General features: G+C 58.5%; 53 protein-coding genes and 1 pseudogene (1 of these 54 cut by a window edge). 26 read left to right on the plus strand and 28 right to left on the minus strand.

Features of this window, described 5'->3' with window-relative positions; all coding sequences use genetic code 11:
• Positions 1-139: 139 nt before the first annotated feature.
• The 3 genes from F8N80_RS23640 to gnd are packed head-to-tail and all read right to left on the minus strand — an operon-like array spanning position 140 to position 3,458.
• The gene (locus tag F8N80_RS23640) at positions 140-961 is read right to left on the minus strand and encodes an HAD family hydrolase (protein WP_150749129.1); all 822 of its coding nucleotides are present in this window, start codon (positions 959-961) and stop codon (positions 140-142) included.
• Positions 958-2,481: a glucose-6-phosphate dehydrogenase gene (gene zwf / locus F8N80_RS23645; protein ID WP_150784785.1), complete on the minus strand. Its 1,524-nt coding sequence runs from the start codon at positions 2,479-2,481 to the stop codon at positions 958-960. Before zwf ends, F8N80_RS23640 begins: the two co-directional genes overlap by 4 nt.
• Complete coding sequence (gnd, locus tag F8N80_RS23650) at positions 2,478-3,458, minus strand: phosphogluconate dehydrogenase (NAD(+)-dependent, decarboxylating) (protein WP_150784786.1); 981 nt, start codon at positions 3,456-3,458, stop codon at positions 2,478-2,480. The genes zwf and gnd overlap by 4 nt, the downstream gene beginning before the upstream one ends.
• A 271-nt stretch (positions 3,459-3,729) precedes the next feature.
• On the opposite strand from gnd, the gene F8N80_RS23655 reads away from it, so the two are divergent.
• From F8N80_RS23655 to F8N80_RS23670, 4 genes are all read left to right on the plus strand, one after another.
• A complete protein-coding gene (locus F8N80_RS23655) occupies positions 3,730-3,912 on the plus strand; it encodes a DUF6026 family protein (protein WP_150749126.1) in 183 nt (60 codons plus the stop codon).
• A gap of 200 nt (positions 3,913-4,112) precedes the next feature.
• Positions 4,113-5,858 carry a phosphoethanolamine transferase CptA gene (locus F8N80_RS23660; RefSeq protein WP_150749125.1) on the plus strand — a complete coding sequence of 582 codons (1,746 nt, stop codon included), beginning with the start codon at positions 4,113-4,115 and terminating at the stop codon, positions 5,856-5,858.
• 292 nt (positions 5,859-6,150) lie between these two features.
• Complete coding sequence (locus tag F8N80_RS23665) at positions 6,151-8,388, plus strand: TonB-dependent siderophore receptor (RefSeq protein ID WP_150784787.1); 2,238 nt, start codon at positions 6,151-6,153, stop codon at positions 8,386-8,388.
• A 101-nt stretch (positions 8,389-8,489) separates the two neighbouring features.
• On the plus strand, positions 8,490-8,693 hold the full coding sequence (locus F8N80_RS23670) for a hypothetical protein (protein WP_150748488.1): 204 nt from the start codon (positions 8,490-8,492) through the stop codon (positions 8,691-8,693).
• A 128-nt stretch (positions 8,694-8,821) separates the two neighbouring features.
• Here the strand turns inward: F8N80_RS23670 and F8N80_RS23675 are convergent, their stop codons facing one another.
• The 4 genes from F8N80_RS23675 to F8N80_RS23690 form a co-directional block, all read right to left on the minus strand.
• Complete coding sequence (locus tag F8N80_RS23675) at positions 8,822-9,403, minus strand: DinB family protein (RefSeq protein ID WP_150784788.1); 582 nt, start codon at positions 9,401-9,403, stop codon at positions 8,822-8,824.
• Positions 9,404-9,421: 18 nt separating this feature from the next.
• Positions 9,422-10,540 (minus strand): cell division protein ZapE, encoded by a 1,119-nt coding sequence (gene zapE / locus F8N80_RS23680; RefSeq protein WP_150784789.1) that lies wholly within the window; start codon positions 10,538-10,540, stop codon positions 9,422-9,424.
• 187 nt (positions 10,541-10,727) lie between these two features.
• Positions 10,728-11,687 carry an agmatinase gene (speB, locus tag F8N80_RS23685; protein ID WP_150784790.1) on the minus strand — a complete coding sequence of 320 codons (960 nt, stop codon included), beginning with the start codon at positions 11,685-11,687 and terminating at the stop codon, positions 10,728-10,730.
• A 13-nt stretch (positions 11,688-11,700) separates the two neighbouring features.
• Positions 11,701-12,792 (minus strand): polyamine ABC transporter substrate-binding protein, encoded by a 1,092-nt coding sequence (locus tag F8N80_RS23690; RefSeq protein ID WP_150784791.1) that lies wholly within the window; start codon positions 12,790-12,792, stop codon positions 11,701-11,703.
• A gap of 101 nt (positions 12,793-12,893) precedes the next feature.
• Between F8N80_RS23690 and F8N80_RS23695 the strand changes: the two genes are divergently transcribed.
• Positions 12,894-13,787 (plus strand): LysR family transcriptional regulator, encoded by an 894-nt coding sequence (locus F8N80_RS23695; RefSeq protein ID WP_150784792.1) that lies wholly within the window; start codon positions 12,894-12,896, stop codon positions 13,785-13,787.
• A gap of 353 nt (positions 13,788-14,140) precedes the next feature.
• A complete protein-coding gene (locus F8N80_RS23705; protein WP_150784793.1) occupies positions 14,141-14,626 on the plus strand; it encodes an LEA type 2 family protein in 486 nt (161 codons plus the stop codon).
• A 194-nt stretch (positions 14,627-14,820) separates the two neighbouring features.
• On the opposite strand, the gene F8N80_RS23710 is transcribed toward F8N80_RS23705, so the two are convergent.
• Positions 14,821-15,072 (minus strand): hypothetical protein, encoded by a 252-nt coding sequence (locus F8N80_RS23710; protein WP_150748514.1) that lies wholly within the window; start codon positions 15,070-15,072, stop codon positions 14,821-14,823.
• Positions 15,073-15,236: 164 nt separating this feature from the next.
• Between F8N80_RS23710 and F8N80_RS23715 the strand changes: the two genes are divergently transcribed.
• Positions 15,237-15,554, plus strand: a complete 318-nt coding sequence (locus F8N80_RS23715) for a DUF883 family protein (protein ID WP_064677549.1) — start codon at positions 15,237-15,239, stop codon at positions 15,552-15,554.
• 193 nt (positions 15,555-15,747) lie between these two features.
• Here F8N80_RS23715 and F8N80_RS23720 read toward each other — a convergent pair whose 3' ends face one another.
• Positions 15,748-16,788: an Ldh family oxidoreductase gene (locus F8N80_RS23720; RefSeq protein ID WP_150784794.1), complete on the minus strand. Its 1,041-nt coding sequence runs from the start codon at positions 16,786-16,788 to the stop codon at positions 15,748-15,750.
• Between the two features lie 240 nt (positions 16,789-17,028).
• Here F8N80_RS23720 and F8N80_RS32015 point away from each other — a divergent pair, with 240 nt between their 5' ends.
• The 3 genes from F8N80_RS32015 to F8N80_RS23730 all read left to right on the plus strand — a co-directional run bounded on the left by F8N80_RS32015 (position 17,029) and on the right by F8N80_RS23730 (position 23,040).
• Positions 17,029-18,219 carry a hypothetical protein gene (locus tag F8N80_RS32015; protein ID WP_318186062.1) on the plus strand — a complete coding sequence of 397 codons (1,191 nt, stop codon included), beginning with the start codon at positions 17,029-17,031 and terminating at the stop codon, positions 18,217-18,219.
• A gap of 3 nt (positions 18,220-18,222) precedes the next feature.
• Positions 18,223-21,867: a dermonecrotic toxin domain-containing protein gene (locus F8N80_RS23725; protein ID WP_318186063.1), complete on the plus strand. Its 3,645-nt coding sequence runs from the start codon at positions 18,223-18,225 to the stop codon at positions 21,865-21,867.
• 171 nt (positions 21,868-22,038) lie between these two features.
• Positions 22,039-23,040: a FecR family protein gene (locus tag F8N80_RS23730; RefSeq protein ID WP_150748497.1), complete on the plus strand. Its 1,002-nt coding sequence runs from the start codon at positions 22,039-22,041 to the stop codon at positions 23,038-23,040.
• A 55-nt stretch (positions 23,041-23,095) separates the two neighbouring features.
• On the opposite strand, the gene pvdQ is transcribed toward F8N80_RS23730, so the two are convergent.
• Positions 23,096-25,441, minus strand: coding sequence for a bifunctional acylase PvdQ (pvdQ, locus tag F8N80_RS23735; RefSeq protein WP_150784795.1), 2,346 nt, complete (start codon positions 25,439-25,441; stop codon positions 23,096-23,098).
• Positions 25,442-25,691: 250 nt separating this feature from the next.
• On the opposite strand from pvdQ, the gene F8N80_RS23740 reads away from it, so the two are divergent.
• Positions 25,692-26,063, plus strand: coding sequence for a fe2+ zn2+ uptake regulation protein (locus F8N80_RS23740; RefSeq protein WP_150784796.1), 372 nt, complete (start codon positions 25,692-25,694; stop codon positions 26,061-26,063).
• Positions 26,064-26,081: 18 nt separating this feature from the next.
• On the opposite strand, the gene F8N80_RS23745 is transcribed toward F8N80_RS23740, so the two are convergent.
• The 12 genes from F8N80_RS23745 to F8N80_RS31245 all read right to left on the minus strand — a co-directional run bounded on the left by F8N80_RS23745 (position 26,082) and on the right by F8N80_RS31245 (position 37,207).
• Complete coding sequence (locus F8N80_RS23745; protein WP_150784797.1) at positions 26,082-26,270, minus strand: hypothetical protein; 189 nt, start codon at positions 26,268-26,270, stop codon at positions 26,082-26,084.
• Between the two features lie 160 nt (positions 26,271-26,430).
• Positions 26,431-27,729, minus strand: a complete 1,299-nt coding sequence (locus tag F8N80_RS23750; protein ID WP_224790756.1) for an FAD-dependent oxidoreductase — start codon at positions 27,727-27,729, stop codon at positions 26,431-26,433.
• Complete coding sequence (locus F8N80_RS23755; protein WP_150784799.1) at positions 27,722-28,060, minus strand: c-type cytochrome; 339 nt, start codon at positions 28,058-28,060, stop codon at positions 27,722-27,724. Before F8N80_RS23755 ends, F8N80_RS23750 begins: the two co-directional genes overlap by 8 nt.
• 11 nt (positions 28,061-28,071) lie before the next feature.
• Positions 28,072-28,527, minus strand: a complete 456-nt coding sequence (locus F8N80_RS23760; RefSeq protein WP_150784800.1) for a hypothetical protein — start codon at positions 28,525-28,527, stop codon at positions 28,072-28,074.
• A 50-nt stretch (positions 28,528-28,577) separates the two neighbouring features.
• Entirely contained in the window at positions 28,578-29,189 is a 612-nt protein-coding gene (locus F8N80_RS23765) for a class I SAM-dependent methyltransferase (RefSeq protein WP_150784801.1), read from the minus strand.
• Between the two features lie 42 nt (positions 29,190-29,231).
• A complete protein-coding gene (locus tag F8N80_RS23770) occupies positions 29,232-29,792 on the minus strand; it encodes a hypothetical protein (RefSeq protein WP_150784802.1) in 561 nt (186 codons plus the stop codon).
• Entirely contained in the window at positions 29,789-30,613 is an 825-nt protein-coding gene (locus F8N80_RS23775; RefSeq protein WP_150784803.1) for a hypothetical protein, read from the minus strand. The genes F8N80_RS23770 and F8N80_RS23775 overlap by 4 nt, the downstream gene beginning before the upstream one ends.
• A gap of 157 nt (positions 30,614-30,770) precedes the next feature.
• Entirely contained in the window at positions 30,771-33,311 is a 2,541-nt protein-coding gene (locus F8N80_RS23780; protein WP_150784804.1) for a hypothetical protein, read from the minus strand.
• Entirely contained in the window at positions 33,295-34,107 is an 813-nt protein-coding gene (locus F8N80_RS23785; RefSeq protein ID WP_150784805.1) for a hypothetical protein, read from the minus strand. Before F8N80_RS23785 ends, F8N80_RS23780 begins: the two co-directional genes overlap by 17 nt.
• Positions 34,104-35,498 (minus strand): MBL fold metallo-hydrolase, encoded by a 1,395-nt coding sequence (locus F8N80_RS23790; protein WP_150784806.1) that lies wholly within the window; start codon positions 35,496-35,498, stop codon positions 34,104-34,106. The genes F8N80_RS23785 and F8N80_RS23790 overlap by 4 nt, the downstream gene beginning before the upstream one ends.
• A complete protein-coding gene (locus tag F8N80_RS23795) occupies positions 35,489-36,967 on the minus strand; it encodes an MBL fold metallo-hydrolase (protein ID WP_150784807.1) in 1,479 nt (492 codons plus the stop codon). The genes F8N80_RS23790 and F8N80_RS23795 overlap by 10 nt, the downstream gene beginning before the upstream one ends.
• An 84-nt stretch (positions 36,968-37,051) precedes the next feature.
• On the minus strand, positions 37,052-37,207 hold the full coding sequence (locus F8N80_RS31245) for a hypothetical protein (RefSeq protein WP_191632970.1): 156 nt from the start codon (positions 37,205-37,207) through the stop codon (positions 37,052-37,054).
• 318 nt (positions 37,208-37,525) lie between these two features.
• Between F8N80_RS31245 and F8N80_RS23800 the strand changes: the two genes are divergently transcribed.
• From F8N80_RS23800 to F8N80_RS23830, 7 genes and pseudogenes are all read left to right on the plus strand, one after another.
• Positions 37,526-37,972, plus strand: coding sequence for a DUF411 domain-containing protein (locus F8N80_RS23800; protein ID WP_150784808.1), 447 nt, complete (start codon positions 37,526-37,528; stop codon positions 37,970-37,972).
• On the plus strand, positions 37,972-38,406 hold the full coding sequence (locus F8N80_RS23805; protein ID WP_150784809.1) for a YqaA family protein: 435 nt from the start codon (positions 37,972-37,974) through the stop codon (positions 38,404-38,406). Before F8N80_RS23800 ends, F8N80_RS23805 begins: the two co-directional genes overlap by 1 nt.
• 85 nt (positions 38,407-38,491) lie before the next feature.
• The gene (locus F8N80_RS23810) at positions 38,492-39,517 is read left to right on the plus strand and encodes an alpha/beta fold hydrolase (protein ID WP_150784810.1); all 1,026 of its coding nucleotides are present in this window, start codon (positions 38,492-38,494) and stop codon (positions 39,515-39,517) included.
• 13 nt (positions 39,518-39,530) lie between these two features.
• The gene (locus F8N80_RS23815; RefSeq protein ID WP_150784811.1) at positions 39,531-40,484 is read left to right on the plus strand and encodes a D-2-hydroxyacid dehydrogenase family protein; all 954 of its coding nucleotides are present in this window, start codon (positions 39,531-39,533) and stop codon (positions 40,482-40,484) included.
• Positions 40,485-40,587: 103 nt separating this feature from the next.
• Positions 40,588-40,791, plus strand: a pseudogene (locus F8N80_RS23820) (tetratricopeptide repeat protein); the annotation flags it as partial.
• 84 nt (positions 40,792-40,875) lie between these two features.
• Positions 40,876-41,373, plus strand: coding sequence for an RNA polymerase sigma factor (locus F8N80_RS23825; RefSeq protein WP_224790757.1), 498 nt, complete (start codon positions 40,876-40,878; stop codon positions 41,371-41,373).
• Positions 41,370-42,134 (plus strand): anti-sigma factor family protein, encoded by a 765-nt coding sequence (locus tag F8N80_RS23830; RefSeq protein ID WP_150784812.1) that lies wholly within the window; start codon positions 41,370-41,372, stop codon positions 42,132-42,134. Before F8N80_RS23825 ends, F8N80_RS23830 begins: the two co-directional genes overlap by 4 nt.
• A gap of 12 nt (positions 42,135-42,146) precedes the next feature.
• On the opposite strand, the gene F8N80_RS23835 is transcribed toward F8N80_RS23830, so the two are convergent.
• A complete protein-coding gene (locus F8N80_RS23835; RefSeq protein ID WP_150748507.1) occupies positions 42,147-42,461 on the minus strand; it encodes a hypothetical protein in 315 nt (104 codons plus the stop codon).
• 472 nt (positions 42,462-42,933) lie between these two features.
• On the opposite strand from F8N80_RS23835, the gene F8N80_RS23840 reads away from it, so the two are divergent.
• A complete protein-coding gene (locus F8N80_RS23840; RefSeq protein WP_150748508.1) occupies positions 42,934-43,218 on the plus strand; it encodes a DUF3077 domain-containing protein in 285 nt (94 codons plus the stop codon).
• A gap of 302 nt (positions 43,219-43,520) precedes the next feature.
• On the opposite strand, the gene F8N80_RS23850 is transcribed toward F8N80_RS23840, so the two are convergent.
• Positions 43,521-43,997, minus strand: a complete 477-nt coding sequence (locus F8N80_RS23850) for an MEKHLA domain-containing protein (protein WP_150784814.1) — start codon at positions 43,995-43,997, stop codon at positions 43,521-43,523.
• A 184-nt stretch (positions 43,998-44,181) separates the two neighbouring features.
• Positions 44,182-44,520, minus strand: coding sequence for an FKBP-type peptidyl-prolyl cis-trans isomerase (locus F8N80_RS23855; RefSeq protein ID WP_150748511.1), 339 nt, complete (start codon positions 44,518-44,520; stop codon positions 44,182-44,184).
• 145 nt (positions 44,521-44,665) lie between these two features.
• Between F8N80_RS23855 and F8N80_RS23860 the strand changes: the two genes are divergently transcribed.
• From F8N80_RS23860 to F8N80_RS23875, 4 genes are all read left to right on the plus strand, one after another.
• Positions 44,666-45,724, plus strand: a complete 1,059-nt coding sequence (locus F8N80_RS23860) for a M4 family metallopeptidase (RefSeq protein ID WP_150748512.1) — start codon at positions 44,666-44,668, stop codon at positions 45,722-45,724.
• Between the two features lie 2 nt (positions 45,725-45,726).
• The gene (locus F8N80_RS23865; RefSeq protein ID WP_150748883.1) at positions 45,727-46,050 is read left to right on the plus strand and encodes a protealysin inhibitor emfourin; all 324 of its coding nucleotides are present in this window, start codon (positions 45,727-45,729) and stop codon (positions 46,048-46,050) included.
• Between the two features lie 365 nt (positions 46,051-46,415).
• A complete protein-coding gene (locus tag F8N80_RS23870; RefSeq protein ID WP_150748881.1) occupies positions 46,416-48,224 on the plus strand; it encodes a monovalent cation:proton antiporter-2 (CPA2) family protein in 1,809 nt (602 codons plus the stop codon).
• Positions 48,225-48,359: 135 nt separating this feature from the next.
• Complete coding sequence (locus F8N80_RS23875; RefSeq protein ID WP_150784815.1) at positions 48,360-49,460, plus strand: DNA alkylation repair protein; 1,101 nt, start codon at positions 48,360-48,362, stop codon at positions 49,458-49,460.
• A gap of 98 nt (positions 49,461-49,558) precedes the next feature.
• Here F8N80_RS23875 and F8N80_RS23880 read toward each other — a convergent pair whose 3' ends face one another.
• On the minus strand, positions 49,559-50,455 hold the full coding sequence (locus F8N80_RS23880; RefSeq protein WP_150748879.1) for a LysR family transcriptional regulator: 897 nt from the start codon (positions 50,453-50,455) through the stop codon (positions 49,559-49,561).
• A 133-nt stretch (positions 50,456-50,588) separates the two neighbouring features.
• Between F8N80_RS23880 and F8N80_RS23885 the strand changes: the two genes are divergently transcribed.
• Together F8N80_RS23885 and F8N80_RS23890 are read left to right on the plus strand one after the other, a co-directional pair.
• The gene (locus F8N80_RS23885) at positions 50,589-52,235 is read left to right on the plus strand and encodes a GMC family oxidoreductase (RefSeq protein WP_150784816.1); all 1,647 of its coding nucleotides are present in this window, start codon (positions 50,589-50,591) and stop codon (positions 52,233-52,235) included.
• 161 nt (positions 52,236-52,396) lie between these two features.
• Positions 52,397-54,019 carry an MFS transporter gene (locus F8N80_RS23890; protein ID WP_150784817.1) on the plus strand — a complete coding sequence of 541 codons (1,623 nt, stop codon included), beginning with the start codon at positions 52,397-52,399 and terminating at the stop codon, positions 54,017-54,019.
• Positions 54,020-54,088: 69 nt separating this feature from the next.
• On the opposite strand, the gene F8N80_RS23895 is transcribed toward F8N80_RS23890, so the two are convergent.
• Positions 54,089-54,952 (minus strand): hypothetical protein, encoded by an 864-nt coding sequence (locus F8N80_RS23895; RefSeq protein WP_150784818.1) that lies wholly within the window; start codon positions 54,950-54,952, stop codon positions 54,089-54,091.
• A gap of 219 nt (positions 54,953-55,171) precedes the next feature.
• On the opposite strand from F8N80_RS23895, the gene lldD reads away from it, so the two are divergent.
• Complete coding sequence (gene lldD, locus F8N80_RS23900; protein WP_150784819.1) at positions 55,172-56,314, plus strand: FMN-dependent L-lactate dehydrogenase LldD; 1,143 nt, start codon at positions 55,172-55,174, stop codon at positions 56,312-56,314.
• 279 nt (positions 56,315-56,593) lie between these two features.
• Here the strand turns inward: lldD and F8N80_RS23905 are convergent, their stop codons facing one another.
• Positions 56,594-56,614, minus strand: the final stretch of a protein-coding gene (locus tag F8N80_RS23905) for a hypothetical protein (RefSeq protein ID WP_150784820.1). Its footprint extends 165 nt past the window's final position; 21 of the gene's 186 nt are visible here — the last part of the coding sequence; its start codon lies beyond the right edge, outside the window — the gene reads right to left on this strand; it ends in the stop codon at positions 56,594-56,596.

Raw genomic sequence — 56,614 nt, forward strand, 5'->3', positions numbered from 1 at the left:
CCACGCAAGCACTGGTGATACTGGCTCGCAAACTCGCTCGAATCGTATTCGCCCTACTGAAAGGGCAGAGCGAATACCAACCGAAAGCAGGTTGAGGCTTCCCCTCAACCATAGAATCTCCCACAGTGGTTTTGTGTCGTTAGCGAGGGAGGATGTAGCGCTCGATCGCCTGCGCCGCACCGTCTTCGGTATTGGTCCCCGTGACCACATGCGCCTGACGCCTCACCGCCTCTTCCGCCTGCCCCATGGCGATCGACAACCCGGCGCGATGAAACATCGCCGGGTCATTGCCGCCGTCGCCCAGGGCTGCCGTCTGTTCAAGTGGCACACCAAGATGCACGGCCAGTGTCGCCAACGCTTCTCCCTTGTTCGCCAGCATCGCGGTCACGTCCAGGTACACCGGTTGCGACCGCGAGACCTGGGCCTGCCCCTCGACCTTGGGCAGTAATTGCGCTTCCAGTTCGATCAGCAGTTCAGTGTTGTTACTGGCCGCGACAATCTTGTCGATCTGCTCCAGGTACGGCTCGAAACTCTCCACCGCCACCGGCGGATATCCCAAGCCATGTTGCTCCCGCGGCACCATCGGGCCATTCGGGTCTTTCACCAGCCAATCGCCGCCGCTGAACACCCAGACTTCGATATCCGGCAGATCGGCAAACAGGGTCAAGGTGGTCAACGCGGCCGTGGCCGGCAAGTAATGCGCGACCAGAAAACTGCCGTCGGGGTTGACGATCGTACCGCCATTGAACGCCGCCGTCGGCAGATCGACGCCCAGGGCTTCGATCTGTTGCAGCATGGCTTTCGGCGGCCGGCCGGTGGCCAGGCTGAACAGCACGCCCGCCTCGCGCAACGCACGAACCGCTTCGATCGTGCGCTGGCTGAGGCTGTGATCGGGCAGCAGCAAGGTGCCGTCCATGTCACTGAGCAGAAAACGGATGGGCTGTTGCGTCGGCTCACTCATCCGAGGCCGTGCCAGACGCGACCGTCGCGGGTCAGCAGATCTTCTGCGGCCTGCGGCCCGTCTTCACCGGCCGCGTAGCCCTGCACGCTCGCGTCCTGCTGCCAGGCATCGAGGAACGGCTGCACGGCTCGCCAGCCATTCTCGATGTTGTCGGCGCGCTGGAACAGCGTCTGATCACCCGTCAGGCAATCGTAGATCAGGGTCTCATAGCCGGTGGACGGCTGCATTTCGAAGAAATCCTTGTAGGCAAAACCCAGTTCGATATTGGCCATCTTCAGCGCAGGGCCAGGCCGTTTGGCCAGCAGGTCGAACCACATGCCTTCGTTGGGCTGGATCTGAATCCGCAGGTAGGTCGGCTGCAGCTCATCGACCTCGGTATCGCGGAACTGCGCGTAAGGCGCCGGTTTGAAACAGATGACGATCTCGGTGTCGCGCACGCTCATGCGCTTGCCGGTGCGCAGGTAGAACGGCACGCCGACCCAGCGCCAGTTGTCGATCATGACCTTGAGAGCCACGTAGGTTTCGGTGTTGCTGTCTTGCGCCACGTTGTTTTCCTGGCGATAACCGGGCAACCGCTTGCCGTCGACTTCACCGGGCGCGTATTGGCCGCGGACCGAGTTGGCCCGTGCCTCCTCGACCGACCAGGGGCGAATGGCTCCGACCACCTTGGCTTTCTCGCCGCGAACCGCATCGGCGCCAAAGGCTGCCGGGGGCTCCATGGCCACCATCGCCAACAACTGGAACAGGTGATTGGGCACCATGTCCCGCAGGGCGCCGGTGTGCTCATAAAAACTGCCACGGGTTTCCACGCCGACGGTTTCGGCGGCGGTGATCTGCACATGGTCGATGTAGTGATTGTTCCAGAACGCTTCGAACAGGCTGTTGGAGAACCGGCTGATCAGAATGTTCTGTACGGTTTCCTTGCCCAGGTAGTGATCGATCCGGTAGATCTGGTTTTCCGTCATCACCTTGAGCAGGCACGCGTTCAAGGCTTCGGCAGTGTGCAGGTCGGAGCCGAAGGGTTTTTCGATCACCACCCTTCTGAACGCCCCGGGGGTTTCCTGCAGCAGACCGGCAGCGCCGAGACGGCGCGCCACTTCACTGAAAAAGCGCGGAGCGGTGGCCAGGTAGAACACCGCGTTGCCAGTGCCGCTGTCGGCAATTTTCGCCGCCAACGCTTGATACGTGCTGTCGTCCAGAAAGTCGCCCTGGACGTAGCTGATGCCTTTGGCCAGTTTGGCCCACAAGTCCGGATCAAGGGCTTGATCGCCCTTACCGACCTTGGAGGCCACTTCGGCGCGAATGAAGTCTTCGAGTTTTTTCGCGAAGTCCTCATCGCTGATGGCGTTGTGGTCAACGCCGATGATCCGCAATCCATCACCGAGCAGACCGTCGCGACTCAGGTTGTACAGCGCCGGCATCAGCAGGCGCTTGACCAGGTCACCATGGGCACCGAACAGGAACAGCGTGGTCGGTGGTGCGGGTTCAGCCTTGGATTTATCGCGGATCAAGCGGGTCATTTTTTCGCAGTCTCCACATGGCCGCCGAAGCCGAAGCGCTGGGCCGAGAGAATCTTGTCGCCAAAGGTGCCTTGCCCGCGCGAGCGGTAGCGGGAGAACAGCGAGTTCGACAACACCGGTACGGGCACCGATTGCTCCATGGCCGCTTCGATGGTCCAGCGGCCTTCACCGCTGTCAGCGACCGAACCGGAATAACCGTCGAGTTTCGGATCGCTGGCCAGCGCGTCGGCGGTCAGGTCGAGCAACCAGGACGACACCACGCTGCCACGACGCCAGACTTCGGCGATATCGCCGACGTTCAGGTCGAAACGCTGATTTTCCGGCAGATTGGTGCTGGACTTGGTCTTGAGGATGTCGAAGCCTTCGGCGAAGGCTTGCATCATTCCGTATTCGATGCCGTTGTGGATCATCTTGACGAAATGCCCTGAACCGGCAGGACCTGCGTGGATATAACCACGTTCAGCGCGATCGTCATCAGACTTGCGGTCCTTGGTCCGCGGAATGTCGCCCAGGCCCGGGGCCAGGCTTTCGAACAGCGGATCCAGACGCTTGACGGTCTCGGTATCGCCGCCGATCATCATGCAGTAACCACGCTCCAGGCCCCAGACGCCGCCCGAGGTGCCGACGTCGATGTAGTGCAGGCCTTTTTCCGACAAGGTTTGCGCCCGGCGGATGTCGTCCTTATAGAAGGTGTTGCCGCCGTCGATGATGGTGTCGCCGGCTTCGAGCAAAGTGCTCAGGGTGTCGATGGTGTCTTCGGTCGGTGCGCCGGCCGGCAACATGACCCAGACTGCCCGTGGCTTGGCCAGGCCGGCAACCAGGGCTGGCAGGTCGGCAACGCCAGTGGCGCCCTCCTGGCTCAAGGTTTCGACGAAGGCGGTATTGCGGTCGTAAACAACGGTGGTGTGCCCGTTGAGCATCAGGCGCCGCGCAATATTGCCGCCCATGCGGCCCAGTCCGATAATCCCGAGTTGCATGTACTGATGCTCCCTACTACAAATAAAGTGTGTCAAAGGTTATAGCCCAACGCGACTAATGTGGGTTAGTCCAGAGCGGCGAGGCGAAGTTTCCGGGCATTGTGCCCGATCCAGACTGATAACGTCAGAAATCGTGCCGAAGACACAACGACCATGAAAAATAAAAAAGTTCCATTCCTGGACAAAAGAAATCAGAATCGGCGCCGATAGTGAGTCAGCATCCGATGTCGGAGCGGATTTACAGTTGAATCAGCCATTTGCGAGGTGAGCAATGGGCACATTACTAGCAGCACGGCCAGCACAAACCCTTTACGTCACGATTCGTCGCGATGAATTGCGCCAGTTGAAAGACGAGCGCGATCAGTTGAGGCAGGAAATCGCGCAACTGCGCCTGCTCACACAAGATGCCCAGGCCCAGTCCTGGCCCGTCACACAGCGTGCTCCCCACGCCTGATCCCTTCGCTTGACCGGAAGCAGCCTTCTGCTGCTTCCAAATACGCCTCCCCCCCGCCCGGCCTGTCTACCCATCACAATTTTTTCACACGTATTTGTTGATACTCCGGCTCATTTCGGCCGCTCGGTATATGCGCGGCCCCCGTTCGTCGGTGATACTCACGTCCCGGTGAAGGCAGTGATTTCAGGTTGGAGCGTTGAATGGCTTTGTTTAAACGCAGCACTACGTCTGCGAAAGGTTTCGATTGGGCAGGATTGTTCTGGCTGTTTCTGTTCTTCTGGTATTTTTCCGGCATTACCCAGTTACTGATCCAGCTGACGGGCACCTCCGGTTTCACCGGGTTCCGCCAGGCCTTTATCATGAGCGCCATCTGGCTGGCGCCGATGCTGCTGTTCCCCAGACAGACCCGGGTATTGGCCGCGCTGATCGGCGTGGTGCTGTGGGCCTGCTCCATGGCGAGCCTGGGCTACTTCTTCATCTACCAGCAGGAATTTTCCCAAAGCGTCATCTTCATCATGTTCGAGTCGAACATCTCTGAAGCGGGCGAGTACATGACCCAGTACTTCGCCTGGTGGATGGTGGCGGCCTTCCTCGCCCACACACTGTTCGCCTGGTTCCTGTGGACTCGCTTGCGTCCGGTGCACATGCCTCGCGGGCAGGCACTGGTCGCTGCAACGGCGATTCTGGTGGCCGTGATCGGTTATCCACTGATCAAGCACACCCTGCGCACCGGCAGCCTGGCGAGTGGTTTCGAGAAATTCGAGACCCGCATCGAGCCCGCCGTGCCCTGGCAGATGGCCGTGGCTTATCACCGCTACCTCGATACCCTGGCCGGCATGCAGGACATGCTCACCAGCGCGAGCAAGATCCCGCCATTGCACAACCTCAAGGACTCGGCAGCCGACCAGCCGTCGACGCTGGTGCTGGTGATCGGTGAATCCACCAACCGTCAGCGCATGAGCCTGTACGGTTACCCTCGGGACACCACGCCGGAGCTGGACAAGCTCAAGGATCAACTGGCGGTCTTCGATAACGTCATCACCCCGCGTCCCTACACCATCGAGGCGCTGCAGCAGGTGCTGACCTTCGCCGACGAAGACAACCCGGACCTGTACCTGTCGACCCCGTCGCTGGTGAGCATGATGAAGCAGGCGGGCTACAAAACCTTCTGGATCACCAACCAGCAGACCATGACCAAGCGCAACACCATGTTGACGACCTTCTCCCAGCAGGCCGATGAGCAGGTGTACCTGAACAACAACCGCAACCAGAACGCCGCCCAGTACGATGGCGATGTGATCGCGCCGTTCAACAAGGCCCTGACCGATGCTGCGCCGCGCAAGCTGATCGTCGTGCACTTGCTTGGCACGCACATGAGCTACCAATACCGTTATCCATCGACCTTCGACAAGTTCAAGGACCGCCAGGGCGTTCCGCAAGGCGTGCGCGATGATCAGTTGCCGACCTACAACAGCTACGACAATGCGGTGCGGTACAACGATTTTGTGGTCTCGAGCCTGATCAAGGACTACGCCAAGTCCGATCCGAACGGGTTCCTGCTGTACCTTTCCGACCATGGCGAAGATGTGTTCGATTCCCCTGGCCATGGCACCCTGGGGCGCAACGAAAGCAAACCGACGGCGCCGATGTACACCATTCCGTTCATAGCCTGGGCCTCGCCGAAATGGCGCGAAAACCACGACTGGAACTTTGCCGGCGATCTGGGGCGACCGTACAGCAGCTCGCACCTGATCCATACCTGGGCGGATCTGGCAGGGCTCAGCTTCGATGAACTCGACCACAGCAAGAGCCTGGTCAGCGACAGCTTCAAGCCCCGGCCCTTGATGATCGGCAACCCCTACGAGCGTCAGCAGCGGCCATTGATCGACTTCAGCCTGATCAAGCCCAAGGCGTTGCCAGCCGCTCCGGAAGTGGTGCAGAAGTAATCCTGCGCAATCCTGTAGAAGCGAGCTCCTACAGGATCACCCGCATACCGCTGAATTGTGGGAAACGCCAAACCTGTAGGAGCCAGGCTTGCCGGCGAAGGCGTCTTCATGGGCGGTGCAAGGCTCAAGCCCGCCTTCGCTGCGGTGCGGCGATCCGACAAGCCAGCTACGAAATTGTTCTTACAGCACACTCCTAAAATAATAATTATTCTCGTTTAAAGCTAAATCCCCGCTCTCCCCTTCGTCTTTGAGCAAACGGAATTTTTCCCTCGAAGACAAGGAGTCGGCTGCGATGTTCGCGCCTATCACCCGTTCCATGACCTTTACCCTGGGCCTGTGCAGTGCCGCCCTGTGCCCTGATCTGCTGGCTGAAACCGACGCCGACCTAGAGCCCGGTCACACCCTCGAACTGGGCGCCACCAATGTCATCGCCCAGACTCTGGGCAGCACCACCGAAAACACCGAGTCGTACACCACCGGCGCCATGAGCACGGCCACCCGCCTGAACCTGTCGATCAAGGAAACGCCGCAATCGGTGTCCGTGATCACCCGTCAGCAGATGGATGACTTCAAACTCGGCTCGCTGTCCGAAGCCATGAGCCAGACCACCGGCGTGGTGGTCCAGCACAATGACTCGGACCGGGTCAGCTACTACTCTCGCGGCTACTCGATCACCAATTTCCAGATCGATGGCATGCTCAACACCTTCAGCTACATGAAGTCCGATTCCGACACCATCATCTACGACCGCATCGAAGTGGTTCGCGGTGCGACCGGCCTGACCACGGGCGCGGGTGACCCGTCGGCCACCATCAACATGGTGCGCAAACGACCGACAGCGCAGTGGCAAGTGCAGACCGGTGTCAGTGGCGGCAGTTATGACGACTATTACAGCTACCTGGATGTCGGCGGCCCGCTGGCGTTTGACGGCCGCCTGCGCGGGCGCAGCGTGCTGGCCTATCGCGACAGCGGTTCGTTCCGCGACAAGTACCAGCAACAACGGGAAGTCGGGTACGGCATTCTCGAAGCCGATTTGACCGACGATACCGTGCTGGCGGTGGGTTATGACTATCAGAACAAACATGTGCAGGGCTCCTCCTATGGCACCTTGCCCTACTGGAGCTCTGACGGCGGCAAAGCGGACCTGGGACGCTCCACCAATATGGCCACGTCCTGGAGTTCCTGGCCGATCAAGGACAAGACAGCATTCGCCACGCTGGACCAACAACTGGGCGCCGGCTGGCACTTCAAAGCGGCCTACACCCACCGCGAAAGCGATACGGACGGCAAGTTGTATTACGGCGGTGACGGCTTCCCGAACGAGGACCGCAGTGGCACGAGCGCCTACACGGGCCACATGATCGGGACGCAGAAAATGAAGGCTTATGACTTTAACGTGGCGGGCCCCTACTCGCTGTTCGAACGGGAGCACGAGCTGATGCTCGGCTATGGCGAAGCCGAACGCAGTGAAGAAAACCCCTACCTGATCAAGGGCCCGCAGGCGCCGGACTATTTGAGCATTCCCGACTGGAAATACATGGGCAACATCGCCAAGTATCCCGACACCGTCACCAGCCTTTCAGGTTCAACAGACAGTACCCGCCAGAAGGCCGGCTACCTGGCCACTCGCTTGAGTCTGACGGATGACCTGCACGCTGTGCTTGGCAGTCGTTATGGCAGCTGGAAAGCGTCGAACAAGACCAACAGCTACGACGATAACCTGCAGCTGAGCAGCGTCGATGCCACCCGCCAGCAACACAACGACATATGGACGCCTTACGCCGGGCTGCTTTACGACCTCACCCCCGAATACACCGTGTACGTCAGCTACACCGACATTTTCAAACCGCAGTCCAACCGCGACACCAATCGCAAATACCTCGAACCGGTGGTGGGCAGCAACTATGAACTGGGGCTCAAGGGTAGCTTGCTGGAAGAGCGTCTCAACCTGGCCACCGCGTTGTTCTGGAGCAAACAGGACAACGTCGCGGAACTCGACGATTCGGTGCCACCAGACCCGGTGACCGGCGAGGAGTTCTTCAAGTCCGGTGGCAAAGGCAACAAGGTGCAGGGCTTCGAAGCCGAGGTTTCGGGCGAAGTGTCGACAGGTTGGAACATGACGGCCGGCTACACCTACACCCACTCGGCCAATGGCGAAAAGAAACGCGCCAACACCAACCAGCCGCTGAATATGTTGCGCCTGTCCACAGCCTATCGCCTGCCCGGCGACTGGCAGGCCCTGACGGTGGGTGGCGCGGTGAACTGGCAAAGCGACGTGTTCCGCGCCGCCAGTCGCCCGGTTGGACGGAATGCCGACGGCGAGGTGATCACCGCAAGCGCCAAGATCCGTCAGGAGGCTTATACCGTCGTCAGACTGATGTCGCGGTATGAGTTCGACCGGCACCTGTCCGCTTCGCTGAATGTCGATAACCTGTTCGACAAGCAGTATTACGACAACGTCGGATTCTATAACGGCGTGTTCTGGGGCGACCCGCGCACAGTCACCTTGAGCCTGGACTGGAAACTCTAGCGTTTTAACGCCCACTTAACGGAATTGGCGGATAAATGACCTTCGACATTGCACTGGAGCATGGACGAAAGGCACCCGACATTCCTGATGGGAGGCACACCATGAAACGTACACCCCTGATCATCGCCGGCCTGATGACGTTCGTCTCGGCCAGCGCATTGGCCGAAGGTGGGGCAGAACGGATGCGGTATTACTTCGACAGCCTGCGGCTCAACCAACAGCAGGCCCAGGAGCGCACCGTTTCCGAAGTCCGGGTCCCGGACGATCAGACCGCACAGATGACCGAGTCCTACAAGCCTAAATGACCACAGGACAACCAGATCGCTCATAGCACCTGTAGGAGCCAGGCTTGCCGGCGAAAGCGATTTTACGTACGCCTTCGCCGGCAAGCCTGGCTCCTACGAAAAGCGACTCAGGGCGCCTTTGGTCCGGATTAATGCCCCCAGATCAAGGCCTCGGTCCACCCGAGTTCGGCAAAATCCGCCGCCCTCAAACCGGACTCGCCGGCACAGAAAAACTCGTCCAGTTGCGGCGGCTCGACCCGGGTACCGCTGAGCATCGAGTGAACCTGCCCGCGATGATGAAGCTGGTGCTCGAACAGATGCGACAGCAGGCGTAAACGGCTGTCATGCTGGGGTGTGTCACGGGCGATGGTCACGATCTTGCCCAGGTCCGCGTCACGCATTTGCTCGCAGTAGGCAATCAGCCGTCGGTCCACCAGGGCTTGCTCGCGCTTGAGGTCGGCGGCCGTTGAACAAGGCTCGTCGTGCTTGAAAAATACGTTGCAATCGGGATGCGGGTCATCGCCGCGCAATTCCCGCTCCAGGGCATCCACGTAAAACCAGTCACAGGTCAGGATATGATTGAGCGTCGCGCGCAGGCCGGGGAAGAAACTGACCCGGGGCGCCGTCAGCTCCTTCAGACTCAACTGGCCCCAGGCCCCGGCGAGCCGATGATTGGCCCAGGCGTTTTGATAGGCCATGGTCAGCAAATGGTGAGACAGTGGCTGATTCATCCTCGCGCCTCCCGAATATCAAGCGTTGGCGAAACGTTGCAACTGCATTTCCTGTAGACGGCTGAGGGTGCGGCGAAACGGAAACTCCAGATAACCGTCGGTGTAGAGCGATTCCATCGGCACTTGCGCTTCGAGGTACAGGGGCACTTTGCGGTCGTAGCATTCGTCCACCAAAGCGATGAACCGCCGTACACCGTCGTCATGCACCGATAATTGCGGCAACTCGCGATCCCCCGCCACCACCTGCCGGGCGCCATCTTCGGTACCGCGTGCGATGCGTGCGGCGCGTTTCTGCGCACTGAGGTTGGGTACCTCACTCAACAGAATAGCCTTGAAGGTGTCGCACAGCGCCATGAAATCCATGGCCGCAAAGGGCTGTTCACAGAGGTCGGCGTAACGGCTCCAGAGCACGGTTGCACTGGCTTGCACCACATCGAGAGAACGGTAGCCGACCTTGATCGGCTCGCGGGATACCGGCTGGCCGACGGTCAGGGCGTTGAACACGTCCGCCAAGGCGTCGGTCTGCCCAGGCGTTGCGACCCAGTAACGTTGCAAACCTGTGCCCGGGTGCAGGCGATGATCTTCGCCGCCATTGACCTCGATCACCTGCATGTGTTGCTTGATCGCCTCGATGGCAGGCATGAACCGGTCGCGATTGAAACCATCCGCGTAGAGCTGGTCCGGCGGCTGATTGGAGGTGCAGACCACCACCACGCCCTGCTCGAACATTACCTGGAACAAGCGCCCGAGAATGATCGCGTCACCGATGTCATTGACGAACAGCTCATCGAAGCACAACACCCGCACTTCCTGGCTCAGTTCACGGGCCAGTGCCTGCAACGGGTCGGCGGTGCCGGTCAGTTGAAAGGAGCGCTGGTGCACCCAACCCATGAAGTGATGAAAGTGCTGGCGCCGGGCCGGAACCTGCAGGCTTTGGTAGAACTGGTCCATCAACCAGGTCTTGCCGCGCCCGACCGGGCCCCACAGGTAGACGCCGGTGATCGGCGTGCGTCCTTCATGCAGGGCTTCATGGCATTTCTGCAAGGCCCAGACCGCATGTTCCTGGGCTTCGTCCTGGACGAAGCCCTTGTGTTCGATGGCGTGCTGCCAGGCGCGGAGGGGGGAGTCGAGATTCATGCGCGGCAGTATGCCACGTCCGCTACAGGGAGATGCCCAGCCGGGCGATCCGGGTGCCGATCCAGTGACCTGACACAGATCAAAATGTGGGAGCGGGCTTGCTCGCGAAAGCGGTGTCTCAGTTGACATTTATGTTAGCTGACACGGCCCCTTCGCGAGCAAGCCCGCTCCCACATTTGACCGCGTGTTACCTGTCGACCTTGTGTCTGGCCGCATAGAGGCACAGCATCTCCATCGCCAAGGTCGCCGCCGCCAATGAAGTGATGTCCGCACTGTCATAGGCCGGCGCCACTTCCACCACGTCCATCCCCACCAGGTTGATCCCGCGCAGCCCGCCGAGGATTTCCAGCGCCTGCACCGTGCTCAAACCGCCACACACCGGCGTCCCGGTGCCCGGAGCGAAGGCCGGGTCGAGGCAGTCGATGTCGAAGGTCAGGTAGACCGGGTGATCGCCGACCCGCACCCGGATCGCCTCGACAATGGCATCAACCCCGCGCCGATGCACTTGCCGCGCATCCAGTACCTCAAAACCCTGATGATCGTCATTGGTGGTGCGCAACCCGATCTGCACCGAGCGCGAAGGATCCACCAGCCCTTCCCTGGCCGCATGCCAGAACATGGTGCCGTGATCGACACGCTTGCCACCTTCGTCCGGCCAGGTATCGCTATGGGCGTCGAAGTGGATCAGCGACAGCGCGCCATGCTTGCGCGCATGAGCCTTGAGCAACGGATAGGTGATGAAGTGATCGCCGCCGAAGGTCAGCATCGCACTGCCGGCATTGAGGATGTGCTCGGCATGGGCCTCGATACTTTCCGGCACCGACTGCGGCGTGCCGTAATCGAAGGCGCAATCACCATAGTCGACCACCGCCAGATGGTCGAACGGATCGAACGTCCACGGCCAGTGGCGCTCCCAGGCAATCCCGGTGGACGCGGCCCGAATGCCCCGCGGTCCGAAGCGTGCGCCGGGACGGTTGCTGGTCGCCGTGTCGAACGGCACCCCGCTGACCGCCACGTCGACACCGCGCAAGTCGCGACTGTAGCGACGACGCATGAAACTGGTGATACCGGCGTAGGTGCTTTCGGCGGCTGTTCCGTAAAGGCTGTCACGGGTGAGGGCTTGATCGTTCTGCACAGGGACGTCCATTGAAGGCTCCTTATTATTGGCGGCTACGGAAAGTGGTCCACAGGCGAGTGCGCTGGCGCATGTCCTTGAGGCTCATGCTGCGGTCGGCGTACAGCCGTTGTCGCACGTCGGCCAGTGGGTAAATGTCCGGATCGCTGCGCACCGCCTGATCCACCAGCGGTGTCGCCGCCTGGTTGGCCGTGGCAAAGAACAGCGTATTGGTCAGCGCCGCGACGGATTCCGGGCGCAACATGAATTCGATAAAGGCCCGGGCGGCTTCGGGGTGAGGCGCATCCTTGGGAATCGCCAGGTTGTCCTGCCAGACCAGCGTGCCCTCCTTCGGAATCCGGTAGGCCACCTCGAACGGTTTGTTGGCCCTGCGCGCCTGATCGGCTGCCATGCTGGCGTCACCGTTGTAGGTCAATGCCAGGCAGACGCTGCCATTGGCCAGATCGCTGATCTGCCGACCGGTGGCGACGTACAGCACATTGGGCTGCAGCTGATGCAACAACGCCTCGGCGGCTGACAGATCGGCCTTGTCGGTGCTGTAGGGATTTTTCCCCAGGTAATGCAAGGCCAGACCGACCACTTCCTGGGGCGAGTCGAGAATGGCAATACCGCAGTCTTTCAGCTTGCTGGCGTATTCCGGCTTGAACAGCAGGTCCAGGCTGTCGAGCGGCACGTTCGGCAAACGCTGCTTCACCGCTTCGACATTCATCCCCAAGCCCAGGGTGCCCCAGGTGTAGGGCACACCATAGCGGTTGCCTGGATCCACGGCGGCGAGCTTCTCCAGCAAGTCCGGGTCGAGGTTGGCATAGCCCTTGAGGCCCTCGTGGGAAATTTCCTTCAGCGCACCGGCCGCCAGCCCGCGGGCCAGCACACTCGACGACGGCACCACAACGTCGTACCCGCTGCCACCGGTGAGCAATTTGGTTTCCAGGACTTCGGAAGAATCGAAGGTGTCGTAGCGCACGTGGATGCCAGTTTCCCGCTCGAAGCGCTGCAAGGTTTGCGGCGCTACGTAATCGGCCCAACTATAGAGATTGAGGGTCTTTTCCTCGGCCTGGGCCGAGACGGCCATGGCGAGGAACAGCGCAGGTAAACACTGCTTGAGTGAAGGAGCCATGACGAACACCTGACCAGAGGAAGTGGTGGCAGGATGCAACGTCGGATACATTGGTAAAATATAAAGATTATTATCCTGACTTTATCCGGGAGTAATGTTTGATGCTCGGCCAACTGCACGATCTTGATCTGCACCTGCTGCGGCTGTTCGTCAGCGTGGTCGAATACGGCGGTTTCAGCGCGGCCCAGGGCGAACTGGGCCTGAGCCAGTCGAGCATCAGCCAGCAAATGGCCAGACTTGAAACCCGGCTCGGCTATCGGTTGTGCAGTCGCGGCAAGGGCGGATTCAAGATCACGCCCAAGGGCGAACGACTGCTGACGGCGACGAGAGGGTTGTTCCAATCCATCGAAGCATTCCGCCATCAATCCAACGGCGTGGCGGGTCGATTGATCGGCGAGGTACGGTTGGGGTTGTCCGAGGCGCTCGATCAATCGGTACTGCAACGGGTGGCCGAAGCCATCCGGCGCTTTCGCGAGCGGGACGAATCGGTGCGCATCGAGTTGATCAGTGCCATGCCCGGCGAAATGGAGCGCTTGCTGCTGCAACAGCGGCTGGACCTGGCAATCGGCTATTTCTCACAGGTGCAAAGTGCATTTGACTACCGCGAACTGTTCACCGAAACCCAGCACTTGTATTGCGCCCCCGGCCATCCGTTGTTCACGGATGACGCGCCGGACGATCAGGCGCTCCAGGCCTGCGACCGGGTCGATCATCCTTACCGCTTCCTGCGCAGCGACGAGCCGTTTCAGGGCAAGCTGTGTTCGGCGCGCTCGGAGCAGGTCGAAGGAACCCTTGCCTTCATTCTCTCTGGCAAGCATGTCGGTTATTTGCCCAGCCACTTTGCCCGGAGCTGGCAGGACAAGGGGTTGCTCAGGACCGTGCGCCGTGACGACATGAGTTTCGACGTGGCGTTTCATCTGGCCCGCCATCGCGCGCAGGCGCCGGGGGATGCGCAGAAGGCGTTTGAAGAGGACCTGCTGGCAGCGTTTATCTGAGGACAGCGACGACCCCGTGGGAGCGGGCTTGCTCGCGAAAGCGGTGTGTCAGGCGACATCAATATTGACTAAGCCGCCGTCTTCGCGAGCAAGCTTCGCTCCTACAAAAAAAGCGGGGCCTCGGTCTTCTGGCACTGCCTTGGACGTCGCTTGCAACAGCGCGCCAGAGCGCCGGAACAGGAAGTGCGCGCCGACGACGCCGGCCAGAGCCAACCGAGGCCTCGTTGCTCATCAACAAGTGACAGTCTGCAGCGAACCCCTCACAGTAACGTGGTCGCACAGGTGAACTGCTCAATAGAGCTCAAGGATCGAGCCATCGGTGGTTCGACCCCTTTTTCTGTCGAGAGCCCCTCATGCGCAGACTCCTCGCTTTATTCTTCTCGTTACTGTTGCTCTCCCTGAGCGCCTGTGCCCTGCTGCCCAATCGCGATCCACTGAACATCAACGTGGTCGGTTTCGAGCCGCTGCCGAGTCAGGACATGGAAGTGCGTTTTGCCGTGAAAATACGCGTGCAAAATCCCAATGAAACCGCGATCGACTACAACGGCGTGGCCTTGGACCTGGAGGTCAACGGCCAGCCACTGGCCTCGGGTGTCAGTGATCAGGCGGGCACGATTGCGCGCTTTTCCGACACCGTGCTGACCATACCGGTGAGCGTTTCGGCGTTCTCGGTGCTGCGCCAGACATTGGGCCTGGGCCTGGGCCTGAGCCAGACGCAGACGCTGAACAACGTGCCTTACGTGCTGCGCGGCAAATTGGCTGGCGGCTTGTTTGGCACCCTGCGTTTTGTCGACAGTGGCAAACTCAGTCTGCCGGGGCCGAATGCCACACCCCGGTAAATCCGGCGGGGCCCCATCCCGCCGACGGTGCCCCATCCGCGAGCAGGCTCGCTCCCACAAGGGGGTCTGTGTCGGTCACACAACTTGCGAACGATACCGATCAACTGTGGGAGCGGGCTTGCCCCCGAAGGCGTCGGCACACTCAGCATCCAGGTGACTGTCCTACCGCTATCGCGAGCAGGCTCGGGTTCAGATTATTTAGCCGCCATCAGCCGATTGACTTCACTGCGCACCATGTTCGCAAATTCCGGTGGCGACATGCCGTCGAGTTCGGCACGCACCCATTCGGCCCATTTGCCTTTGCGCTTGGCACGTTCGCCAAACAACCGTGCCGCCTCGCCCTTGGCTTTGCCCAGGTTGTTTTGCCAGAGCTCGAACAGACGGGATTTCTCATCTTCAAGCGCGGCGCGCTCGGTAAGGGGTCTGTCGGCCAGATTGAAGCTCATGGGAAGTACCTGCTGCGTAAATAGGCGACATCTTACACCGTACAAAGAAATTTCCTTCGCCGGATTTTTCATCAGGATGACGTCGACACACAAATTCGCTGCAACTTTTCCCACGCTCGCAGACTCCATTGTTCACTGTCCATTCACCTGCAAGGAGTACCTCAATGGCCCGGAAAACCGCCGCACAAGTCGCCGAAGATCAAATCAAGGATCAAGCGTTCAGCGAACTCCAGGCGCTAATTGAAGAGTCGGAAAAACTGCTCAAAAGCAGTGCCTCACTGGTCGGTGAGGAAGCGGATACCCTTCGTGGGCAAATCGCCCAGAAACTCCAGCAGGCGCGGGACTCGGTGACCAGCGTGCGCGACCGGACCCTGCCTGCGGTCGAAGCCACCGAGACCTACATCGGTGGTCATCCGTGGCAAACCGTGGCCATCTCCGCCGGTTTCGGCCTGGTGGTCGGGTTGCTGCTGGGTCGACGGTAAGCTGCAGGAGCAGCCGGTCGACGCTCGATTGCTCGCGATGGACGTAAACGATAACGCGTTTTTTCTGAATAAACGCGGCGCCCTTTAGACCATCGCGAGCAAGCTCGCTCCTACAGGCGAAAGCGATCTCAAAACCGCCTCGCGGGCAAGTCGGAGCGTCGGGGCGCTCGCGCCTACAAAGAAATTTTGCGCCTTAAAGCCCTGCCAACTCCCGCAAATCCGCCAGCGTCCGGGCATCGAGCCGGATGCCGTCGGTGGCGGCTTTGGCCCGCTGCTGATGGCGTCGATCCCCCGGCAAACGCTTGAGCCCAACACCGTGCATCTGCCGCACCAGTTCCTGGCTGCGCTCGGCAAAGCTCTGCCCTGCGGCCTTGCTCGGGTCGATGACGATCAGCAACTGGCCGGTCCAGGGCGTCCTGGCACCCGGATGGTTCGACCAATCGAACTCGAAGGAAAAATTCCCTCCGGTCAACGCCGCCGCCAACAGCTCCACCATCATCGACAGTGCCGAGCCCTTGTGCCCACCGAACGGCAACAACGCCCCCCCCTCCAGAATCGCTTTCGGATCCTGGGTCGGCTGGCCGAGGCTGTCCACGCCCATGCCCATGGGCAAGCGTTCGCCCTTGCGGGCGGCAATCTGCACATCGCCATGGGCAATGGCGCTGGTCTCCAGGTCGAAGACAATCGGCTCGCCATCGGCCCGCGGTGCGGCGAAGGCAATCGGGTTGGTGCCGAACAGCGGACGGTCGGCACCGTGAGGCACCACGCAGGTCATGCTGTTGACCACACTCAACGCCACCAGCCCTTCATAGGCGAAGGGTTCGACATCCGGCCACAGGGCGGCGAAATGGTGGGAATTACGAATCGCCAGCACCGCAATGCCGGCACTGCGGGCCTTTTCTACCAGTAATGCACGTGCCGCTGCGAGGGCCGGTTGGGCAAAACCGTTGCCGGCGTCGACCCGGACGAAACCCGAGGCCACATCCTCGACCAGCGGCACGGCCTGGCCATTGACCCAACCACTCTGCAGCGTCGACACATAACCGGGAATGCGGAACACGCCATGGCTATGGGCACCATCGCGTTCGGCGCCGGCGCAGTTTTGCGCCAGTACGCGAGCGACGTCCGCCGAAGTACCGTGACGCAGGAAGATCTTCTCAAGCAAGCCCGTCAGCGCTTCGAGGGACAGGTTTTGCGAGACAGCAGTAGACACTTGATCGTGTGGCGCAGACATCTGAAGCTCCAGACTAATTATTGGAGGGGGCAACAGCGTACGAGGGATATGCGAACCGATTAAACAACGCGACCCGAGGCGGCTGTCAATCTTTCGATCGAAGGCCGCTCAGCCAGCCCAATGTAACCGACCCGGCACCGAACCGCGCGATAACTATTTACCACCTTGCCCGCGCGGGCATCGCCTAGGTTGGAGGCTCATTCATTATTCGCCGATGTGGCGATCTTAATCGAGACCTCCATGACCACTTCTCCTTCCCCATTGTTTTTTCCGCAAGTACTGAATGAGCCGGGTTTGCACCAGGAACTCGGAACAACCCATTCCCTGTCGAGCAAGGACTTTAGCTGGCTCAGCCATATAGCGCTGGCGAGTGATGAGCTTCGACAAGAGCAGACGCCCCCCATGTCCGCCGAAAGACTGACTCTGCAGGTGAAGGACAAGGCGCCGGTGCCCTTGGCCGGATGTTTCATGTTGTCGTCCACGCCCGACGACGCTGGTGCGATTCTGTATACACCCTACGGCGGGATCGAGAAGTTCGATGACGTCGAATCACTCAAGGCAGAACTGATCCTGAGACTGCAGGGACAAACCGATCGGCAGCAACTGTTGCGTTTTGTCTCAATAGCCCAACGAAAGGAACTGGAAGGCGAATCGATCGCCCAAGTGACTCACGACGTCATCGAGGGTGAGGTATTCAAGGATCAAGAAACGCTCATCAAACACAATCAGCAACAAAACGCACAGCGAATGCTGGTGGAGTTAGTTGAACTGCCGTCACTGGCGGGCTTGCTGAATGAGATTCTTGCCGATTTGTTGCGCCGCTCCTTTCCAGGGCTGAGGCAAAACCAGACCAGGGTCAACTTCGGCCCCCAATCGAGCGAGAATCCGGCATCAGAAAAATCCATGCTGCTCAGTGACGCCCTCCTGCTGCACTATCGCCACCAAAGCTGGCCGTCGGACCAGACCATCGAGTTCAGTAACCCGGACCGTACGCTCAAGTCCAACGATCCGGACCAGGTGGAGCGCGACAAAGGGCTATGGCAAAAGGCAGTCAAGACCGCCTCCGCCGGGCTGATCCGGTTGCTCGGCGAAAAACTCCAGGCGTATTGGTATCAAGTGCTGCCTGACGGGCAGACCCGTCATGGGCTTTTTATTCAGGCCATCAGCGACAAGGCTCGGGCGGACATCCTGTTCAAACGACAGGACGAGATCATCAGCCCCGAACAAAGTCGTGCTCTGGACGTTTTATTTGACTGCAATACCTCTGCAACCGCGCAACCACCGCTGGTTCCCGAAACGGTGCGTCTGTGGGAGTACGCAGCGAATTTCGTCGAACTGGCGGGATCATTCATGACTGCTGATCCACACGCCTGCCTCTATACCCCCGCCAGCGGTTTGCAGCTACTTGAGGACCATGACGATTTGCAGTAAACAGTGCGCGCCAAGGCCATTGCCAAAGGGCATGACGATGAATTGTATGAACTGTTGACGCAGGAGGAGCGCCATCGCTTTCTCGGATTCAAGGAACCTCAAGTTTCCGGCAAAGCAATTACCGGCTCAGTGTTTGAATCGCTGTTTGACGCGATCATCGACAAACAACAGCATAACGTCGAATACGCGCTGGGCGTTTTCCGTCACAGCGACGGTGACGTGAATATTGCGGCGCTGTTCGACAAGGCACTGGACGTTCGAAGCATGATCGACGATCAGTTGTTGGAATTGTCGACACAGGGTCGCTGGAGCACCAGCCAGGTCATTACGGGCCAATCGCGTCCGTCAATTGTTCTGGCCGACAAGGCGATGGCCATGTCTACAACCTTTGATAGCGTGAGATCAGCTATTGAGGTGGAGTGGCTGGCGCAACCCGACGAAACGAATGCACAACAGAGAACGTATCTGGAAGGGATGAAATCCAAACTGGCCCATGCCATGTCGGTGGGTATTCGCGGCGAGGCCAAGCTTCGTCGGCTCAACCGCACACTATCCGAAGTCGATAACGTTATTGTCGATACGGTACTCGACCCCGACCGCCCCACCCGCAGCCAGCGTAAAGCGCTTAATGGGTTTCGCCCGGATGCCTACTGGTTCAGCCTTGAATCTACGGGTCATACATCCTCGCTGGCCGTGGCCCATTGTTTCATGCTCACCGAACGCGGCGGCCTGGACACACAGCATTCAGGCCGGGCGATTCTCTGGACCCCGGCCATGGGACTGGAGGTTTTCGAGTCTGTCGCCACGGCCAGGACCGAGCTGCAACGACGTCTGCTTGACCCACTCAAGCGTCTGACGCTGCTTGAAAACCTCCTGCCTGCCGAGCGTATGTTCCATAAAACCTACGAATTGGGTAATTTTCGGCCAATCGAGAACAATCTGCTGCTCCATCGTCAGCAGTCGGCCATCGAGCACTTTCTGGCGGTTTGCGACCACGTTCGCACGCTGAAACTGACAGGAACGGAACAGGCAAAAGCCTTGGACGCACTTAAGCGCCAACCCACCTTCACCAATCTGCAGCGGGCCAAGGATATTGGCAAAGCGATCGCCACCCAGCAGACCTTACCGGCCTGGCTGGGAATGGCATCATTCGCGGAACAGCAAAAACATGTCGAAATAATGGAGCAATACCGCCATAGCCTGTCGGACGATAAAGACTATCTACATGGCATAAAAACCCTGGATGTCTATGTGCACGAGCAACTGGTGTCCCTGCAAAAAACTCGTTTCAACGGCAAATTCATTGACCCCAACCATGTCAAGGTCACACCTGCGTTAGCCATTGTCGGCCCCGCACAATCGTTGACCGAATTTGCCCTGAATCACGTCAATGTGCTTCAGGGAACAGGTTTCTCTATAGCATCGACCCACTCAAAGTCATTGCCGCCGGGTTTGGACACCCAGGCTGTGCGCCAACTGCTTTTGCAGCTGAACATCAAGTCCGTGTATGAACAGTTTCTTTCGGAGCAAATGTCAGGCGATAGCGACGCTGCCAAAGCGCGAAAACTACGCTATTTCCGGCAGTTGCCGTGGCAGCTGTTGCAAGAGGCCCACGCGCTCAAACTGCAAGAGCAACTGTCGGAGAAGGCGTTTGATGCGATCCAGCAAATACTGGACATGCCCAATGCCACGGCACGGGCAGCGGTGAAAGGTGCAGACGCTATCATCCGCCCGCTTGAGCTGGTCTCCACAGCCGGCGCCACAGCTGTCAAGGCGCTGGGGATGTACCTGGTCAGCCCTGGCAAAAGCGTGACCGGCCCACATGTGCTCTATGCGCCCTACTTTGTCGGCTCACCCTTCACCGAGTTCGAGACCGAGACCGGCCTGCTTGCCGCACTCAATACGCCAGGGCCTTTGCAGGAGTTGTTGATCCGTCGCCTGCCTGAGTCTAACCAAGCAACGTTTCAAAACCTGTTCAAATCCACCGTGGGAGAGACCACTGAAGTTACCCTTGCTTCAACGCCCATCGTTGGCAATGTGCTGGAGTGTCTATACCAGGACAACATCCGGCTGCTGAAGCAGATGCTGGGTAGTCAATCCACGGTGACCGCGCAAAACGATTGGGAAAAAGCCAAGGAACTGTTCAGTTCCGGAATCAAGCTGGTGGCTGGATTTTTGCCCGGCAAATGGTCCTGTGGTCTGTTTCTGTGGCAAGCCTACAAGGATTTCAAGGATTCTGCGCAGGCGCTGCAAGACCACCACTGGAAACGCGCATCCAAATCCTTCGTCTCAGGTGCGGGGCAGATGATCACCATGGGGTGGATGATGCAGGAAAATCCGGCCTCTACCCCTGCAGCAGCCACCTTGACAGAAATCCCCGCAGAGCAACCTGTTGGCGCGCCTCAGTGGTCAACTATCAACACCACCTCCGCTATTCGGACAACAGCGCAAGCGTACGAAGCACCGACTGTCGAACTGGAAAAGTTTCAGAAAAGTGCAACTGATGGCACTTATCGCGAGACTACGACTACGCATCATTACGCGCCTGTTTTGGGAAAGGTCTATCGCGTCGCAAAACGCGGCGGGGCATGGCGGATGATAAACGAAAAGCAGCAGGGACCGATCCTTGAAACCGCTCCCGGCGGTCAACTCGTGCCTGCGGCCGACGCGCATTCCATTCACTATGTCAAAGCCATTTCCAGTCTCGCCAACAAGTACATGACCAAGCTACTTGCCTGGAGCTCATTGAACATCGAAGCAACGGGCTTGCAGGAAATTCATCGACTGTATCCCGCGAAAGCGCAGGCAATCGTAGAGGCGATGGAGCTGGCCAGGAAGTATGCGTTCAATAGCCTGCACAATTTGGCACAGCTGCGAACCCACACACCCGATACTCGACTCGACATCTTCCTGAAGAAATTTTTTGATGTGAGCGCAATCAACTCCGTCATTCTGGACAAGGTCAAAAACGCCATCGTGCCAATTTGCAAGGCGCTGGTGGATCCGGGGCTGGACGAACTCGATACCGAACGGTACGTCGTAGGTTCCAATCTCTCAACGACTGATTCACTGGTCGCATTTGTTTTACAGACCGACCAGCAAAAAAAGGTGTACTTCACAGAATTATTTTTCGATCCGCAACTGGATTGGTACAAGTTCAGTACCCGCCTGACCGAGCCATTCGATGTCGATGCGCATGCGCGGGCAACGACGCTGATCCATGAATTCTCACATCACTTCGCCAAGACGATCGACATCGCCTATTTGGAGACCAGACGGCCTTTTTCCGATCTCATTTCAACCATCACGTCTATCGGCGTGAAGAAAAAAACAGCCCAGGAACAACTCCAGCGTGAAGCGCTGTCGATGGCAACGCCCCGTGACCAGTTGTTTGCCCGCTGGAACGGTGCGATGTCGTCATGGGAAAGTCTGGATTCCATACCCGAGACCGCCCATATCGGCAAGGAAATAAAAAAAATCACCGGCGCCAAAACAATGAACGACGCACGAGCCGCTTTCCTGGACCGTGTGTCGCCGGATTTACGGGTCGATACGATTTTGCGCAATGCGGATTCAATCGCGATGCTCATCTCTGAAATGGGCCGGCAGTTGGACCCCGTACCGGTTACACCGGCAAACTCGCCTTGACTCCCAAAGGCTTTTGATTATTTTTTCACTCGTCTTATGGATACTGCATGGCAACTACCGGTTTTTCGGGATGTTCAAGTGAAAAACATTCCTGTTTGATGGGTAATTGCCATGACGGTTGTTCTCGTCGACTTCGCTCAAGGTTAGAATGCACGAATTCAGGATGAGTCAATGACCGACAGCCCTCTCTCGCAAGCCCAATATGACGCCATCACCGATGCCGCTGCGCACTGGTGCATGCGCCTGCACGCCATCGACTGCACCGCGCAAGAGCGCCTGGCCTTCGAACAATGGCGTGATGCTCATCCGCTTCACGCGTTCGAGTACGAGGCCATGCTGGACATCTGGGAAGTCGCAGGGGATTTGCCTCGTCCCGACGTCGTCGTGCCAGCGGCCCGGATCAAGGCAGCAACGCCTTGGCGCACGGTCGGTATCGCTGCCGCCGTGTGTGCCCTGGCGTTGCCACTGGCGGCCTATGGCGGCTGGAACTTCGGTTGGCTGCCCGACTCCTACCAGCACTTCGAGGCCAACGATACGGTTCGTCAGGTCACCCTGAGCGATGGCAGTCAGGTCGAGCTGAACCTGGGCAGCGAGCTGACGTTCAGCAACTACAAGGATCATCGTCGGGTCACGCTGGATAAGGGCGAAGCTTTTTTCAGCGTCAGCCACGACACGGCTCACCCCTTTATCGTCAGGGCGGCGGACGGCAGGATTCGCGTCACCGGGACCCAATTCAATGTCTGGATGTATGAGGATCAGGTGCGAGTCAACCTGATTGAAGGTTCGGTGCTGGTGAGCAGCAACGAGGATCTTCCCGGCGATGGCTTGCGTCTCGGACCCGCGACGCAGGCCCGTTATCAACACGGCGACTTCACGCCCCAGATCAGCCAGACCTACGCCAACGATAATTCATTGGCCTGGCGCAGCGGCAAACTGGTGCTTGATGATCTGGCGCTGTCCGATGCCCTGCCCTTGATCAATCGATACCTGGACAAGCCGCTGATGCTGGCCGATCACAGTACCGGTTCGATCCGCCTCGGCGGCATCTACAACATCAAGGAGCTCAACAGCCTGGTGGCGTCCCTGCCCAAGGTGCTGCCGGTCTACCTGACCCGTAACAAGGATGGCAACCCGGTCCTCAACGCCATTGCGCAACAGGCCCCGAAAAGCTGAAGGCCGCAGCCCTTGCGGGGTGCGGCCTTCATTCTGCGTTCAAACACCCACCAGGTTACTGTTTGGCCACCTTCCCGGCTTTTTCATCCTGCTCGCGGATCGTCAGGGCCTGATACTGCGGATCGGCCGTGATCTGCTGCTCGGTGAACGGCAACACACTCAACTGTTTCTTCGAGAAGGCCAGGGTCTGGTCCCGGGAGTACTTCGACGCCGGGTCACTGGACAGCGAGAATGCCAGCAGCCCCTGGGCCTGCGGCCCCTGGTCATCGAACGTCACCACTTGCAAATAGCTGGTGCCACTGACGACTTCGCGTTTGCCGTCGGTTCTCGGCACGCTCTGGATGGCGTTGTAAACCCCCAGGGTGCCGGGTCCGCCGTGAATCGGCGTCTGCTGGCCGCCACTGCTGACCACCTGAATGTCACCCCAGCGGCTGTCAGCCTTGAGACCCGACTGGTTGACCTGCTCTACCGACACCAGCATCGCCTCGCGTAGCGCTTTCGCGATGTGCGGGCGCTCCACCGCCAGACCACGCGGAGTGTGTTGCGGATCTTTCGGATCGAACCCGACACGCCAGACATCAGGCGCGTCCTGCAGCGCTTCCATGACGTTCTGGAAATGCACAAACCCCAGGCCGCTGTCGAGATTCGCACGGCGGTCCCAGGTCTTGAGGCTGGCACACAACGGCATCAGCGTCGGCGCATCGGCTCCCAGGTCTGCCGCGCAGAACTGCAGCAGGTCCGGCATCACTTGAGTGGTCTGATACACCTGGTCGTCCATGACCATCCGCTGCAGGTCCGCCGCCGCAATCGGGCCGGCCTTGCTCAAGGTACCCAGGCGATCCAGGGCAAAGCGTGAGCGCAGGCCCAAAGGCTGGCTGTCCTGGCTGATCAGCGGCGAGAAACCGGTGAGCGGTTGTGCCGGGTTGGCCATCCAGGCCGAATCGTTGGAGTGTTGCACAAAGTCCTTGCGCAACAATTGCGGCAACCGCTCTGCCGCATAGATGCCTTTTTGCGCTGCGTGCGGATCGATGTCCCAGGCGCAGGCGCTGCTGGAACCGTCGAGCACGATCATCTGCAACCCGGCCCGAGGATCACTGCACTTGGCCAGTTTTTCGGCATTGACGTTCGGCACCACCGACAGGTTCATGTAGAGCGTCTGCCCCTGATCGTCCGCCGCCAGGGTGTTGACCCAGGGGATGCCCTGGATTTCATGCACCGACGCCTGCAACGCCTTGAGGCTGGTTGCACGGTTCATCGCGTACCACTGCTGCAGCACCCGATCGTTATCCAGGTTGGCGTCACGCAAGCTATAGGCGAACTGACGGTCCCAGTCGAGCTTCCCCGGCCACTGCACGATCGGGCCGAATTGCGAACTGTAGACCACATGGGACACCGCCCGGGTCTGGCCATCCGGCTGCTTCACGTTCACGGTCACCGTCTGTTGCTTCATCGGCAACGACTGGCCGTCGAGCAGGTAGCGGGTCGCGTCCTTGGGGTCGAGTTGCAGGCGGTACAGGGTGAAGTGCTTGGACGAGTCCACGGTGTGGGTCCAGGCCAGGTGCTGGTTGAAACCGATATTGATCAGCGGCAACCCGGGCAACGCGGCACCCATGACGTCCAGCTTGCCGGGAATGGTCAGGTGCATCTGGTAGAAGCGCATCCCGCCGACCCAGGGAAAATGCGGATTGGCCAGCAACATGCCGCGGCCATTGAAGGAGCGCTCGCTGCCCACCGCCACTGCGTTGCTGCCACGATCCAGGGCAAAGCGCTGCAGGCGCGTATCGGCAACCTGGAACGACGCAGGGGCAGTGGCTGTTTGAGCAGTGGCTTTGGGTGGGGTGGCACCGGCCAAGGCTTCGGCAAACTGCCCTACGCCGCCTTCGACCAGCAGACGACGAGTCAACTTGACCAGGTCCTGCGCAGTCACCTCACGCACCCAGTCGCCCTGGCATTGCTGTGGCAAACCCTGGGCCCGGCGCTCTTTCAGGGCGCGGTTGTAACCCGCCACATAACCGTCCATGAGCTGACGGATTTCCGGGGTTTGCGCCTGCCAGAAAGCATCGACCGCCTGGGGGGTGTTCAGCCAGGTGAAAAACACATCGCTGACCCGGTTTTCGCGCTCTTCAACGGTGAACTGATCGGGGCCGAAATAGCGTGATCGTTCACCGTTTACCGTGGTGATCTCATTGGCCAGCAGGCACAGATTGTCCTGGGCGTAGGCATAGCCAATGCCATAGCCGAGGCCGCGCTCGTTCTCGGCGCGAATATGCGGCACGCCGAAACTGGTGCGACGGATATCGGCAGTCGCCTGCTCCGGCTGGCTGCGCGCGTTTGCCGCAAGACTCAAGCCCACCAACATACCGGCAAGGCTCAACCTGGTTAACTGCCTGGAAATAATCACGCTCGCTCCTGATCGTATAAACGAAGGTCACACCCTGGGTATTTGCCCGCAATGTGCCTCCCCCTAGGGACGAAGCAAACGAAAAAAATTTAGGGCTTTGGCCCCGCCATTACGGCGTCTGACGTGGCGCTGACGCGACGGCGACAAAATTTCTACATTTGAGCCTTCATGATTTGCCCAGCTCATACGTCCTACTGATTGAGAGCACACATCACATTTTTCGGTTCAGGCTCTGAGAAGGAGTTTTTGCATGTACAACTCGCAACTGCCAACGGACGGTAGCACTGCGCCAAAGAGCACCGCCATGGGCGCCGGCGTTTTCGATCAACGTACCGAGCGCCACGGCAACGAACGGATCAGATTCCTGCTCAAGAGCTTCGGCCTGCGCACCAGTCTGATTCGCCTGAAGGTCATCGACGCCTTGCTGAGCGCCGCCGAAAGCGACCGCAGCCTGGGGGTGCGTGGCGTGCACAGTCACTTGCTGGACCTGGACATCCCGTTGTCGTTTCTCAGTGTGCGGGAAGTGTTGAAGCGCCTGTGCGGCGAAGGCGTGATCACCCTGAATCCGGACAAAAGCTACAGCCTGCATCCACAGGCCGCCGCCGTTCTTCACCGCGAATAACCAGGCGGTGCGCGCCGTTCAGGTCTTGACTTTGCGGCGCATCACGCCGTTGATCACCACCACCAGCACCGCTACGCCAATGGCGATGTACTGGAACAGCTTTTCGTCGATGATGCCGGTGTTCTGCAGATAAGAAAGGCCAAACATGATGCCCAGCACGACCAGGGAGATCAGAATCGAGTATTTCAAACGTTGCGACTGAGTCATTGCCATTTCCTGAATGTGAGCGTGAAGCTAAAAAATGTTATATCCGCATGCAGGCCAGGCCCTAACAATTTCGGGGATGGGGGCTGCGAACGGGGTCTCATGTTACAGCCGATGAAGAGTTTTGGCTTCTAGACGAAGCCAAGCCCCTCGTGCCACAAGACTAACCGAACGCTTCCTTGACCATGGTATCGAACATGCTGTATGCCGCGTTTGCCTCGCGAACATACTCCTCCTGGCTGGCATCCATCGGCGTCACCCTAAGCGTTTGAACTTCCAGGATGTTGTTGGCTGGGTCGTGCTGATAATGCAGGAACACTGAAATTCCATAATCATCCCCGCAGAGGCTGTAGCACACATTCATGAATTGCGGTGTCAGCAATGGCAACCCGTGCACTTGATTGTGGATGGCCATGGCGCAGACGCGGGCCTGACACGTTGCAGCAAATGCCGATTTGGGCAGTCTCTCGGCGTAGGCAGCATCACCTATGACATGCACGCCAGGAACCTGCAGCGACTCCAGTGTCTGTGTGTCGACTGGGCACCATCCGTGGTCCGCTGTCAGCCCGTTGCTATGTGAAAAATCGTCAGCCCGCTGGGCGGGAATGATATTGATCACGTCGCCGCCGACGCGCCCACCGTCCGTCAGCAATTGACGCTGCTCGACATCAACGCCTCGAACGGTTCCTCCCTCCTTGGCGCCGATCCAGCGGATAACACTACTGTCAGTGCCATAGCCGTATAGCCGCTTCCAGGCTTGTTCGAACTGAGCCTGTTTGGCAAAGCGCTCCTTTGCGTCCAGAACGATAACCCGCGACAACGGCTTGTGGACCTTCAGGTATTCGGCAATGAGACTCGCCCGTTCGTAAGGCCCGGGCGGGCATCGATAGTCATCCGGTGGCGCCGCGATGAGGACAGCTCCGCCATTGGGCATTTCATTCAACTGTTTGTTGAGCAGTCGCAGCTGCTCACCTCCTCCCCAAGCATGGGGAAATTGTTGCGCTACAGCGTGATCGTACCCGGCAATCGTGTCATACCGATAGCCAATGCCGGTGGCGACCACGCACCGATCAAAGCTGAAAATGCGCCCGCCACGAGTGAAAATCTGCCGACTCCGAGCATCCAGGGAGAGGGCATAATCATAGACCACCTCGATACCGCTCTCGATCAGTTTGTCGTAGCTGAACATCAATGACTGTTCGCTGCGCTTGCCCACCAGAAATTCAGCCCCCAGAGGGCAACAATGGTAGTGCCGGTTCGGCTCAATAAGGGTGATGCTAACGGTCGGATCGAGTCTATGTAACGTGCGCGCGAAGGTTGCACCGGCAAAACCGCCACCGATGACCACTACCTTCGTGCTCGGCGCTCCCGATTGAATACTCCCCGCCGCCAAGGCATGCACCGCTGAAAAACCCACCCCTGTCGCCAGCCACCTGAGCAGGCGTCTTCTTTGATTATTCATCGGCACGACCTCTTCCTTGTTGGCTGTCAACCTTGATACTGCTGAACCTGTCGGCCAGCAAGCTCACGGTGGCGTCGTCAACACGCTCCATGACCCGATTCATGATGGTGCCCTTGAGGGAGCCGTCTCGATAACCGAACAATATGCGCAGCAGATATTCCCTCCGCAATCCAGCGATCGACGGAATCGCACCCGCGTCTGGCATGCCATCGAATCCATGGCAATTGATGCAACCATTGCTGGCCATCAGGGCGTCGGTAGCCTCATTGGCCGACACCGAAGAACACGCCATGACTAGAAACAGCGACAGTGGCTTGATCACTCTGTGCATTAACGCCTCCCCTACTCTGTCAGCACATTGCTCAAGTACACCTTGCTACTAGCCAGATACTCTCGTGATATCTTATAGCCACCGTAGGTCTTGATGTGACCATCGATATAACCGGACAGTGCTTCCCGGGAAGTGAATATTTTCTTGGCCCGTTCATATGCCGCCTTGTCTTGATAAATCATCAAGTGAATCAAGGGTTCTCCGAGCTCCGTAGGTACTAGATTAATCACTTTCACTCCTGCCGCCGCTCTACCTCCATAAGCCTTCATGTAGGCAGCCTGAGATTTCACAAAAACCTCCAGAAATTCCTTTTCCTTGCCTTTTGGCGGTTCAAATACAATCGTCATGGCTTTGCTTTCAAAGGCTGGCTCAGTCGGCACCGGCATTTCGGCAAACGCCAACTTGGCACCACACATCCACAGCAAAACCACCAGTCCAATACGTACTGGAATATCCTTCATGCTCATCAACTGTAACCTCGTTTTATTATTATGAGTAACTGCAAGTCGCAGCGACCCTATTTGTACAAGATGACCGAGATCATTTTCCCGCCTGATTGGAGTGTCGGGTCTTCAGTCTCTTTGACCGCCACCTCTACAGAACTTATTTGAACCCGTTGATAGTGTTCAAATATATGTTGCTGATAGAGCACATCCAGCCAGGGGTGAATACAGAACATCGCCAGACGCCCACCCTCGGCCAACAGCGATTGTGGCGCAAACTTGATAAACGCCAGGTTCTCCTCGATCACGGCCCCCATTTCATCGCAAAACGGATCGAAGAATATTGCCGAAAACCGCTGGGTGCCTTCCAGTTGTTGCCAGTACCCCGCGATCAATTGAACGTTCGCACGTTCCGCTTTCCAAGCCCGGGCCTTTTCCAGCACAACGGGATGGGGCTCGACAATCGTGTGCAGCGCAGGCTGCGCTTGCTGAATCATGGTGGCTGAAATGCCCATGCCATAACCCACTTCAAGCACTTCATCCTGACTGGTCAGGGCAAGGTCATCCACCATGCGACGAATGAGGGGGCGTTCCCATTCATGCATCACAAAAGAATCTCCTATGCGTAATGCCTCGCCGCAATAGAGGGCCTGAGCCTTGAGGTATTCAGTTCTTTGTGGGTCCATAAAAACTCCTTTTTTATTAATCAATCAGTCCAAGAACGACCATTACGTCACCAATGTAAGTTGCGGCTTAATATGAAAAGCCTCGCCAGGCTTTACATTGGATTTCAACAGCACCCATTGAAACCCGCTGCCAAATGCAGCACGCCCCATGATCGCCAGCGAATGTTCTTCCAAGTACAGAGAAAATACTTTTAGCAGCGACAGCCCCTGCCCCGTTAAAAAAGCCAATGCCAGTTCGAGCATCAACTGGTCGAAATAAAGGACCAGGGGTCTGTTTGGGTAGGCCTCGCGAAGTGTTTGGAGCAGCAATGAAAATTGGTGATAAACGCAAACTAGTGAATGTCGACCGTCCAAAAGTGCATGTTCATCCAGCAACCAATGCGCTTTACGCACGCCGAAAACAACCTGCGGATCATAAAGTTCCTCTTCAAGACGCAGAACCTCCAAGCCAAGCGAAGCAACCAGATCCAGATCAGCGTTGTAACAGCGCGAGCAGCCCGACACGATCAACGCATCCGGATGTGCGGCGTATAAGACGCGAAAATTCTCGCGCTTTTTGCTCATGTCGAAATCGCTGGCCCAGCGCATTAGAATCAGTGTCATCGATGCCTCCTGTACAAGGCTTCACACCTCATCAGGTCAACGATATGCGTCGGGCGTCCAGCGCCGACAATACAGGCTGCGACGCCCATGTGGTTCAACGCATAGTCCAGGGCAGGTTCCAGTGGAATGACACCGCCGGCCAGACAGTGCAGCGCATAGAGCGGACAACGCTGTTTGATTGCCTCTAGCTTGGACGTGGTGATAACGCAATCCATCTGTAAGATGTTGGCTGCAGTCAGGACCCCGTCGAACGTCATTCGATCCAGCAGTTTCAGACAGCGCTCCGACAGATTGAAAGTCAGCATCAACCAGCAGACCCGAGCGCTTTTCGTGCGGGACGTAATCTGGTGAAAAATTTGCTCGATTAACTCTATTTCCCCTTGAGCCAGCAAAATATCGAGCCAATCACCGCCGACACTCACAACCCCGGGGTTGAAACGGTTGATGATGTCGATGTCCTCATCGATCTGATCGACATCCGGCCCAAATCGATAATGTGCAGGCTCGTAGAAACGTTGAGGCTCTCGCTGGATCTCGTTAACGTTGAAAAGCTTGCCGGAGAGCTTGTCGTAGACTTGGATCAGAAACCGCGAGTGATAGAGGTGCCAAGGGCTGAAGCTGCCGTTGATGGCTCGACCAACCGCTGCTGCAGATGCCCCGTCGCCACTGGCCACCCCCAGTCGGGAACCATTCAGTACCACACGGGCCCAGGCCTCGATTTCGGTATTGGAGTACGGACTCGCATAGCGCTTGAGAAAGCCCCGATCGCCCAGATAGATCGTCGGCCCCGCACATGGGAAAGTCTGCGCCGCCAGGCTCAAAGTATCCGCTCCGCCAGATCAATGACACGATCCAGTTCAATCCTGTGATCGACCAGTACAAAAGTGTTGCCGGAAAGCCTCCCGTAGTCTTCTAGTCGGCCCACAACCTTGACCAGCGCCTCTATTGGCACGTGCAGAAAAACCTCATCCAGGAAAATCAGTTGCTTGCCATCCGCGGGCAAAGCTGCCAGCGATCTCGATCACTCCCCCGACACCTTTCAGGGTAATCGCTTTTCCCCACACCTGAAGCGCCCCTCAACAACTGAACACCACCCCGGTGTAGCGCCGTTGGTTTGTAGGAGCGCTGGCCGGCAAACCCCGCAATATGAATAAGTCCCCCAACAACCTGAAGTGGCACCCTCTGTTTTATTGCACCGAAACGCAGAAGCCGCTCAACGGAGATGGATTGGGATTTAAAGCCGGTTATGGCCAAAAACACGTTGGAAAGATCCGAGCGCACCAGCAGCACGGCGGTGACAGCCAGTACGAAACCATAGCTGGACGACTGAAAAATACCCCCGAGCATGACGTTCAGCACGATGACCAGATCGCTCAACAACGTACAACTCGCTGCTGTCACTGTGCGTGCGATTACGCTGATCCTTCGGCTCTGATAGAAATGAGCCACACCTTGCATGGCAAGTGTATGACGTGTATTTGCCAGCCACTGACTCAACTGACCAAGGCTGGAAACGCTTGCGCTGGCGATGGAATAACTGGCCTGGGCGGAGCGTATCAACGCATCGAAGCCTGCTACCGTCGCTGTTCGGGTTCGGTATAACTCTTGGACCGAAAGGTGGTATAGGCCCATCAGCGATCCGGCAAAAAAAAGTGCCAATATCAAGCCTGGCAGGCCGAAACCAAGCCACAGCACGCCAACACTGCACGCCAGCAAGGCGCTGATCCACGAGATATCATGGGCATACCAAGCAATTCGCTCGAAGACCGTTGTGATATCGCGAGATACGATTTGCAGTCCGTTTGCCGAGTCACCTGCGCAAACATCGTTTAATCCCAGGGAAATATGCTGTGTCAAACGCCTGCGCAACGACGATTCAATGAACAACCCCGCGCAAACGCCTGACGCAACACCTGCCGCCACATACGCCAGTACCCAACCTGCACCGGGATCCGACGGCGGCAGGGTCAGATTACCGGCGTAACTCATCATGACCGCAGGAACCAGTAGCGCTATCACTCCCAGGGAGCAAAGTTTCATCAGGTTGAGCAAGCCAAAGTGCTGGCCGTCAGCATCTGTGCAACGAGGCATTTCGGGGGGGTTCAACGCGGCGCCAGTCTCCACGTTCTGGACTCTACACTCGATTGCCTGGACTGCCGCCTGGGAGAACTGCACGTCGGGCATACGCTCCAGCGCGTCCATCACGCTGCGAGCAGCAGCGCTATCCAAGGATGAAAGATCGTGGTCGATCAGCAGGAATCGATTTTGGGCTCGCGCAAGGAAAACACCGCGTATCAGCTGCAGCCGCAGTCGTTGCCCATTTGAAAGATTGCTGGCGTCCATCTCGATGAGTTTGTCTGCAACTGCTTGGACATTGCAGCCCAGTTCGGGCAACAGCCTGAAGGCAATCAGCAATGACTCCACTTCAGAGAGTTTGTCCGGGTGGTGACCTGGCACCAGCGCAATGAGAGAGGAAGGCCAAATCGGCCAGTGCTCGTCAAACTGCACAGCCGAGTTACCGTCGCTGGCGCTGAGCGGTGAAGCGCCTTTTGAATCCAGGCCCTCGAACAAAGCGTCCAGTTCAATCAGCGAGCGGTCGACGACTTTGAAACTGAGGAAAGCCCTGGGTAAGCCGAGCATCGCCGAAATCAGCGGGATCGCCAGCCAGAAAATGACACCGTCCCAAGGCAACAGATTGACACCTGCTCCCCAAAAAGTCAGAAGTACAAAGGGGATAAGGCGCCCGAATCCGATGATGTAACTGTCGGCACCACGCAACAGGGTATCTCGGTCACGCAGCGACAATTCGTCCGACAGCGTCTGCTCAACAACACGCAGCGAGGTCGGATCAAGAAACTGTTTCAGCAGCGGTCCGTCCTTCAGCCACGTCGAGCACTGTTCAATGCGCTGCGTGACCTTGTCCATGATACGTTTATAATTGCGATCTGACAGTTTTGACAATCCATAGGACAGCGGGATAAAAGCAGCGATCAGCGCCACAGCACCGAACCCGGTTGCGCCATATAGGGAGACTGCACCCAGCATTGCCAGCATCAGGAACAGCGGAATGGCGAACAGATTGAATGAACCAGCAATGCCGTCCAGCACTACGTTCAGATCTCGAGAAGCCAGTCTCTCCAGTGCAGATAGCGGCACGCCTGATCGAGTGTGCCGTGACAGCAGGTGATCGAAAATGCTGCAAATCCGCAGGCTGAAATAACGCTCGAGATTGAGTTGTCCGACCACCACAAGAAAGGAACAAAGTGCTAGAGATAGCAGTATTGCCCCGTCTCCAATCGTGAACCGGACAGGCCCCTCAGCACTGACGAGACTCGACAGCTTGTAGATAATCAACAATGAAATGATGTACTGAAGGATCAACAACAGCAGATAGCCTGCAGTCGCGAGTGCTGATAACCGGAAGGCCACGCGCAGTATTCCGCCGCGCAGGCTGTCGATGGACACCTTGCTGGGTCTGACGTACTGGATTGAGGGGGTAAAACTATACATCCATTTCATTGAAGGCCCCTTCGACGTAATCGCGCTGGTTCGATAGACCCCGGATCTCCTCCAAACAACGCTTGATCTTGGACATGTCATATTCGTCGGGTGAGCAGCCACGAAAATGACAATACTGACGAACGATCCACTTCAAGTTGGCGTGTTGCATCTTGCCAGGCAGCATAAATCGAGTCAGGGACAGGATGTCGAACCAGACTGTGCGCTGCAGCGACCAAGTTTCCAGATCAATGATTCGCACGCCCTCCTGCGTGATGATGATGTGCTCAGGCTTTACATCCCCAATACTCACGGGATGCCTTCCTAGCACCGGCCTTGCGTGGGCCGAGCAACAGGAGTCGAGTTCGGCCCCTTGCGCGTACTGCCAACCAAAAGCGAGGTTCGATACGGCCGCAGCGTGCATCAATGCATAGGCCTGGATGACCTTGCTCAGGTCTTCTTGAGTTGCTCGGGGCGCACGCCCCGGTAGATGACTCAAGATAATCAGTTGTCGATTCGCGTCGCTATGCAGTACTTGCCCCATAGGGCCGCCGCGAAATACCAGGTAGCCACTGATTTCAGCCTCATAATGCTGACGGTCGAGATAGTGCTTGATGACAACGCGTGTATTGGACTCAGCCATACGGCCCAACCAGACAATCGACTTCGACGAATGAGTGATCAGCGCCAGGTCTCCACTGCACTTCAGTAGCGTCAGGCCCTTGAGCAATAATTGCGTATCCCGCGTATGTTCCTGCAGCGTGGCCTCTGGCAATGCTTCAAGCGTTTCCAACCGAAAGACGCTTGTCTTGCTCATGATCCTGACGCCAGAGCTAGCTGATAGCTACGAGCGGCCCGGTCGTAGTCCACCTGCTCGTTGTAGAACTCCAGCCAGAACGCCAAAGGGCTGTCATAACGGTCGCACACATACCATTGAGACGCCGACAGGTTGATCAACTCCCAAATCTGTAACTCCCCCATGATCAACCGACCGAAGTCTCGATAATCGACCCTGATACCGAAGGGATACTGCTTGATCGCAAAAGCGCCGCTGCTCTCGACGGGAATAAACTCGACCCTGGAGATGTCCATTACAAAATCGACGGATTTCTCCCCTTCTCCTGATAGTTGTATAACCAGTTTTCGGGCCCCCAATGGCCGACCGAGGTATTGTGTCTGAGCCATGAGAACCTGACCGTAACCGGTGATCAGCCAGGTTTTCGCCATTGTGTCCAGGTGGGCTTTCACTTCAGAAAGGCTGAGCTGATCACCCTTCCATTCCGGCATGATCGACGCGACCTCCAGTGGGGATACTTCCTCCAAGTTGATCCATTCTGCACGGTCCACACAGCTTGTCCGGCCTACCTCCAGGCGTTCACCTGGAGCCAATGCTTGAACGGTCCTGAGTAGAGATAGTTGGCTGGCGATTTGCGCCAACTGACTGTTGCTCCAAAGATGCCGGATCTTGTAGCCCGCATCGACGTAACCGTTACCGGCAATGAGCAATGTCACGGCGGCTTCAAGCCTTCGAGAAGGTTTAGTGACTATTTCATTGAGCAGTCTCAAGCCGGAGATGCGCGCATATTTCGGGTCCGCCACAGGCAGCAAGTTGTCCAAACCGATGGAGTAGCCTTCTGCACTCGTTTGAAAGTTGTTTGTAACTACCATTACATTAGGTGCCGGCACCCGACCGGCGTTGACATCCTCATAGAAGCTATCGGCGATACGGGTATCCGACTGGATAAACAGGGCATGACGATTCGAGTCCCGAAGATAGACAGAGGCGACGCGACTGTCCCAGAACAAAACATCACTGCAAGGCATATAAAAGCGACAGTCCAGCTCTCCCACAGAGAAGTCCTGCTGCATGTCAATAGTGCGAACTTCAAAACCACACTGCTGGATCATATCCCGGGCAACCTGGGGGATCAGCTCGGGAACATATACCCGCGTGGTATTGAGCTTGTCGGGATAAAGGTTTTTCAATTGTACAAGGGTTAGAGGACTGAAATGCTGGAGATGTTCAGTTGTAAAAATAATCGCATCCACCGCCGGCATCCGGGCAACCGATACCGTTCTGAAAGGAATGATGTGAAAGGAGCGAAGAGGATCAGAACCAAAACATCCTCCCAGTACAGGATCAATCAGCAGATGCGTACAACCGGCCGTCACCGACCAGCTCTGGTGCCCGATACAGGTTAGTTGCATACTTTGAGCTCCACGGACGCCATGGCGCGACGGATGATCTTGGCCAGCAGTTCCGGACTGCCGTTTCCGCCGTAATAGCTGTAGAAAAACGGAATCAAACCGTCGAATATTCCGTGTTCGAACCATGATTTTATGGAGACACCAACGATATCCCAGATCTGAATCGTACCGTCGACCACCCCCATGAAATCCACCAGCGGCATGCAAACTCCATACGGATAATCGGCCATCAGAACATCGAGGTCGGTGTCCAGTTCGACCTCGAACTTGCCACTTACCATGTTCAACGCGTAACTGTGACGCAGTCCGAGGTCGTTACAACGAAAGCTAAATACAATCCGTCGACTACCAAGTTTCTTACCGCGATAATGCGACATCTGTATAACTTTTCGCCCGGTTATGAAAAGCATCAGGCTCTTGGCGATCCGGACCAACTCTTTCTCACAGCGCAATAGTGCCTCTTGGTACTGCGTTAATGTCTCGAAATCAGATAGCACAGAGGATGCAACATCGATAGACCTCTTGCTGTCGACGAATGTCGCCAGCTCCTGAACTAGCAAGCCATGCTGGATATGGTCGACCTTGACCCAGTCAATCGGAGCCTGAACGGTAGATGGTGCATCGAGCATAACGTTTCCACCTGGAAGTAAACCAATAACATTGACGTCCAGACTGAGTTGGTTCGCCAGCTGACTCAACATCGGTTGCTCGGAAAAAGGAAACGCGGCGAACCCGTCGAAACGCTTGATAAAACCACCACCGCACATTGCGACGTGTTCGGGTTGCGCAGGAAAGTCTTCGAGGTAAGTTGTGAGTACTGAATTCAAAACGCCCAAACCCAGAGGCCCGGTTTTCCTGTTGCTGGCGGTTGTATTTTTTCCCCAGTTTTCCAGCGATTGAAACGCCCCCGGAGGTGACACTCGGGAGTTGTTGGAAACAACGACCAGCTTGGGCGGTAGTACTTTTCCCTCGACAATGTCGCTCTTGTACAACTCCGAAACGAGGGCATCGACGGCGATGAACACACCAGCTGATGGGGTTAGGGTCTCTTCCAGATAGATCTGGGTGACCCGACTTTCCCAAAATGCGGTTTTCGGGTCCGCCGGATAAAACTTTAGGCACAAGTCTTTGACGCGCATGGGCTCCGTACTATTGACTTCCGTCAGTTTGAAACCAAGATCTCGAATGCACTGTTTTACCGGTTCAACGATAGTCGCCCCGACCACAAACTTTGCACTGCGCGGCAAGAGGTTCAGGGACTTGATATCAAAATGATCGGAATGTTCGTGACTGAGAAAAATAAGATCAACATCCGCCAGCGCCCGACAATCAACCGTTCGCGGAGGATAGATATCAATACGACATTGATCGACCAGTCCAAAATCTTCGCACAGGAGAGGATCTATCAACACTTTGGTATCTAGATGTTCGATCAGCCAAGTTTGATGACCGATGAAAGTCGCCCTCATATTTCTCACCTTCCTTGAGATATGGCACGAACAACTAAAAAATCTAAAGAAAGCAAGAAAGTTCCTGCTTTCTTCTAATTTTACTCAACGATGATAAGCACAGCTTTGCGCTTTTGTTTCATTGATCTTAGCCTTGGATTTTTTTATCGCCTCACTCAGCGCCAGCAGTTCTTCTTTGCTGAATACCGCTTTGCTTTGCGCAGACGACGTAGCGACTTCTTCGTTCAATATTTTACTCATGACGCTCTCCTTGCCAGAAACCCAATAGATAGTGTTATCCGCGAGCATTGCTCCGTCTCGCCGTTAAAAACATATAGTTTCATGATCGTTCTGCAAATAATAATTATTACGAATCATCCTACAACGTCCTACATCTTCATCTGTAGGACAGCTCTAAGCGATTGTTTTTCGGGTAAAACTCCGCGCTGCTTTTTTGTCTGCGCATGGAATACTGAAACAAGTTGAAATATTTTCTTCCGTGCGTAGTTCCTGCGCGCACTCCCCAACCTTGCTGTATCTTCCAGTTCTACTCCAACATCATCTCTTTGAGTCTCCGCTATGAAAACAATTCTTCGCTTTCTCACATTGTCGATCCTGCTGATGAACTCCATGGCCCAAGCCGCCGACCTGATCCCGATCGAAGTCCACCGCGACGCCAACTGCGGCTGCTGCAAAAAATGGATCAGCCATCTGCAGGCCAACGGTTTCAAGGTCGACGATCGCGTCGAAACCAACATGAGCGAATTCAAGCAACAGCATGGCGTGCCGCCGCGTCTGTCGTCGTGCCACACCGGCCTGATCAACGGCAAATTCGTTGAAGGCCATGTGCCCGCCGATCAGGTACTGGCCTTGAGCAAGCGCGACGATCTGCTGGGTGTCGCCGCCCCCGGCATGCCCATGGGTTCGCCCGGAATGGAAATGGACGGCATGAGCGATGCCTATCAGGTGATCGGCCTGAAAAAGGACGGCACTGACGTGGTGGTGGCGCACTACCCTGCCCATTGATGTCCGGTGCGTATATCGGCCTGTTCTTTGCCGCGTTCGGCGCCGCGACCCTGCTGCCGTTGCAGTCCGAAGCGCTGCTGGTGGGGTTGCTGCTCAGCGACCGGTATTGGCTCTGGCTGTTGCTGGCCGTGGCCACGCTGGGCAATGTCCTGGGGTCGTTGGTCAACTGGTGGCTGGGCCGTGGCATCGAGCGCTTCCGCGATCGGCGCTGGTTTCCGATCAGCCCGGGTCACCTGGAAAAAGCCCGCGTCCATTATCAGCGTTACGGTCACTGGTCGCTGCTGCTCAGTTGGATGCCGGTGATCGGCGATCCGCTGACCCTGGTCGCCGGGGTGATGCGCGAGCCGCTCGGGCGATTCCTGCTCATCGTGACCCTCGCCAAGGGCGCCCGCTATGGCGTACTGGCCCTCGCCACTCTGGGCTGGATGGGTTGAACGATCTTTCGCCGCGATTGCCTGTGTTTAATATCGCCCTAATCATGCCGATCCAGCATCGGCGGATTTCCTATGGAGTTTACCCATGCCTAAGACACGCTCGCGCTGGCTGCCGAGCCTGCTGCTGACCACCGCACTGCCGGTCATCGCTCACGCCGAAGGCCCGGAATATGGTCCGCAGCTGCAAGGGTTCGAGTACCCCTACACCGTCAAGCATTTCGACTTTCAGTCCCAGGGCAAAACCCTGCAAATGGGTTACATGGACGTCGCCGCCAACGGCAAGGCCAACGGGCGCAGCATCGTGTTGCTGCATGGCAAGAATTTCTGCGGCGCGACCTGGGACACGTCGATCAAGGCCCTGAGCGACGCCGGCTACCGGGTCATCGCCCCGGACCAGATCGGTTTCTGTACGTCCAGCAAGCCGGACAACTACCAATACAGCTTCCAGCAACTGGCCACCAACACCCAGCAACTGCTCAAGGCCCTCGGTATCCAGAAGGCCACGTTGCTCGGCCATTCCACCGGCGGCATGCTCGCCACCCGCTATGCGCTGCTGTATCCCGATCAGGTCGAACAACTGGCACTGGTCAACCCCATCGGCCTGGAAGACTGGAAAGCCCTCGGCGTGCCCTATCGCACGGTGGATCAATGGTATGAGCGCGAACTGAAGGTCACCGCCCAAGGCATCCGCGACTACGAGCGCAGCACCTATTACGACGGCCGCTGGAAACCGGAATTCGACCGCTGGGTGTACATGCTCGCGGGCCTGAGCAAAGGGCCGGGCAAGACTCAGGTGGCGTGGAATTCGGCGTTGATCTACGACATGATCTTCACGCAACCGGTGTACTACGAGTTCAAGGACTTGAAGATGCCGACACTGCTGCTGATCGGGACTTCCGACACCACCGCCATCGGCAAGGACCTTGCGCCGCCCGAGGTCAAGGCAAGAATCGGAGACTACCAGGTGCTCGGCAAACAAGTGGCGAAACTGATTCCCCGGTCGACACTGGTCGAATTCCCCGGCATGGGCCACGCGCCGCAGATGGAAGAACCGGCGAAATTCCACCAGGCGCTGCTGGCCTGGCTGAACAAAGCCGACCCCGTTCGCTGATGAGGTAACGTTGATGACGGTGCAGATTGCGGTAATCGATGACTGGCAGGGTGTGGCCCGGGAGGTGGTGGACTGGTCGGCGCTGGACGCCATCGGCCAGGTGAGTTTTGTTCATGACTACCCTGCCGACAACGCAACCCTGGCAGAGCGCTTGGGTGAATTTGAAGTGATCTGCGTGATGCGCGAGCGCACCCGGTTCGACGAGGACCTGTTGCGGCAGTTGCCGGCACTCAAACTGCTGGTCACCGGCGGCATGCGCAATGCCGCCCTGGACCTGAAAGCCGCTGCCGCGCTGGGCATTCAGGTGTGCGGCACCGACAGCTACAAACACGCCGCGCCAGAGTTGACCTGGGCGCTGATCATGGCCGCGACCCGCAACCTGGTGGTGGAAGCCAATGCCTTGCGCGCAGGCAAATGGCAGCAAGGGCTGGGCGGCGACCTGCACGGCAAGACCCTGGCCATTCTCGGTCTGGGCAGCATTGGGCGGCGTGTCGCCCGGTTCGGCCAGGTGTTCGGCATGCGGGTGATTGCCTGGAGCGAAAACCTGACCGCCGAACGCGCGGCCGAAGTCGACGTGACCTATGTCAGCAAGCAGGAACTGTTCGAGCAGGCCGATGTGCTGTCGGTGCACCTGGTGCTCAGCGAGCGCAGCCGGGGCATGGTCGACGCCCAGGCGCTGGACTGGATGAAGCCCACGGCGCTGCTGGTCAACACCGCCCGCGGGCCGATTGTCGATGAATCGGCATTGATCAAGGCCTTGCAAAAACACCGGCTGGCTGGCGCGGCGCTGGATGTGTTCGAGCAGGAACCGCTGCCCGCGCTTCATCCATTCCGGACCCTGGAGAATGTGCTGGCCACGCCGCATATCGGGTACGTCAGTCGGCAGAACTATCAGCAGTTCTTTTCGCAGATGATCGAGGACATCCAGGCTTGGTCAGCGGGCGCGCCGATTCGTCTGCTGAGCTGATGATGATGTAGGAGCGAGCAGAAGCATTCAACTATGTTGGCCTGGTTAATGTCCAACCTTGACTGGTTCGAACTGAAACGCGTCAACCCGTGGAGCATCGCCAATGAACATCCGTCTTGCTGCTTTCACTACCCCACTGCTGCTGGCCTTCGCGCTGTCCGGCTCACTTGCATTCGCCGAGGGTGATGAAGAGGAACCTGTCAAAAAGCCCAACTGCCCCAAAGGCCAGGTCTGGGACAGCAAGCAACAGAAATGCCTGCTGCAAAACAGCAGGCTGGTCCCGGACACCGACCGTACCGATTACGCCGCAGCCATCAACGATTCGTCGAAAACCTGAAACCCCGAGCGGACGGAGGTCGCCATCGCCAGCGATCAGGCAATACGGGCCGAACTGGGCCAGCATCTGGCGCGTCTATGGCGCTACGGCCTGCTGCTGTCCCGGCAACGGCCTGTCGCCGAAGACCTGGTCCAGGCCACCTGCATACGGGCGCTCGAACGTGCCGGGCAGTTTATCCCGGGCACCCGCATGGACCATTGGCTGCTGAGCATTCTGCATTCGATCTGGCTCAACGAAGTCCGTTCGCGCCGGGTGCGTCAGGGCCAGGGTCTGGTGGATGCCGACCACGCCTTGTCGTTCGACGGTGAATCGGCGGCGCAAACCCCTGTCCTCGCCGCTCAGGTGATCCGCCGCGTCGATGCATTGCCCGAAGCCCAGCGCGAAACGGTATTTCTCGCTTATGTCGAGGGTTTGTCCTATCGCGAGGTCGCCGAGGTGTTGCAAGTGCCCATCGGCACCGTCATGAGCCGCCTGGCCGCCGCGCGGGTGAAGCTCGCCGAGTATCCACCGTTGCACGCCGTGCCGGGCCCTTCCACAGGAGAGCCGCGATGAACCACGCGATACCTTCGGACGAGCAACTGGTGGCTTACCTCGACGACCAACTCGACAGCGAACAACGCAGCCGCATCGACGCCGCCATCGCCGAAGACTCGCTGCTCAACCTGCGCCTGCAATGGCTGGCCCGCAGCAGCCTGCCGTTCAAGGACGCCTACGATGAAATGGGCCGACAAGCGCCCACGGAACGCTTGCAGTCCATGCTCGACACCTTGCCCAGCCCGAAACGCCCGGCGATGAATCGGCGTTGGTTCCTTGCGGCAGCAGCCGCACTGGTGATCAGCGGTGCGGTGGCGGACCGGCTGTTTCTCAACTGGCAGTCGAGCCTGCAGAAAAACAACTGGCGCGCACGGGTTGCGGACTCCATGGCGCTCTACGTGCCGCAAACCCTGGACCATCTGCCCAGCGACGAAGCCGCTCTGCGCGCGCAACTGCGAACCATCGACGCGCGTCTGGGGCTCAATCTGGTGCCGGCCAGACTGGCCTTGCCGCGCGCGCAATTCAAGCGCGCACAAATCCTCGAATCCGACGGCGTGCCCATCGCCCAGATGACCTGGCTGGACCCGGCGCACGGCCCGCTGGCGCTGTGCGTGACCCGCGCCAGCAGCGGCAGTCGACCCTTTGCCCACGAACGGCGGCGGGGACTCAATGTGGTTTACTGGGCTGACCTGGAACACGCGTGGATGCTGATTGGGCATAACCCGGCGGCGGAGCTGGAGGACATGGGCAAGGTGTTGCGCAGCCGACTCAGTGCTTGAGTGCAGTGGCGGCTAAGCACGATTGTCGAGGTTCGGATGACAGTATTCATCGACAATGGCATCGCGATGCGTCCCGGATTTCATCAGGTCCCGGGCTCTTGGCGGTTCCCCGGCCGCCCCCTGGATCAACGTGTATTGCACATCGTCCCCAACGGAAAAACAGACATCGCCTTCAGCAGTGCAATTGGCGCCGATCCTCACCGCCAACCTCGACGAGCAACCTTCGGTAGAGACCATGGCAAATGTCGTCGAAACTGCTCCGACCTCGACCACAGTCAAAGCGCTGATCGTCCCCATTCCGATTATTGGAGTGACGGGTTCTTTCATTTCTGCTCTCCCTCCACCGGTTCATGCCGCCTCGCTTGACTGCAGGAAGACATTGAAACGCGCCAGCGATGGAAATGACTACTGTCAGGTCTGACAGTACGGCCTGGGAATGAAGAGCAAACGCTACCGCTTGTCGATTTTCCTCTGTGGCAAAAGAATTTGCCTGAAATGAATGCGAGGGTCTGCACGGGTCCCACCGGTTGACTGCCCCAGCCTCACTCCCTATCCTCGCGCCTGTCACGACTCATTCGTGATCGGGTTTGACGGCCCGTCATCTTCACGACGCGCATTGCCTATCTCTGCTCGAGCATTTTTGTGCCCGCAGCATTGCATTATGGCGACTGTGCGTGGGGCACCTCTGGGTGCGCCGGGTTTCCGTGAAGACCGGTCCGTCAACCTGCGCACAGTTGCCACCCTATTCGTTTGACGGCGATTTCGTGGCAGCTCTTCTGAACTTCACGGAGCTACACCAATGACCGAACCAACCACAAAATCCACCCCCTTCGCCCGCTGCGACCACGTCGACCACCACCTGTTCGCCGTTCAGCCCGATATCCCGTTACTCGACGCCCTCGAACATGCCTCGGTCTACCTCAGCTGTGCCGAAGACCTCGCCCACCAAGCCCGCAACGCCACCCGTCCCGAACACACGGCCTCATTACGCTGGGCCAGTTCCCAGATGCTCGGCACGGCACGCTCATTGGTCCAGGCTTCAATCGACGGCCTGCACGCCGCTCAAGCGCAAGGTGACGCATGAACCCGCACATGCAGATTCGTGCGCAGCACTGAAAAGCTACCTCGCCCCTTCGCCTGGCGATGACCTGTGGGAGCGAGCTTGCTCGCGAAAGCGGTGGGTCAGTCGCCATCGATATTGAATGTGATGGCCCCTTCGTCGGAACGCCGCCCGGGGCAAGCCCGCTCCCACAGTGACTGGTGGTGGATACAAAATATCCAAACTCGCATGGATCCCTGTGGGAGCAAGCTCGCTCCCACAGATTCCGCTCCTTGAGTGACTGATATTCCGGCCCCGTTGCTAGGCGAAGCGATCCCGCCCATTCCTCACTCGACCCGGCCAATACTCCGCTCATCCGGCCAGAACAACGCCGCCTGGCCCCTGTTTTCGCCGTGCTGATCAATCAGCGTCCAGACCTTGCCTTCGTGAATCATGAACGCATGGCCGTCCCGATCCACCCGATAGCCACTATAGCCATGGGCAATGCCATTGGCCGTGACCTGCTCCAGCAGCGACTGGCGCATGGCGCGGTCCAGCGGCGAAGCGCTGAACCGTGAGGGCATGCCCAGGAACGCTGAGCGCGGGTATTTGAAGCAGGCCAGCGCCTGTTCATTGGCGTAGAAGAAACAAGGGTCGTCTTCCGTACCGTGGGCCAGCAGGCTGTAAGGCGCCTGCGCATGCAGCCACTGCAGGCGCTCGGAGCCTGTCAGCGCCCGGGGAGCTGGCAGGCTTTCACCGGTCCAGTGCCGATAAGCGTCGTCCAACAGTTGAACGTAAGCGACGTACTCGTTGATTGACGACACGCCCCCTCCTTTGCACAGGCATTGATTATTCGACACAGCGTAGCCTATCGAAATCAGTTGTTCGGCGCATACCTACAGCTGCTTGCCGGGGGCCGCGACTCGGTCACCAGAGCCGGGATACGGGCCGCGCAACCCAGGGATTGCGGGCCTTTATGCCTACCGGAAAACCTTTCAGCCCTGACAGTCAATCATCCCGGGTCAGCACTTCCAGCAACTCGATCTCGAAGATCAGATTCGAATTCGGCGTGATCTTGCCCATGGTCCGCTCGCCATACGCCAGGTGCGCCGGCACCTGCAACTTGCGCTTGCCGCCCACCTGCATCCCAAGGATGCCCTGGTCCCAGCCCTTGATCACCCGACCGGTGCCGATCACGCACTGGAAAGGCTTACCCCGGCTGTAGGAAGAATCGAATTCAGTGCCGTCTTCCAGCCAGCCGCGGTAGTGCGTGGTGATCAGCGCGCCCTTGACGGCGGCTTTGCCGTCGCCCGGCTGCAGATCGATGATGTGCAATTCGTCGTTCATGGTTTTTACTCGTTCACTGTCGCCCGATCATAGGGGCGCGGACGGAGGTTTTCGCAGAATCCGCCGCTGTTGGCAATCCATGGAACCGAATCGCCGTCTGCTGCTCACATGTGTATCGACTTCGTACTCAGGAAAGGATGCTCTGATGACCGACTCACGATCACTGTGCAGTTTCATTCCGCCTTACATCCTCAACCGCATTATTGCCCATGGCTCCGAGCGGCAGCGCTCCAGTGCACTGATTACCCTGACCCATGTGCGTACCCTTCGGCATACGCCGCTGCCACCGGTGCGCTCTGCGGCGGCGACGGTCCTGGCGCCATCCGCGCAACCCGGCCAGGTCCGGCGCAGTATCCATGACGCTCAAGGGAAAATGCTCCTGCCGGGGATGCCTGCCCGCCTTGAAGGCCAGCCGGCGACTGGCGATCCGGCGGTCGACGAGGCCTACGATGCCTTGGGCGCCAGCCATGATTTCTTCTGGAAGGTGCTCGGCCGCGACTCCATCGATAACAAGGGTTTTGCGCTGATCGGCAGCGTGCATTATGGCCAGGACTACGAGAATGCCTTCTGGAACGGTGCGCAGATGGTATTCGGAGACGGTGATGGCGAAATTTTCGAGCGCTTCACCCGCTCGCTGGATGTGATCGGGCACGAGTTGACCCACGGCGTGATCGAAAGCGAAGCCGGCCTGGTCTACGCCAATCAGTCCGGGGCCTTGAATGAATCGATATCGGACGTGTTCGGGGTGCTGATCAAGCAACATGTGCTGGGCCAGACCGCCGACGAGGCGGACTGGCTGATCGGCGCCGACTTGCTGACTCCGCGGATAAAAGGCGTCGGCTTACGATCGATGGCCCACCCCGGCACGGCGTATGACGACCCGCTGCTGGGCAAGGACCCGCAACCGGATCACATGCGCAAGTTCGTGATCACCCAGGAGGACAACGGTGGCGTGCACATCAATTCCGGTATCCCCAATCGGGCGTTTTATCTCGCTGCCAAGGCGTTCGGCGGGTTTGCCTGGGAGAAAGCCGGCCGCATCTGGTATGACACGCTGTGCGACCGGCGCTTGAAGAGCGAGGCGTCGTTCACTGACTTCGCGGCTTTGACCATTGAGCATGCCCGGCAACGTTATGGCACCGATGGAACTAAAGTGGTGCAGCATGCCTGGTCTGAAACAGGTGTGGTCCCGACTCAGGAGTAATCATGAAAACCCTGCCGACACTGGGCGATGATGCCGTGGTACGTCTGTCCCGCCAGGGCGGCGTGGCGGCGATCCCTGCCTTGACTCACCCTCGCCGCATCGAATTTGCGCAATGCGACATCGATCAACGCGCGCGCATTTGTTCGGTGCTGGAAGGTTGCCTGGCAATCGAAGACCCGGCCTCGGGGCGAGGTGATCAGCGTTTTTATCAAATAGAAGTGCACTTCCGCATCGGTGAACAGGCTGACCGGATGGTGATGAAAGTCCCTGAAGATCAGGCCCCTGGTGAACTGGTGCACCTGTGGGACAAAGGCGAGGTGTTATGAGTTTGCCGTACTCGGACGGCGTGAACCCGCCAGCGAGATAGCGATCGCAAGCAGGCTCGCTCCCACAGGGAATCGGTGCATACCCGAAATGTCCGGCGCAACGCAGCTCCCACAGGTGATGGCTATATACCTGAGATTTTTTGATCAACATAGATCTCTTGTGGGAGCGGGCTTGCTCGCGAAAGCAGTCTGCCGGTCAACAAATGTGTTGAATGTGACGCCGCCTTCGCGAGCAAGCCCGCTCCCACAGGTATTTGCGGTGCACGCGACATCGGTGATCAACCCGTTCCCGCACTGGATCTGCGGCAAGTCCTGCCTTTATCCTTGTCGCCCCCGCCGTCGTACCGCATCCGTTGGAGTTCCCCATGCCCCATGAAGGCAACCTGTTGCAAGCCGCTGTCGTGTTCCTGTTCGCGGCGGTGCTCACCGTGCCCCTGGCCAAGCGCCTGCAACTGGGGGCGGTGCTGGGTTATCTGTTTGCCGGCGTCATCATCGGGCCGTCGGTGCTGGGCTTGATCGGCAATCCGCAAAGCGTCAGCCACATTTCCGAACTTGGGGTGGTGTTGCTGCTGTTCATCATCGGCCTGGAACTGTCGCCGCGACGTTTGTGGGTGATGCGCAAAGCCGTGTTCGGCGTCGGTCTGGCGCAGGTGCTGCTGACGGGGTCGGTGATTGGCGTGTTTGCGCTGTTCGTTTTCGGGCAATCGTTGAACAGCGCCATCGTACTGGGGCTGGGTCTGGCGTTGTCCTCCACCGCGTTTGGGCTGCAGAGCCTGGCCGAGCGCAAGGAGCTGACCAGCCCCCACGGGCGGCTGGCGTTCGCGATTCTGCTGTTCCAGGACATCGCCGCGATCCCGCTGATCGCCATGGTCCCGCTGCTGGCCGGCGGCGATCACACCACCACCGCTGCCGAAGATTTGAACCACGGCTTGCGGGTGCTGGGCAGCATCGCAGTGGTGGTGATCGGCGGGCGCTACCTGCTGCGCCCGGTGTTCCGGGCGGTGGCCAAGAGCGGTCTGCCGGAGGTCTCTACCGCCACCGCGTTGCTGGTCGTCATCGGCACGGCATGGCTGATGAACCTGGTCGGCGTCTCGATGGCCCTGGGTGCGTTCCTCGCCGGATTGCTGCTGGCGGATTCCGAATATCGCCACGAACTGGAGGCGCAGATCGAGCCATTCAAGGGCTTGCTGCTGGGGCTGTTTTTCATCAGCGTCGGCATGGGTGCCAACCTCAGCCTGCTGCTCAGCACACCGATCGTGGTGCTGGGCCTGACCCTGCTGCTGATCGCCATCAAGCTGCCGCTGCTGTTTGTCGTCGGTCGGTTGGCCGGTGGCCTGGGCAAAGTCAATGCGATTCGCCTGGGCATCGTGCTGGCAGCCGGCGGTGAGTTTGCCTTCGTGGTGTTCAAGATCGGCCGCGATCAGGGCCTGTTCGAGCCGCGCCTGTACGACTTGCTGGTGCTGACGATCACCTTGTCCATGGCCGTCACGCCCTTGCTGTTGCTGTTGTGCGCGCGGCTGGCCAGCCCCAAGGTGCAACCGGTGGTAGTGCCTGAGCAATTGCGCCAGATCGATGCCGACGCGCCACGCGTAGTGATCGCCGGCATGGGCCGCATGGGGCAGATCGTGGCGCGGATCCTGCGGGCACAGAACATCAAGTTCATCGCCCTCGACACCTCGGTGGAAACCATCGAATTGTCGCGCAGCTTCGGCGGCGTGCCGGTGTTCTACGGTGACCCGATGCGCCCGGAAATCCTCAACGCGGCCAAGGTCGGGCAGGCGGAATATTTCGTCATCGCCACGGACGATCCGGACACCAACATCAAGACCGCCGAATTGGTGCACAGACTCTATCCGCACATGAAAATCATCGCCCGGGCCCGCAACCGTCAGCATGTACACCGTTTGATGGACCTTGGCGCCGAGGCCATTCGCGAAACCTATTACTCGAGCCTGGAAATGAGCCGGCGCACGCTGGTCGGGCTGGGGCTGAGCCAGGCTCAGGCGGATGCGCGGATCAAGCGCTTCAAGCATCACGATGAACAGGTGCTGGAAGCTCAGCATGCGGTGTATGACGATGCAGCCAAGGTGTTGCAGACGGCGCAGGAAGCGCGGGCGGAATTGGCACGGTTGTTTGAGTCGGATCAACTGGAAGAGCAATCGGCTAAAAATTGAGGTGAATGTGAGGGCCTCTTCGCGGGCAAGCCTCGCTCCTACAGGAGTAGTCGTAAATCTGTAGGAGCGAGGCTTGCCCGCGAAGAACGATAACGCGGTGTGTCTGGATAAATAATATCTTCAAAGGAACCAAAAATGGCTGCCGATCAATCCTCCCCCGCCCTCAAGGAAATCTTCAACGCCGAGCGCCTGCAGCACATCGCCACCGAGATGACCGCGGTCTATCCCGGGTTCAACGCCAAGGCCTTCCTGAAAATGGCCAACGAAGGCCTCGCGCAATTGTCGATCATGCAGCGCATGGCCAGGGTCAGCGAGTGCCTGCACGCGGTGCTGCCATTGAGTTATGAAGAGACACTCAAAGTGCTTTACGCCCTCGCCCCGCGGCTGAACAGCGGCTTCGTCAGCATCTCGTTGCCGCACTATGTCGCGACCTACGGTGCCGACACGTTCGAGCTGTCGATGGACGCACTCAAATACTTCACCGCGTTCGGTTCATCAGAATTCGCAATCCGCCATTTCCTGCGCAGCGATCTCGAATCCACGCTGGCGCAGATGCACCACTGGTCCCTGGATGCCAACGAACATGTCCGGCGCCTGGCCAGCGAAGGCAGTCGACCGCGTCTGCCGTGGTCGTTTCGCCTGGAGCGAATCCAGACCGACCCGTCCCTGGCAGCCGCAATCCTCGATAATCTCAAGGCCGACGACAGCCTGTACGTGCGCAAGTCGGTGGCCAACCACCTCAATGACATCACCAAGGACCACCCCGAGTGGGTGCTGGACCTGATCGAGCGTTGGTCATTGGAAAACAAGCACACGGCATGGATCGCCAGACACGCCCTGCGCAGCCTGATCAAGCAGGGCAACCAGCGTGCGCTGGCAATCATTGGCGCGGGCGGCAAGCCTGAGGTAGAGGTCATCGGAGTGAAGGTGGAACCGGCGGTGATTCGCCTGGGCGAAAAAATCAGCCTGTCCTTTACCGTGAAATCCACAGTGCCGGACAGTCAGCGACTGGTGATCGACTATGCCATCGATTACGTCAAAGCCAACGGCAGCAGCTCGGCGAAGGTATTCAAGCTCAAGGCCCTGACGCTGCCAGGCAAAGGCACCGAGTTCATTGCCCGATGCCAGCACATCAAGGAGCTGACCACCCGCCGGCATTACGCCGGCAGGCACGCCGTGCATAATCTGGTGAACGGTGAGCGCCTGGCCAGCACCGCCTTCGAAATCCTCCCTTGAAATCCCGGTCGCCCGGTACGTTGTAGGAGCGAGGCTTGCCCGCGAAGAACGATAATGCGGTGTTTCAGGCATGACGCCTTCGCGGGCAAGCCTCGCTCCTACAGGGGAACTGTGCCTAGCAACAAATCCTGTTCGCTCTCGCACAGCTGCACCACGTAATCCCACAATACCCGCAGCCGCACGGACTTGTGCAACTCGCGCCGCGTGCTGATCCAGTAGCTGCGCTGGATGCTTTCTTGCGGCAACAACGGCACCAGACCGGGATCGGCACTGGCCATGTAGCACGGCAACACGGCGATCCCCAACCCCGAACGCGCGGCCTGTTGCTGGGCGATGACGCTGGTGCTGTGGAAGACCACCTGCGGGTTGCGGCAAAAACTGTTGAGGAACATCAACTCCTGGCTGAACAGCAAGTCGTCGACATAACCGATCCAGGCATGGCGCCCAAGATCTTCGCGGCTGTGCAGCGCCGGCGAGCGGTCCAGATAGTCCTGGCTGGCATAAAGCGCCAGGCGATAGTCGGTGAGTTTGCGCGTGACCAGCATGTCGGCGGAGGGGCGTTCGAGGTGGATGCTGATCTCGGCTTCGCGGTTGAGGATGCTGACAAAGCGCGGCACCGCTACCAGTTCCACTTCCAGCCCCGGATAACGCTCGAACAGGCCGTTCATGCGACTGGCGAGGAACATGATGCCCAGGCCCTCCGTGACCCCGACGCGAATCTTGCCCAGGGGCGCGGTGGATTGGGTGATCTCTTCCTGGGCCAGCAGCGCGACGTTTTCCATGGCTTCGGCGTGCTTGAGCAGCGCTTCGCCGGCCGGGGTCAGCTCATAGCCCTGAGCGTGCTGAACGAACAGCGCGGTGCCGAGGCTCTTTTCGATGGCCTCGATGTGCCGGGCCACGGTGGCGTGGGTGGTGTTCAAGCGGCGGGCAGCGGTGAGCAAACGCCCGCTGCGCTGCAATTCGAGAAAAAACCGCAGGTCATTCCAGTCGAACATGAATCATCCTTGAAGCTTCGCTATTAAAGGTGCTGTCTGAAAACGCACAGCGGCTGCGCAAAAACTAACATTCTTTTGACGAAAGCTAACAACTAGGATGACCGACAACAAGAACAACACTACGAGGTCAGGGATGCAGACTTCCCTTGATGAGTTCGACTACATCGTGGTCGGGTCCGGGCCGGCCGGTTGTTTGCTGGCCAATCGGCTGTCGGCCAACCCGCAACACCGGGTACTGCTGCTCGAAGCCGGTGGCCGCGACAACTATGCGTGGATTCACATCCCGGTGGGTTACCTGTTCTGCATCGGCAACCCGCGCACCGACTGGTGCTTCAAGACCGAAGCGCAGCCCGGGCTGCAAGGTCGCACCCTGAGCTACCCGCGGGGCAAGGTGCTCGGTGGCTGCTCCTCGATCAACGGCATGATCTACATGCGCGGCCAGGCCGGCGACTACGATGGCTGGGCCGCCGACGGCAACCCCGGCTGGAGCTGGGACGAGGTGTTGCCGCTGTTCAAGAAAAGCGAAAACCACTTTGCCGGTGACTCGCAGTTTCACGGCGCAACCGGGGAATGGCGGATCGAGCGTCAACGGCTGTCGTGGCCGATTCTGGATGCCTTCCAAAGGGCGGCCGGGCAAAGCGGCATCGCCAGCATCGAAGACTTCAACCAGGGCGACAACGAAGGCTGTGGCTACTTCCAGGTCAATCAGAAGGCCGGGATCCGCTGGAATGCGGCCAAAGCCTTTCTCAAACCGATTCGCAACCGTCCCAATTTCACCCTGTTGACCGGGGTCGAAGTCGACCGTGTGTTGCTGGAGAATGGCCGCGCCTGTGCAGTCAGTGCACGCTGGCAGGGCCAGGCGAAAACCTTCAAGGCGCGCAAGGAAATCGTCCTGTGCGCCGGCTCCGTCGGTTCACCGAGCATCCTCCAGCGCTCCGGGATCGGCCCGCGCCCGCTGCTGCAACGCCTGGGCATCGGCGTCGCCCAAGAGCTGCCCGGTGTTGGCGGCAACCTGCAGGATCACCTGCAGCTGCGGATGATCTACAAACTGCAGAACGCCCGCACCCTGAACCAGATTGCCGGCAGCCTGTGGGGCAAGATGGGCATGGGCCTGCGTTACCTGTATGACCGCAGCGGCCCGCTGTCCATGGCGCCCAGCCAACTCGGCGCTTTTGCCCGGTCGGGGCCGGAGCAGACCTCGGCCAATCTTGAATACCATGTGCAGCCGCTGTCCCTGGAACGCTTCGGCGAACCCTTGCACGCCTTCCCCGCGTTCACTGCATCGGTCTGCGATCTGCGGCCGCAAAGCCGGGGCCGGGTGGAGATTCGCTCCGCCGATCCGCAGCAAGCGCCGCTGATTCAGCCCAATTATTTAAGCCATCCAGAAGATTTGCGGGTCGCGGCCGACGCCATTCGCCTGACCCGGCGTATCGTCTCCGCTCCGGCCCTGCAGGCCTTCAAACCGGTCGAATACCTGCCCGGCGACAGCTTGCAGAGCGAAGAAGAGTTGCACGAAGCCGCCGCGCGCATTGGCACCACGATTTTCCATCCGGTCGGCACCTGCCGCATGGGCAATGACGCGGACGCGGTGGTCGACGCCGAGCTGCGGGTTCATGGCATCCCCGGCCTGCGCATTGCCGATGCCTCGATCATGCCGCGCATCACCTCGGGCAACACCTGCTCGCCTACGCTGATGATTGCCGAAAAAGCCGCGCAACTCATCCTCAACCCATCTACAAGGAGCCTGACCTCACCCATGGAACTGGTCACGAATACCTGAACACGCCCGCCCTACAGGGGGTTGTGTGTCAGGCACAAACAACATGCACGACAGCGCCAACAGGACGTTTACATCCGATACATCGACAGTAGCGGCACCAGGCCCACAAGGCCGGTGCCGACAGTGGAACAACAAAAACAATCACTGTGAGGGATACCGATATGTCAGAACATGTTCAGCCACTGGAAGCCGTACGCAGTGCGGGGACCAGCCGCGAGACCCAGAAAGTCATCTTCGCTTCATCGCTCGGGACGGTGTTCGAGTGGTACGACTTTTTCCTCTACGGCGCCCTCGCGGCGGTCATCAGCAAACAGTTTTTCGCCGGGGTCAACGACACCACCGCATTCATCTTTGCGCTCATGGCGTTCGCCGCCGGCTTCATCGTGCGGCCATTCGGTGCGCTGGTGTTCGGCCGGCTCGGGGACATGATCGGGCGTAAATACACCTTCCTTGCCACCATCATCCTCATGGGCGTGGCGACCTTCTGCGTCGGGCTGCTGCCGACCTACGCCAGCATCGGCATCGCCGCGCCGATCATTCTGGTGGTGCTGCGCATGCTTCAAGGCCTGGCCCTGGGCGGTGAATACGGCGGCGCTGCCACTTACGTCGCGGAACACGCGCCGATGGGCAAACGCGGTTTTCACACCAGCTGGATTCAGTCCACGGCAACCCTCGGTTTGCTGCTGTCACTGCTGGTGGTCCTGGCGTGCCGCTACTTCACCGGCGACCAGTTCGAAGTCTGGGGCTGGCGGATTCCGTTTCTGTTTTCGATCATATTGCTGGGCATCTCGACCTGGATTCGCATGAGCCTGCACGAGTCGCCGGCTTTCGTGAAAATGAAAGAGGAAGGCAAACTCTGCAAGTCGCCGCTGCGCGATTCCTTCGGCAAATGGGAAAACCTCAAAGTCGTCTTGATCGCCCTGTTCAGCATCAACGCCGGGCAAGCGGTGACCTTCTACGCGGCGCAGTTCTACGTGCTGTTCTTCCTGACCCAGTTCCTGAAAATGGACCCGGCCCTGGCCAACAGCCTGCTGATCGTCAGCGTGATTATCGGTGCGCCGTTCTTCATCTTTTTCGGCTGGCTGTCGGACAAGGTCGGGCGCAAACCGGTGCTGATGATCGGCCTGTTGCTGGCCACCGCACTGTACTTCCCGATCTTCAAGACCCTGGCCCACTACGCCAACCCGGCCATCGACCAGGCCAGCCGCCAGGCACCGATCACCGTGCTGGCCGACCCGGCTACCTGCACCTTCCAGTTCGACCCGGTGGGCAAGGCGAAATTCGACAGCCCGTGCGACAAGGTCAAGACCTTCCTGGTCAAACAGGGCCTGCCCTACAGCAGCGCAACGGCACCGGCCGGCAGCGGCGTGCAGGTCAGCATCGGCGACGTGAAAATCGACGGTTACGACGAAGCGGCCCTGCGCGGCGCCGTGACCCTGGCCGGTTATCCGTCACAAGCCGATACCCAGGCGATCAATAAACCGATGATCGTGGCCCTGATTGTGGCGCTGATCATCATCTCCGCCATGTGCTACGGCCCGCTGGCGGCGCTGATGGTCGAACTGTTCCCGACCCGCATCCGCTACACCTCGATGTCCCTGCCCTACCACATCGGCAACGGCTGGTTCGGCGGTTTCCTGCCGACCGTGTCGTTTGCCCTGGTGGTGTACACCGGGGACATCTTTTACGGGCTGTGGTACCCGGTGGTGATTACCGGGGTGAGCCTGGTGGTGGGGATGATCTGTTTGCGCGAGACCAAAAACGTGGATCTGGATAAAAACTGAGGTGAAGACATCTATGTGCGGTTAGCGGTTGGTCCCGCCATGGACCGCACATAGACGTCAGGCTGATGCTCACTTCACAGAAAATTTACGTGGCGGACTTGGATCGGAGACAGCCTCCTGGTAGGTCTGAATGGCCTCAATTTCGCATTCTCCAGCTGGGAGTTGGATGGGTATTTTCCACCCCATATCTTTATCAACATCCACCTTGCCCAAACTGACCCGGGGGTTGCCAATCAACCATACTTCCATCGAAGCGCCTTGATACCCGACCCCTTTTACCTCGATCGACGAAGTAACGTCGCCAGCGGGCGGCGACTGGATGACTGGCTGGAAGGGTTTGACAAAAAAACAAAGAGGTTCAGTCCACGGCGACGTCTCACCGCTGGAGCGTGAATTGGCTTTAACGCATGTCTTGCCTGGTTGAAGAACGACATCGCCATTTCCCACTTGCCATTCGTAGGTCGAATAGACAGTGCCGGTACCGAGCACTTTACTTTCGTCGTCGGCCATCACAACTGTCACTTCGGCGCCGGGTTCACCCGTTCCCTTGAAGGCGGCGGTCTGGCCGACAGACCCTCCCTGCTCCGGATGGGTGATAACTACTGTAGGCAACTCTACGGTGAAGGTGACTGGCGCCGAATCTTCGGAGTATTCCAGGCCCTGCTCATGTCGAGCGACGATACTGTTTGTGCCGTACGGCATCGCAAATTTCCAGTCCAGCTCACCTCCCCAGGTTCCATCTTCGTTGATTTCAAACTGACTGTTGGGCTCCCACCATCCTTCGTGGAAATACACCCAGACCTTGGCCGGCGACTTCAAGACACTGCTGCCTGAAATCGGGATTTTCTTTGACGGGTATTTATCGTTGTTTTTTGGGGTATTGATTATGGGGGATGGCAAAGTCGGCGCCTTGGTATCTCTTGTCTGGTTCATGTCATGGCCCTTCCATAGTTGTTTATAGGAGGTCCGATAGTGCTCTCGCCACAAAAACCACGTCTACTGTCAGAAGTAACAGTTGACGGAATGCAACGCACATGAAATGGATGTTCCTTGCGCTCCTCACACACCCTCAAATGCGTGAACGCACGCTGATTTTTTCGTTAATCTGGTCCGACGCAACCATCGCCCCGCCACTCTCCAGACCGAGGCACCATGATCATTTCATCCGCATCCGACTATCGCGAGGCAGCCCGCCGCAAACTCCCGCGTTTTTTATTCGATTACATTGATGGCGGAGCTTATGCGGAGCATACGCTGCGGGCCAACAGCGCCGATCTGGCCAACATCAGCCTGCGTCAGCGCATTCTGAAAAACGTCGAAACCCTGAGTCTTGAAACCACCCTCTTCGACCAACCCCTGGCAATGCCGATCATCTTGGCGCCGGTCGGCCTGACGGGCATGTTCGCCCGCCGGGGTGAAGTGCAGGCCGCAAAAGCCGCGCAAAACAAAGGCATCCCGCTTTGCCTGTCTACGGTATCGGTTTGTTCCATCGAGGAAGTCTCGAGTCAAAGCCAACAACCCCTCTGGTTTCAGCTGTATGTGCTCAAAGACCGGGGGTTCATGAAAAACGCGCTGGAGCGTGCGAAGGCCGCCGGGGTGCAGAACCTGGTGTTTACCGTGGACATGCCCACGCCCGGCGCCCGCTACCGGGATGCACACTCGGGCATGTCAGGGCCTTTTGCCGCCTCGCGGCGAATTCTTCAGGCCATGACCCGCCCCGCCTGGGCCTTCGACGTAGGCGTCATGGGCCGCCCCCACGACCTGGGGAACGTGTCGAAGTACCTGGGCAAGGCGGTCACGCTCGAAGACTACATGGGTTGGCTGGCCAACAACTTCGACCCTTCGATCAGCTGGAGCGACCTGGAGTGGATTCGTGAGTTCTGGAAAGGTCCGATGATCATCAAAGGCATTCTCGATCCCCAGGATGCCAGGGACGCGGTCAGCTTCGGCGCCGATGGAATCGTCGTGTCGAACCACGGTGGGCGACAGCTGGACGGCGTGCTGTCCACGACCAGGGCATTGCCGCCGATCATGCAGGCCATCGGCAATGACCTGACGGTGCTGGTCGACTCGGGGATCCGTTCGGGCCTGGATGTCGTACGGATGCTGGCGCTGGGCGCTAAAGGCGTATTGCTGGGGCGTTCGATGGCTTATGCACTGGCTGTCGATGGTCAGCGCGGGGTGGAGAATATGCTGGACATCTTTGCCAAGGAAATGCGCGTGGCAATGACATTGACCGGGGTGACTTCAATTGGTCAGATTGATGAATCCACGCTGGTTGATGCAGTACGATAAGTTGACACGAACTGATAGCTGCCGCAATAAAACGCCTCGCCCATGCAGGCGATGCTGTTCCCTTAAGAGAATGAATAGCGACCTGCCAGCCGACCTGTGCAAGCGGATGTACCCGGAACCATTGTGGAGCGAGCCTGCTCGCGAAGGCGGCCTAATAAGCGACCAGGTTTTTTGAGAGTGCACCTATCAATTCCTGCGGTAATGGCCACCCAGGGGGCCACCCTTACGGCGTGTCACTTTCGAAGAGAGTGTCCCATTTTCGTAATGCAGACCTATCGCTTAACTGATGCTCGATTCGCT

The sequence above is a fragment of the Pseudomonas fluorescens genome (assembly GCF_902497995.1).
In the GTDB taxonomy this organism is placed as follows: domain Bacteria; phylum Pseudomonadota; class Gammaproteobacteria; order Pseudomonadales; family Pseudomonadaceae; genus Aquipseudomonas; species Aquipseudomonas fluorescens_BK.

Coding starts and splice junctions, on each gene's coding strand:
- F8N80_RS23640 (WP_150749129.1), bottom strand. CDS start 961: ATGAGTGAGCCGACGCAACAGCCCATCCGTTTTCTGCTCAGTGACATG.
- zwf (WP_150784785.1), bottom strand. CDS start 2,481: ATGACCCGCTTGATCCGCGATAAATCCAAGGCTGAACCCGCACCACCG.
- gnd (WP_150784786.1), bottom strand. CDS start 3,458: ATGCAACTCGGGATTATCGGACTGGGCCGCATGGGCGGCAATATTGCG.
- F8N80_RS23655 (WP_150749126.1), top strand. CDS start 3,730: ATGGGCACATTACTAGCAGCACGGCCAGCACAAACCCTTTACGTCACG.
- F8N80_RS23660 (WP_150749125.1), top strand. CDS start 4,113: ATGGCTTTGTTTAAACGCAGCACTACGTCTGCGAAAGGTTTCGATTGG.
- F8N80_RS23665 (WP_150784787.1), top strand. CDS start 6,151: ATGTTCGCGCCTATCACCCGTTCCATGACCTTTACCCTGGGCCTGTGC.
- F8N80_RS23670 (WP_150748488.1), top strand. CDS start 8,490: ATGAAACGTACACCCCTGATCATCGCCGGCCTGATGACGTTCGTCTCG.
- F8N80_RS23675 (WP_150784788.1), bottom strand. CDS start 9,403: ATGAATCAGCCACTGTCTCACCATTTGCTGACCATGGCCTATCAAAAC.
- zapE (WP_150784789.1), bottom strand. CDS start 10,540: ATGAATCTCGACTCCCCCCTCCGCGCCTGGCAGCACGCCATCGAACAC.
- speB (WP_150784790.1), bottom strand. CDS start 11,687: ATGGACGTCCCTGTGCAGAACGATCAAGCCCTCACCCGTGACAGCCTT.
- F8N80_RS23690 (WP_150784791.1), bottom strand. CDS start 12,792: ATGGCTCCTTCACTCAAGCAGTGTTTACCTGCGCTGTTCCTCGCCATG.
- F8N80_RS23695 (WP_150784792.1), top strand. CDS start 12,894: ATGCTCGGCCAACTGCACGATCTTGATCTGCACCTGCTGCGGCTGTTC.
- F8N80_RS23705 (WP_150784793.1), top strand. CDS start 14,141: ATGCGCAGACTCCTCGCTTTATTCTTCTCGTTACTGTTGCTCTCCCTG.
- F8N80_RS23710 (WP_150748514.1), bottom strand. CDS start 15,072: ATGAGCTTCAATCTGGCCGACAGACCCCTTACCGAGCGCGCCGCGCTT.
- F8N80_RS23715 (WP_064677549.1), top strand. CDS start 15,237: ATGGCCCGGAAAACCGCCGCACAAGTCGCCGAAGATCAAATCAAGGAT.
- F8N80_RS23720 (WP_150784794.1), bottom strand. CDS start 16,788: ATGTCTGCGCCACACGATCAAGTGTCTACTGCTGTCTCGCAAAACCTG.
- F8N80_RS32015 (WP_318186062.1), top strand. CDS start 17,029: ATGACCACTTCTCCTTCCCCATTGTTTTTTCCGCAAGTACTGAATGAG.
- F8N80_RS23730 (WP_150748497.1), top strand. CDS start 22,039: ATGACCGACAGCCCTCTCTCGCAAGCCCAATATGACGCCATCACCGAT.
- F8N80_RS23740 (WP_150784796.1), top strand. CDS start 25,692: ATGTACAACTCGCAACTGCCAACGGACGGTAGCACTGCGCCAAAGAGC.
- F8N80_RS23745 (WP_150784797.1), bottom strand. CDS start 26,270: ATGACTCAGTCGCAACGTTTGAAATACTCGATTCTGATCTCCCTGGTC.
- F8N80_RS23750 (WP_224790756.1), bottom strand. CDS start 27,729: ATGAATAATCAAAGAAGACGCCTGCTCAGGTGGCTGGCGACAGGGGTG.
- F8N80_RS23755 (WP_150784799.1), bottom strand. CDS start 28,060: ATGCACAGAGTGATCAAGCCACTGTCGCTGTTTCTAGTCATGGCGTGT.
- F8N80_RS23760 (WP_150784800.1), bottom strand. CDS start 28,527: ATGAGCATGAAGGATATTCCAGTACGTATTGGACTGGTGGTTTTGCTG.
- F8N80_RS23765 (WP_150784801.1), bottom strand. CDS start 29,189: ATGGACCCACAAAGAACTGAATACCTCAAGGCTCAGGCCCTCTATTGC.
- F8N80_RS23770 (WP_150784802.1), bottom strand. CDS start 29,792: ATGACACTGATTCTAATGCGCTGGGCCAGCGATTTCGACATGAGCAAA.
- F8N80_RS23780 (WP_150784804.1), bottom strand. CDS start 33,311: ATGAAATGGATGTATAGTTTTACCCCCTCAATCCAGTACGTCAGACCC.
- F8N80_RS23785 (WP_150784805.1), bottom strand. CDS start 34,107: ATGAGCAAGACAAGCGTCTTTCGGTTGGAAACGCTTGAAGCATTGCCA.
- F8N80_RS23790 (WP_150784806.1), bottom strand. CDS start 35,498: ATGCAACTAACCTGTATCGGGCACCAGAGCTGGTCGGTGACGGCCGGT.
- F8N80_RS23795 (WP_150784807.1), bottom strand. CDS start 36,967: ATGAGGGCGACTTTCATCGGTCATCAAACTTGGCTGATCGAACATCTA.
- F8N80_RS31245 (WP_191632970.1), bottom strand. CDS start 37,207: ATGAGTAAAATATTGAACGAAGAAGTCGCTACGTCGTCTGCGCAAAGC.
- F8N80_RS23800 (WP_150784808.1), top strand. CDS start 37,526: ATGAAAACAATTCTTCGCTTTCTCACATTGTCGATCCTGCTGATGAAC.
- F8N80_RS23805 (WP_150784809.1), top strand. CDS start 37,972: ATGTCCGGTGCGTATATCGGCCTGTTCTTTGCCGCGTTCGGCGCCGCG.
- F8N80_RS23810 (WP_150784810.1), top strand. CDS start 38,492: ATGCCTAAGACACGCTCGCGCTGGCTGCCGAGCCTGCTGCTGACCACC.
- F8N80_RS23815 (WP_150784811.1), top strand. CDS start 39,531: ATGACGGTGCAGATTGCGGTAATCGATGACTGGCAGGGTGTGGCCCGG.
- F8N80_RS23830 (WP_150784812.1), top strand. CDS start 41,370: ATGAACCACGCGATACCTTCGGACGAGCAACTGGTGGCTTACCTCGAC.
- F8N80_RS23835 (WP_150748507.1), bottom strand. CDS start 42,461: ATGAAAGAACCCGTCACTCCAATAATCGGAATGGGGACGATCAGCGCT.
- F8N80_RS23840 (WP_150748508.1), top strand. CDS start 42,934: ATGACCGAACCAACCACAAAATCCACCCCCTTCGCCCGCTGCGACCAC.
- F8N80_RS23855 (WP_150748511.1), bottom strand. CDS start 44,520: ATGAACGACGAATTGCACATCATCGATCTGCAGCCGGGCGACGGCAAA.
- F8N80_RS23860 (WP_150748512.1), top strand. CDS start 44,666: ATGACCGACTCACGATCACTGTGCAGTTTCATTCCGCCTTACATCCTC.
- F8N80_RS23865 (WP_150748883.1), top strand. CDS start 45,727: ATGAAAACCCTGCCGACACTGGGCGATGATGCCGTGGTACGTCTGTCC.
- F8N80_RS23870 (WP_150748881.1), top strand. CDS start 46,416: ATGCCCCATGAAGGCAACCTGTTGCAAGCCGCTGTCGTGTTCCTGTTC.
- F8N80_RS23875 (WP_150784815.1), top strand. CDS start 48,360: ATGGCTGCCGATCAATCCTCCCCCGCCCTCAAGGAAATCTTCAACGCC.
- F8N80_RS23880 (WP_150748879.1), bottom strand. CDS start 50,455: ATGTTCGACTGGAATGACCTGCGGTTTTTTCTCGAATTGCAGCGCAGC.
- F8N80_RS23885 (WP_150784816.1), top strand. CDS start 50,589: ATGCAGACTTCCCTTGATGAGTTCGACTACATCGTGGTCGGGTCCGGG.
- F8N80_RS23890 (WP_150784817.1), top strand. CDS start 52,397: ATGTCAGAACATGTTCAGCCACTGGAAGCCGTACGCAGTGCGGGGACC.
- F8N80_RS23895 (WP_150784818.1), bottom strand. CDS start 54,952: ATGAACCAGACAAGAGATACCAAGGCGCCGACTTTGCCATCCCCCATA.
- lldD (WP_150784819.1), top strand. CDS start 55,172: ATGATCATTTCATCCGCATCCGACTATCGCGAGGCAGCCCGCCGCAAA.